52 protein-coding genes (2 of these 52 only partly in view) are annotated in these 57,671 nt (G+C 44.1%); 44 read left to right on the top strand and 8 right to left on the bottom strand.

Annotation, left to right across the window (positions count from 1 at the left end; translation table 11 throughout):
• The 20 genes from LEP1GSC050_RS06955 to LEP1GSC050_RS06865 all read left to right on the top strand — a co-directional run.
• Nucleotides 1-1,293, top strand: the 3' end of a protein-coding gene (locus LEP1GSC050_RS06955; protein ID WP_010570522.1) for a chemotaxis protein CheW. Its footprint begins 1,890 nt before the window's first position; the window shows 1,293 of its 3,183 coding nt (coding positions 1,891-3,183); its start codon lies beyond the left edge, outside the window; the stop codon is at nt 1,291-1,293.
• Nucleotides 1,294-1,322: 29 nt separating this feature from the next.
• Complete coding sequence (locus LEP1GSC050_RS06950; protein WP_010570521.1) at nt 1,323-2,396, top strand: protein-glutamate methylesterase/protein-glutamine glutaminase; 1,074 nt, start codon at nt 1,323-1,325, stop codon at nt 2,394-2,396.
• A gap of 4 nt (nt 2,397-2,400) precedes the next feature.
• Nucleotides 2,401-2,763: a response regulator gene (locus LEP1GSC050_RS06945; RefSeq protein ID WP_010412092.1), complete on the top strand. Its 363-nt coding sequence runs from the start codon at nt 2,401-2,403 to the stop codon at nt 2,761-2,763.
• Nucleotides 2,764-2,777: 14 nt separating this feature from the next.
• On the top strand, nt 2,778-3,554 hold the full coding sequence (locus LEP1GSC050_RS06940) for a segregation and condensation protein A (protein ID WP_010570520.1): 777 nt from the start codon (nt 2,778-2,780) through the stop codon (nt 3,552-3,554).
• On the top strand, nt 3,530-4,099 hold the full coding sequence (gene scpB, locus LEP1GSC050_RS06935; RefSeq protein WP_010412087.1) for an SMC-Scp complex subunit ScpB: 570 nt from the start codon (nt 3,530-3,532) through the stop codon (nt 4,097-4,099). Before LEP1GSC050_RS06940 ends, scpB begins: the two co-directional genes overlap by 25 nt.
• The gene (gene pheA, locus LEP1GSC050_RS06930; RefSeq protein WP_010570519.1) at nt 4,086-5,177 is read left to right on the top strand and encodes a prephenate dehydratase; all 1,092 of its coding nucleotides are present in this window, start codon (nt 4,086-4,088) and stop codon (nt 5,175-5,177) included. Before scpB ends, pheA begins: the two co-directional genes overlap by 14 nt.
• The gene (locus LEP1GSC050_RS06925; protein WP_010570518.1) at nt 5,174-6,187 is read left to right on the top strand and encodes a prephenate dehydrogenase; all 1,014 of its coding nucleotides are present in this window, start codon (nt 5,174-5,176) and stop codon (nt 6,185-6,187) included. Before pheA ends, LEP1GSC050_RS06925 begins: the two co-directional genes overlap by 4 nt.
• Nucleotides 6,168-7,484 (top strand): 3-phosphoshikimate 1-carboxyvinyltransferase, encoded by a 1,317-nt coding sequence (gene aroA / locus LEP1GSC050_RS06920; RefSeq protein ID WP_010570517.1) that lies wholly within the window; start codon nt 6,168-6,170, stop codon nt 7,482-7,484. Before LEP1GSC050_RS06925 ends, aroA begins: the two co-directional genes overlap by 20 nt.
• Complete coding sequence (gene cmk, locus LEP1GSC050_RS06915) at nt 7,481-8,194, top strand: (d)CMP kinase (protein ID WP_010570516.1); 714 nt, start codon at nt 7,481-7,483, stop codon at nt 8,192-8,194. The genes aroA and cmk overlap by 4 nt, the downstream gene beginning before the upstream one ends.
• Nucleotides 8,195-8,226: 32 nt before the next feature.
• Nucleotides 8,227-9,909, top strand: a complete 1,683-nt coding sequence (locus LEP1GSC050_RS06910) for a 30S ribosomal protein S1 (RefSeq protein ID WP_010412073.1) — start codon at nt 8,227-8,229, stop codon at nt 9,907-9,909.
• Between the two features lie 22 nt (nt 9,910-9,931).
• Entirely contained in the window at nt 9,932-10,675 is a 744-nt protein-coding gene (locus LEP1GSC050_RS06905; protein WP_010570515.1) for a YfgM family protein, read from the top strand.
• A gap of 1 nt (nt 10,676) precedes the next feature.
• Nucleotides 10,677-11,288: an ATP phosphoribosyltransferase gene (gene hisG, locus LEP1GSC050_RS06900; RefSeq protein ID WP_010570514.1), complete on the top strand. Its 612-nt coding sequence runs from the start codon at nt 10,677-10,679 to the stop codon at nt 11,286-11,288.
• A 75-nt stretch (nt 11,289-11,363) separates the two neighbouring features.
• Complete coding sequence (gene rpmF / locus LEP1GSC050_RS20555; RefSeq protein WP_010570513.1) at nt 11,364-11,564, top strand: 50S ribosomal protein L32; 201 nt, start codon at nt 11,364-11,366, stop codon at nt 11,562-11,564.
• A 144-nt stretch (nt 11,565-11,708) separates the two neighbouring features.
• The gene (gene plsX, locus LEP1GSC050_RS06895) at nt 11,709-12,713 is read left to right on the top strand and encodes a phosphate acyltransferase PlsX (protein ID WP_010570512.1); all 1,005 of its coding nucleotides are present in this window, start codon (nt 11,709-11,711) and stop codon (nt 12,711-12,713) included.
• Between the two features lie 140 nt (nt 12,714-12,853).
• A complete protein-coding gene (fabG, locus tag LEP1GSC050_RS06890; protein WP_010570511.1) occupies nt 12,854-13,618 on the top strand; it encodes a 3-oxoacyl-[acyl-carrier-protein] reductase in 765 nt (254 codons plus the stop codon).
• Between the two features lie 456 nt (nt 13,619-14,074).
• The gene (gene acpP / locus LEP1GSC050_RS06885) at nt 14,075-14,308 is read left to right on the top strand and encodes an acyl carrier protein (RefSeq protein WP_010412054.1); all 234 of its coding nucleotides are present in this window, start codon (nt 14,075-14,077) and stop codon (nt 14,306-14,308) included.
• A 70-nt stretch (nt 14,309-14,378) separates the two neighbouring features.
• Complete coding sequence (gene rnc, locus LEP1GSC050_RS06880; RefSeq protein WP_198012833.1) at nt 14,379-15,116, top strand: ribonuclease III; 738 nt, start codon at nt 14,379-14,381, stop codon at nt 15,114-15,116.
• Between the two features lie 13 nt (nt 15,117-15,129).
• Entirely contained in the window at nt 15,130-15,591 is a 462-nt protein-coding gene (locus LEP1GSC050_RS06875) for an NUDIX domain-containing protein (RefSeq protein WP_010570509.1), read from the top strand.
• On the top strand, nt 15,588-16,679 hold the full coding sequence (gene aroB, locus LEP1GSC050_RS06870; RefSeq protein ID WP_010570508.1) for a 3-dehydroquinate synthase: 1,092 nt from the start codon (nt 15,588-15,590) through the stop codon (nt 16,677-16,679). The genes LEP1GSC050_RS06875 and aroB overlap by 4 nt, the downstream gene beginning before the upstream one ends.
• A 74-nt stretch (nt 16,680-16,753) precedes the next feature.
• Nucleotides 16,754-17,623 (top strand): mechanosensitive ion channel family protein, encoded by an 870-nt coding sequence (locus tag LEP1GSC050_RS06865; protein WP_010570507.1) that lies wholly within the window; start codon nt 16,754-16,756, stop codon nt 17,621-17,623.
• Between the two features lie 55 nt (nt 17,624-17,678).
• Here the strand turns inward: LEP1GSC050_RS06865 and pyk are convergent, their stop codons facing one another.
• Nucleotides 17,679-19,103, bottom strand: a complete 1,425-nt coding sequence (pyk, locus tag LEP1GSC050_RS06860) for a pyruvate kinase (protein WP_010570506.1) — start codon at nt 19,101-19,103, stop codon at nt 17,679-17,681.
• A gap of 101 nt (nt 19,104-19,204) precedes the next feature.
• Here pyk and LEP1GSC050_RS06855 point away from each other — a divergent pair, with 101 nt between their 5' ends.
• The 3 genes from LEP1GSC050_RS06855 to LEP1GSC050_RS06845 are packed head-to-tail and all read left to right on the top strand — an operon-like array spanning nt 19,205 to nt 22,034.
• Nucleotides 19,205-20,113 (top strand): histone deacetylase family protein, encoded by a 909-nt coding sequence (locus LEP1GSC050_RS06855; RefSeq protein ID WP_198012838.1) that lies wholly within the window; start codon nt 19,205-19,207, stop codon nt 20,111-20,113.
• Between the two features lie 2 nt (nt 20,114-20,115).
• Nucleotides 20,116-20,934 carry a hypothetical protein gene (locus LEP1GSC050_RS06850; protein WP_010570504.1) on the top strand — a complete coding sequence of 273 codons (819 nt, stop codon included), beginning with the start codon at nt 20,116-20,118 and terminating at the stop codon, nt 20,932-20,934.
• Nucleotides 20,931-22,034, top strand: coding sequence for a SpoIIE family protein phosphatase (locus tag LEP1GSC050_RS06845; protein ID WP_010570503.1), 1,104 nt, complete (start codon nt 20,931-20,933; stop codon nt 22,032-22,034). The genes LEP1GSC050_RS06850 and LEP1GSC050_RS06845 overlap by 4 nt, the downstream gene beginning before the upstream one ends.
• A 20-nt stretch (nt 22,035-22,054) precedes the next feature.
• Here LEP1GSC050_RS06845 and LEP1GSC050_RS06840 read toward each other — a convergent pair whose 3' ends face one another.
• The 3 genes from LEP1GSC050_RS06840 to LEP1GSC050_RS06830 form a co-directional block, all read right to left on the bottom strand.
• On the bottom strand, nt 22,055-23,950 hold the full coding sequence (locus LEP1GSC050_RS06840; protein WP_020987545.1) for a hypothetical protein: 1,896 nt from the start codon (nt 23,948-23,950) through the stop codon (nt 22,055-22,057).
• 3 nt (nt 23,951-23,953) lie between these two features.
• Nucleotides 23,954-24,430, bottom strand: coding sequence for a putative lipoprotein (locus LEP1GSC050_RS06835; protein ID WP_040911503.1), 477 nt, complete (start codon nt 24,428-24,430; stop codon nt 23,954-23,956).
• Nucleotides 24,431-24,518: 88 nt separating this feature from the next.
• Entirely contained in the window at nt 24,519-26,447 is a 1,929-nt protein-coding gene (locus LEP1GSC050_RS06830; RefSeq protein ID WP_040911501.1) for a glycoside hydrolase family 36 protein, read from the bottom strand.
• 279 nt (nt 26,448-26,726) lie between these two features.
• On the opposite strand from LEP1GSC050_RS06830, the gene LEP1GSC050_RS06825 reads away from it, so the two are divergent.
• The 8 genes from LEP1GSC050_RS06825 to greA all read left to right on the top strand — a co-directional run bounded on the left by LEP1GSC050_RS06825 (nt 26,727) and on the right by greA (nt 36,066).
• Entirely contained in the window at nt 26,727-27,365 is a 639-nt protein-coding gene (locus LEP1GSC050_RS06825; RefSeq protein WP_010570500.1) for a ribonuclease D, read from the top strand.
• Nucleotides 27,362-28,732, top strand: coding sequence for a DNA repair protein RadA (gene radA / locus LEP1GSC050_RS06820; protein ID WP_010570499.1), 1,371 nt, complete (start codon nt 27,362-27,364; stop codon nt 28,730-28,732). Before LEP1GSC050_RS06825 ends, radA begins: the two co-directional genes overlap by 4 nt.
• The gene (locus LEP1GSC050_RS06815) at nt 28,729-29,805 is read left to right on the top strand and encodes an LIC10775 family protein (protein WP_040911211.1); all 1,077 of its coding nucleotides are present in this window, start codon (nt 28,729-28,731) and stop codon (nt 29,803-29,805) included. The genes radA and LEP1GSC050_RS06815 overlap by 4 nt, the downstream gene beginning before the upstream one ends.
• Before the next feature lie 46 nt (nt 29,806-29,851).
• A complete protein-coding gene (locus tag LEP1GSC050_RS06810; protein WP_010570496.1) occupies nt 29,852-30,679 on the top strand; it encodes a hypothetical protein in 828 nt (275 codons plus the stop codon).
• 193 nt (nt 30,680-30,872) lie between these two features.
• The gene (locus tag LEP1GSC050_RS06805) at nt 30,873-31,112 is read left to right on the top strand and encodes a DNA-binding protein (protein WP_010570495.1); all 240 of its coding nucleotides are present in this window, start codon (nt 30,873-30,875) and stop codon (nt 31,110-31,112) included.
• Between the two features lie 35 nt (nt 31,113-31,147).
• A complete protein-coding gene (gene flaA2, locus LEP1GSC050_RS06800; RefSeq protein ID WP_010570494.1) occupies nt 31,148-31,867 on the top strand; it encodes a flagellar filament outer layer protein FlaA2 in 720 nt (239 codons plus the stop codon).
• A gap of 21 nt (nt 31,868-31,888) precedes the next feature.
• Complete coding sequence (gene flaA1, locus LEP1GSC050_RS06795; protein ID WP_010570493.1) at nt 31,889-32,842, top strand: flagellar filament outer layer protein FlaA1; 954 nt, start codon at nt 31,889-31,891, stop codon at nt 32,840-32,842.
• A 443-nt stretch (nt 32,843-33,285) separates the two neighbouring features.
• Nucleotides 33,286-36,066 carry a transcription elongation factor GreA gene (gene greA / locus LEP1GSC050_RS06790; RefSeq protein WP_020987772.1) on the top strand — a complete coding sequence of 927 codons (2,781 nt, stop codon included), beginning with the start codon at nt 33,286-33,288 and terminating at the stop codon, nt 36,064-36,066.
• Nucleotides 36,067-36,135: 69 nt separating this feature from the next.
• On the opposite strand, the gene LEP1GSC050_RS06785 is transcribed toward greA, so the two are convergent.
• On the bottom strand, nt 36,136-37,950 hold the full coding sequence (locus tag LEP1GSC050_RS06785) for a M23 family metallopeptidase (RefSeq protein ID WP_010570491.1): 1,815 nt from the start codon (nt 37,948-37,950) through the stop codon (nt 36,136-36,138).
• Between the two features lie 90 nt (nt 37,951-38,040).
• Here LEP1GSC050_RS06785 and lptE point away from each other — a divergent pair, with 90 nt between their 5' ends.
• The 13 genes from lptE to LEP1GSC050_RS06720 all read left to right on the top strand — a co-directional run bounded on the left by lptE (nt 38,041) and on the right by LEP1GSC050_RS06720 (nt 52,943).
• Nucleotides 38,041-38,595: an LPS assembly lipoprotein LptE gene (lptE, locus tag LEP1GSC050_RS06780; protein WP_010570490.1), complete on the top strand. Its 555-nt coding sequence runs from the start codon at nt 38,041-38,043 to the stop codon at nt 38,593-38,595.
• Between the two features lie 217 nt (nt 38,596-38,812).
• Complete coding sequence (locus LEP1GSC050_RS06775; protein ID WP_010411990.1) at nt 38,813-39,301, top strand: Fur family transcriptional regulator; 489 nt, start codon at nt 38,813-38,815, stop codon at nt 39,299-39,301.
• Entirely contained in the window at nt 39,298-40,422 is a 1,125-nt protein-coding gene (gene tgt / locus LEP1GSC050_RS06770; protein WP_020987546.1) for a tRNA guanosine(34) transglycosylase Tgt, read from the top strand. Before LEP1GSC050_RS06775 ends, tgt begins: the two co-directional genes overlap by 4 nt.
• 69 nt (nt 40,423-40,491) lie before the next feature.
• Nucleotides 40,492-40,827 carry an STAS domain-containing protein gene (locus tag LEP1GSC050_RS06765; protein ID WP_010411985.1) on the top strand — a complete coding sequence of 112 codons (336 nt, stop codon included), beginning with the start codon at nt 40,492-40,494 and terminating at the stop codon, nt 40,825-40,827.
• Between the two features lie 41 nt (nt 40,828-40,868).
• The gene (locus LEP1GSC050_RS06760) at nt 40,869-42,704 is read left to right on the top strand and encodes a lipoprotein LipL71 (RefSeq protein WP_010570488.1); all 1,836 of its coding nucleotides are present in this window, start codon (nt 40,869-40,871) and stop codon (nt 42,702-42,704) included.
• A 153-nt stretch (nt 42,705-42,857) separates the two neighbouring features.
• Nucleotides 42,858-43,736 (top strand): carboxylating nicotinate-nucleotide diphosphorylase, encoded by an 879-nt coding sequence (gene nadC, locus LEP1GSC050_RS06755; RefSeq protein ID WP_010570487.1) that lies wholly within the window; start codon nt 42,858-42,860, stop codon nt 43,734-43,736.
• Nucleotides 43,736-45,760 (top strand): RelA/SpoT family protein, encoded by a 2,025-nt coding sequence (locus tag LEP1GSC050_RS06750; protein WP_010570486.1) that lies wholly within the window; start codon nt 43,736-43,738, stop codon nt 45,758-45,760. The genes nadC and LEP1GSC050_RS06750 overlap by 1 nt, the downstream gene beginning before the upstream one ends.
• Nucleotides 45,761-45,851: 91 nt before the next feature.
• Nucleotides 45,852-47,690 (top strand): extracellular solute-binding protein, encoded by a 1,839-nt coding sequence (locus LEP1GSC050_RS06745; RefSeq protein WP_010570485.1) that lies wholly within the window; start codon nt 45,852-45,854, stop codon nt 47,688-47,690.
• Between the two features lie 4 nt (nt 47,691-47,694).
• Nucleotides 47,695-48,762 carry a hypothetical protein gene (locus LEP1GSC050_RS06740; protein ID WP_010570484.1) on the top strand — a complete coding sequence of 356 codons (1,068 nt, stop codon included), beginning with the start codon at nt 47,695-47,697 and terminating at the stop codon, nt 48,760-48,762.
• Between the two features lie 91 nt (nt 48,763-48,853).
• Nucleotides 48,854-50,155: an adenylosuccinate lyase gene (purB, locus tag LEP1GSC050_RS06735; protein ID WP_010570483.1), complete on the top strand. Its 1,302-nt coding sequence runs from the start codon at nt 48,854-48,856 to the stop codon at nt 50,153-50,155.
• Nucleotides 50,156-50,159: 4 nt separating this feature from the next.
• Nucleotides 50,160-50,921 carry a Rossmann-fold NAD(P)-binding domain-containing protein gene (locus tag LEP1GSC050_RS06730; protein WP_020987443.1) on the top strand — a complete coding sequence of 254 codons (762 nt, stop codon included), beginning with the start codon at nt 50,160-50,162 and terminating at the stop codon, nt 50,919-50,921.
• The gene (locus LEP1GSC050_RS06725) at nt 50,918-51,994 is read left to right on the top strand and encodes a helix-turn-helix domain-containing protein (RefSeq protein WP_020987674.1); all 1,077 of its coding nucleotides are present in this window, start codon (nt 50,918-50,920) and stop codon (nt 51,992-51,994) included. Before LEP1GSC050_RS06730 ends, LEP1GSC050_RS06725 begins: the two co-directional genes overlap by 4 nt.
• A 130-nt stretch (nt 51,995-52,124) precedes the next feature.
• On the top strand, nt 52,125-52,943 hold the full coding sequence (locus LEP1GSC050_RS06720; protein ID WP_010570479.1) for a sterol desaturase family protein: 819 nt from the start codon (nt 52,125-52,127) through the stop codon (nt 52,941-52,943).
• 13 nt (nt 52,944-52,956) lie between these two features.
• Here LEP1GSC050_RS06720 and LEP1GSC050_RS06715 read toward each other — a convergent pair whose 3' ends face one another.
• The 3 genes from LEP1GSC050_RS06715 to LEP1GSC050_RS06705 all read right to left on the bottom strand — a co-directional run.
• Nucleotides 52,957-54,969 (bottom strand): PAS domain S-box protein, encoded by a 2,013-nt coding sequence (locus LEP1GSC050_RS06715; protein WP_040911208.1) that lies wholly within the window; start codon nt 54,967-54,969, stop codon nt 52,957-52,959.
• A 46-nt stretch (nt 54,970-55,015) separates the two neighbouring features.
• On the bottom strand, nt 55,016-56,977 hold the full coding sequence (locus LEP1GSC050_RS06710; protein WP_010570477.1) for a hypothetical protein: 1,962 nt from the start codon (nt 56,975-56,977) through the stop codon (nt 55,016-55,018).
• 182 nt (nt 56,978-57,159) lie between these two features.
• Nucleotides 57,160-57,671 carry the 3' portion of a glycosyltransferase family 2 protein gene (locus LEP1GSC050_RS06705; RefSeq protein WP_010570476.1) on the bottom strand. It continues 493 nt past the right edge of the window, so 512 of the gene's 1,005 nt are visible here — the last part of the coding sequence; the start codon falls outside the window, past its right edge; its stop codon occupies nt 57,160-57,162.

Raw genomic sequence — 57,671 nt, 5'->3', positions numbered from 1 at the left:
GGCTTCATGGTGGATGAGCTCGTCGGAAAGCATGAAACCGTTATTAAGTCTTTGGAGAAGAACTTCAAAAATATCAAAGGACTCACCGGCGCTTCCATCATGGGAGACGGTACTATTATCATGGTTCTCGATATTCCGGGATTAGTCGAGATAGCTTCTTATCTGGACGAAACAGGCAGGTATATCAACTATCATTTGGAGACGATGAAGCGAATCAGTACGATCCGAACGATCGAAACCGAAGAAGAGATGTACATTCAAAAAACGTCCAATCCTACGAACGTATACAATCATAAACTGCACGAAATTACGACCCGCGAAAGGGCAAAACGAAAGAAAACCGAACGCAAAAAGGAAGACGATTCCAGAAAGATCGTCGCCGGGAAAGAGGATCTGCATCGGGAAGGTGCGGGAAAAACTGAAGGCGCATTCTCCGTCGAACTTAAAGTAAGCGATGATCGTCTTTTGCCCAATGGCGGTAAAACTGCGGAACCTTCGGCGCCGTCAGTTTCGAATACTGCGGTCATGGATAAAACCGCGCCCTCCTCTCCTAAATTCGGAATGGAAGACAAATACAGGTCTCATATTTCGGAACTCATCTCGGATTCGGTTAATACCGATGAGGAAAAAAAGAGAGCCGAACATATTATCGAGGGTTTTCTAGAACAGAAAAAGCAGAGAATGATGTCAGTTTCTCATTCCAAGGATTTTACGGGAAATTTGACGAGGGAGCAGATTAAGAAAATCGAAGCCGTCGTTAATACCGGGATGATGAACGCAGGGATGGTCTTATCTCAGATTCTAAATCGAAATGTGGATCTCTTTATTCCAGAAATTCTAATGAATGATAAGGAAGGTTTGGCTTCCGAAATTAGATTTTCCGACGATAAATTTTACGGGATGAAAGTTCGGATGAACGGGGATCTTAACGGGAATCTTTTGATGATGTTTTCCAGAGAGAACGCCAAGAATCTCGCTAAAGAACTTTTAGATACCGTCTCTCCCGGCGATAATCTGGACGACGATACAAAGAGCGTTTTATCCGAAATTTCGAATATCGTCTGTGCCTCCGTACTAAATTCCATTTCTAATAAGGCGAAAGTAAGCGTTATGCCTGCCGTCCCGGAGCTGGTGGAAGGTACGTTCTTAGAAGTCTTAGATGCGGTAAAACCCGAACGAACGAAATTTTTGAGTATGCTAACCGAGTTTAATCATGAAGGAAATAACTTGCTCGGTGTTCTTTTATTCCTTCCGGATTTTGATGAGCTAATGGCACTTATTCCTAAGTTCTAAACCGAACGGTTTTTGAAGGCTAATAAAGAATGAATTCCAATACTCCAATACGAGTCGTAATCGTCGACGATTCCCTACTTGTACGGAATATTATTTCTGATCAGATCCAAAAGGATGAAAAAATCCAAGTGATAGCCACCGGAAAGACCGGTTTGGATTGTATCGAATTAACAGAGAAGTTGAAACCCGATCTCGTAATACTGGATGTCGAAATGCCTGTGTTGGACGGATTATCTGCTCTCCAAGAATTACAGAAACGAAAACTCGGAATACCGGTGATGATGCTTTCGGTGCTGACCCAGTATGGCGCCGAAGCCACATTTAAAGCCTTGGAATACGGAGCGATCGATTTTATTCCGAAACCTTCAAGTTCGAGTCAATTTAATCCCGAGGAGTTAGGAGCAGTCTTACGCAACAGAATTCTTTCCTATTTCGAAAGTGTCCGGACGATTCTACCTATCATCGATGCGCATAGACTTTCGGACACGCTAAAGGCTAGGTTTTCTAAAGGCGAAACGAAGGCGATTGAGGCGGTTTGCATCGGTACTTCTACCGGCGGGCCAAAAGCATTACAGACCGTTTTTTCCACTTTTCCGGAAGGATTTCGTTTACCGATTTTCGTCGTACAGCATATGCCGGTTGGATTTACGAAAGCGTTTGCTTCGCGTTTAAATGATAACTCTAAGATCCGAATAAAAGAAGCGGAAGACGGCGAACCTGTGGAAGCGGGTGTCGGTTATGTTGCGCCGGGCGACGCTCATCTTCGCATTGAAACTAGAGCTGGTCGGAAATGGATTGCATTAGGTAAGGAAGCCCTTGTAAATGGACACAGGCCCTCCGTCGAAGTTCTTTTTGACAGCGCAATCCGGGAATACGGTAGCGCCTTGATCGGTGTGATAATGACCGGTATGGGAAAGGATGGAGCCGCTGCGACTCTTCGAATGAGAGAAACGGGAGCGGCTACAATCGCCCAAGACGAGGCAAGTTCGGTGATTTTCGGAATGAACCGCCAAGCCATTGAAATGGGCGGCGTTCAATTCGTAGAACCGGTCAGCGCAATTACAACTAGGATACTTTCTATTCTTAAAGAAAGGGGAAATTAAAAATATGGCCAGAATTCTCGTAGTGGACGACGCAAAGTTTATGAGGACCATGGTGAAAGATGCCTTGGTAGCGGGAGGCCACGAAATCGTAGGTGAAGCCGAAAACGGTAATATCGCCGTCGATCAGTACAAGGCGATAAAGCCGGATCTCGTAACCATGGATATCACCATGAGGGAAAAGGACGGAATCGAAGCCGCCCAAGAAATTTTTAAAATAGATCCGAAGGCACGAATCATTATGGTTACCGCATTAGGTCAGGAAGAACTTCTTGCCAAAGCGATTAAGATGGGTGTCAAGGATTTCGTAGTTAAGCCCTTCTCTCCGGAGAGGTTGCAGCAAGCGGCAGACAAAGCTTTAAATTCATAAAGGTTTTTTGAAATATGGAGAGGGAGGACGGTGGGAAGACCTTCGTGGTCCAATGGAATAATACGGAAGGCGGAATTACCGAGGGGCCTTTAAATCTCCTTTGGTCTCTGATCGAAAGTTATAAAGTCGATATATTCGAAGTTTCTCTTTCGAGAATTACGGAAGACTTTCTCCACTTTCTAAAAATTTCGGAAAATATCCACATAGACTTGGGCGCAGAATACGCATTGATGGCTGCGAATCTAGTGTATTTGAAATCGAAAGCACTATTACCCGATCCGGGGTTTGAAGAAGAAGACTATGATCCGCCTCTCCCGCCGGAACTAGTCGAAAAACTCCTGGAACACAAGAAATTCCAACTTACGGCCCAGAAGCTATCCGAAGTCGATAAATCTCAGTCCGGCGTTTTTGCCCGGGAAAGTAACCAAGTCATTGAAGAGCAAGATTCTTGGCTGGATTTAAGTTTGCTCGACCTTATCTCAGCCTTTAACGAGATACTTGAAAAACGGGAGGAAGAAGGGGAGATTCCCGCTTTACTTACCGCGCCCCACCGATATTCTGTCGAGGAAAAGATGGAGTCGATTTCCACACTCCTCGTCGAAAGGTCCGATATTTCTTTTGAGGAATTGTTTTCGTTGGTCAAACCCGAGAAAGCGGAAGTTGTCGCTGTCTTTTTGGCAATGCTAGAACTCTGCAAACAGAGAATCCTGGTAATTCGCCAGCATAAAACCTTCGGCGAAATCCGTATTTTCTTGGTGGGAGAACCGTGGAACGCGAAAAATCCGGCTTAAAGGGACTGATAGAAGCCCTCCTTTTCCTTTCCGGGGAACCGCTCAAGCTTGCCAGCATCGCCAAATCGGTCGAGTGCGAGAAGCACGAAGCCAGGGAAATTCTAGACGAACTAATTTTGGACTATCAGGAAAGAGACGGCGGATTCGTTCTTCGCGAGATTGCCGGCGCCTACCAATTCGCGACAAATGAACGTTTTTCCGAGATTTTAGGAAAACTTTTTAAAGAAAAAAAAAGGGACCAGCTATCACGCTCCAGTTTAGATACGTTAGCTATCATTGCATACAAACAACCGATCACTTTGTCGGAAATAGACGATATCCGAGGAGTTTCTTCCAGAGCCATGGTCACCTCCTTGATTTCAAAAAAATTGGTCAAACCGGTCGGTAATAAGGAAGTGCCCGGTCGCCCGGCGCTCTACGGAACCACGAAAGAATTCCTATTGCATTTCGGCCTAAATAAACTTTCAGACTTACCGGCTCCCGTCGAAGTAAAAGAGCTAAAATTCGAAAACCTGGACGACTTAATCGAAAATGGCCAAGAATAACGACAAACTAAAAGAGTTCAGAGAAAAAATAGATTCTCTGGATAAAGAAATCGTCAAGGCCATTTTGGCCAGAGCGGAGATAGCATCCGCGATCGGCGAGATCAAACGCGAAAACAAGGATCCGATTTATCGACCCGATCGAGAGAAGGACGTATATGAGAAAATTTTAAATCTCAACGTTGGACCTCTTCCGGACAAAGTTCTGATCGCTATCTATCGAGAAATCATGTCAGGATCCTTTTCGGTGGAAAAAGGACTTTCCGTAGGATATCTGGGGCCGGAGGGATCTTTTTCCCATCAAGCCGTCCGGGCAAGATTCGGAGCTTCCGTGGAAGCGAGCGAGTTCCCGTCCATTCCGGAAGTATTTCGCGCTGTTGAGACGGATAAAGTGGATTACGGAGTCGTTCCTGTGGAAAATTCCTCCGAGGGGTTAGTCAACTCCACCCTGGACCAGTTTTTAGTTTCGGATCTTAATATTTATTCGGAGATCTATCTTAAAATTACTCTGAATCTTCTCGGTTTCGAGCATGATCTCCATAAGATTGAAACTCTTTATGGAATCAAGATCGCTAATTCACAATGTAGAAATTGGATTGCGGCGAATCTTCCTCACGTTCAAATTTCCGAGACTCCATCCACCTCCAGGGCGGCAAGTATCGTCGCGGAGAAAAAGGAAGGATGTGCGGCTATCGCGTCCTCGATCGCTGCCGAAATCTACGGACTGGATGTGATTCGCGAATCTATCGAAGATATGTCGGGAAATTCCACCCGATTTCTGATTATCGGTAAAAACCAATGTCCTCCAACCGGAAATGATAAGACTTCGATCGTGCTTTCCGTTCCGGATAAACCCGGGTCCTTATATTCGGTATTGAAACCGTTCTTTGATAAGGGAATCAATCTTTCTAAAGTGGAAACGAGACCGACAAGAAGAACATCCTGGGAATATAACTTTTTCATCGATTTTCACGGACACAGAAAGGACCCGGTCATCGAGGAAGTTTTGAATGCACTTAAGGAAAATACAATATACTTGAGGGTACTGGGTTCTTACCCGGTTTCTCCGCCGAATCCGTGAATTTTCCTTTTCGTAAAATTCTAATTTACGGTCTCGGATTGATGGGGGCTTCGCTTTCGCTTGCCCTAAAGAAAAAACAGGCCGGTGCGGAAGTTACCGGAATCGTATCTTCCGAAGAAAGTAAGAAAAAGGGAATCTCTTTAGGTTCTGCGGATCATCTACTAACGTCCGTCGAGTTTCAAAATGCTCCGAATTGGAACTCGTACGATTTAATCGTATTCGGTGTTCCCGTCGATACGACGATCGAATTGATACGAACTCTGCCCAAAAATTTTAGCGGATATATGACGGATATGGGATCCACTAAGAGAGATATTATTTCGGCGGTAGATTCGGCATTAACACACGGTTTTAAAGTAGAACCGAAACTATACGAGGATACCTCGATCGAATCCATAGACGATTCCGATATTCAATCCGGAAAAAATACCGTATCTTTATCGGGACATAGATACGTTTCTTCCCATCCGATGTGCGGATCGGAGGAATCAGGTTTAGAATTTGCTAATGCGGATTTGTACGAAAACCGACTCTGTATTCTGACTCGTCCTAAGGATGCTCTTCCCGATGCATATTCTAAATTGGAATCTTTTTGGAGATTCTTAGGAATGGAAACGATCGAGATCCCGGCTCTCGAACACGACCGAATATTATCCTACGTTTCTCATGCTCCACATTTGATCTCGTCAATTATGACGAACTGGGTTTGGGAAAACGAGTGCGTCCAAAAGTTTACGGAAGGATCTCCTCTCCCGTTAACAGGCGGAGGATTCAGGGATATGACGAGAATCGCAGGTTCGAACCCGAAAATGTGGGCTCCGATATTTTCTTCCAATCGGGACGAGATCTATAAGTCTCTTCAAGAATTTAGAAAACATTTGGACGGAATAATTTCCGAATTGGATCCGCAAAAGCCGCTCGACCCCGATCACTGGAAGTCCTTCATGGAAAAAGCCCGGGTCGATCGGGACGGAATATTAAAACACAATAATGGTCCCAAGAAAAGCTAATTCTTTCGGCCGGGAAGTAGAAGTACCCGGCGATAAATCCCTTTCTCATCGTGCCGTACTTTTCTCGGTCCTTTCCCGAGGAACGTCCAAAGTCACCGGATTTTTAGAAGCGGAAGATCCGCTGAATACGATGAACGCTTTCGCTCAGGTCGGCCTTCAGGCGGAAAAGAAATCGTCGGGAGCCTATCTATTCACTAGTCCGGGTAAAGCTAATTTGCATTCTCCCAAAGCGGAATTGGATTTCGGAAATGCGGGAACTGGAATCCGACTTTCGGCAGGACTTCTTTGCGGGGTTCCAGGGATTCATGCGATTCTCAACGGCGATGCTTCCTTGAGGAAACGTCCCATGTCTAGAATCATAAAGCCTCTGGTCGCCATGGGAGCCTCGATAGAAGGGGAGTCGGATCGAGCCCCTTTGAAAATTATCGGTCGGAAGTTGGGATCGTTTTCTTACGTCAGTCCGATAGCCTCCGCCCAGGTCAAATCCTGCTTGATGCTTGCCGCAATGGCTTCAGAAACTCAGTTGGAATACGACGAAGAAATTTTATCTAGGGACCACACGGAGAATATGTTTCGATATTTAGGTAACTCGATCGATTATTTTAGTCCGACCCATTTTAAGATTTCTCCGCCATATCAATTTCAACCCGGAGAATTTAAAGTTCCGGGAGATATCTCCTCTGCCGCTTTTTTTTTGGTGCTGGGAGTTCTACTAAAGGAAGGTTCCATCGTTGTTCGCAACGTAGGTTTAAATCCTTCCAGAGTGGGGATCTTAAAAGCTCTTCGTGCGATGGGTGCGAAAATATCAGTTCATAACGAGCGGATAGAATGCGGGGAACCCGTGGGAGATCTGGAAGCAATTTCGTCTAACTTACACTTTGCTGAGATTCCCGCGGAATGGATGCCTTCTTTGATAGACGAGGTGCCTATTCTTACAATCGCCGGACTCTTTGCCAAGGGAGGATTTAGGATTCGGCATGCGGAAGAATTAAGAGCCAAAGAATCGGATAGGATCAAAGCAATGGTGGACAATCTTCGCTCTCTAGGAATCGAAGTCTGGGAATACCAAGACGGCTACGAATTTTCCGAATTAGGAAAAGGGAAAATGTCATCCGAATTGGATGCCTGGCTCTCCGGAAAAGGTGGAAAAATACTGACCAGAATGGATCATCGAATCGCAATGAGCTTCTTGATCTTAAAAACTCTCACCGGACTTCCTTTAGAGATTGATGAAACTTCTTGGATCGAAACCTCTTTTCCCGGTTTCGAGGAAAAGCTCGGATCGGTACTCGTATGAACGAAAATGTTATCGCTTTGGACGGTCCCGCAGGTTCGGGTAAAAGTACGGTCGCTAGAGAACTTGCGACTAAGTTAGGTTATAAATATTTGGATTCGGGCGCTTTCTATCGCGCCTTAACTCTTTACATTTTTAGAAAGTATAAAAAAATCCGACCCAAGGAAAGTTTTCAGGAATGGGTCGGAAAAGGAAATCCGGATGAATTGTCCGACGGCGCGATCGTGGAATGCGTCTTCTCCGAGTCGGAGGAAAATAAGATTTTTCTAAACGGCGAAGATGTTTCCTTGGAGATTCGAATTCCTGAGATTACAAAAGAAATAAAACACATCGCCAATAAAAAATCGTACCGCGAATTCGTAAATAAACAGCTACGCAATCTTGCCTTAATCCACAAATTAATTATGGACGGTAGAGACATAGGTACCGCCGTATTTCCGGATGCGCGTTACAAATTCTTCTTAACCGCATCCTCTCGCGTTAGGGCTGAAAGAAGATATTATCAATTAAAAGAGCAAGGAATCGATTCGGATTTGGATGAAATCGAAAAAGAAATCATCGCTCGTGATAAATCGGATACAGACCGTGAAATCGCGCCTTTGAAACAGGCAAAAGACGCAATCCTCATTGACACAGATAGGTTGCCAAAAAATACTGTTATTGGTAAGATTCTTGAGTGCCTAGAACATGGCATTTTAGGCGATCCGCACTAATCCCAAATAAATAACCGAGTATTCCAGCCCCTATGAGTAGCCAACAAGACAAGTCCACTTTTGCAGAAGTTTTCAAACAGTGGGAAGAAAAGAAAAACGATGAAGCCGAAGTCCGGAAGGACCAGGTCGTAGACGGGAAGGTTGTCTCGGTAGATACCGATTTCGTCTATGTCGCCATCGAAGGGCTGAAACAAGAAGGGCGCATCGCTCGGGCTGAATTTGACGAAAAACCCGAATTAGGAAGTATTGTCACTGCACTGGTTAAGCGGAAAGAATCCACGGATTCGGGCTGTATTCTTTCTAAAAAAGAAGCCGACCAAAGAAAAGGTTGGGAAGTCGTTAAGGATGCATTTAAGAATAATTATCAAGTAACCGGTCGTCTCGTTAATGAGATTAAAGGCAAAGGTTATATCGTAAACGTTGAGGGTTCGGAGCTTTTCTTACCGGCTTCGCAACTTAGTTATAAATTTTCCGATGGCGAAAATTACAAAGGCGTAGAACTCGATTTTAAAATTATCGAAGTCAATGAGCGCACTCGCTCCGGAGTCGTTTCCCGGAAAAAACTTTTGGACGAAGTCAATAATGAAAAATGGGATGCACTCGTTCAGAAAATCAACGTAGGCGATAAAGTAAAAGCGGTCGTATCTAAGATCGCTAGCTTCGGCGTGTTTTGCGATTTGGAAGGAGTCGTTGGACTTCTTCGCCAGAAAGATATTTCGTATAAAAAATTCGCTCCCTTTAAGCAATATTTTACCATAGGCCAAGAAGTAGAACTCCAAGTTCTGGAAATGGACAAAGAGAACAACAAACTGGCGCTCGGACTTAAACAACTGTACGAAGATCCTTGGGTTTGGGCTCAACGATCCTTGGAAAAAGATATGGTTGTTCGCGGAACGGTCACTTCTCTTACTAATTTCGGAGCTTTCGTCGAATTGAAAGAAGGCTTAGAAGGTCTTATTCATACCTCCGAACTAACTTGGTCCAAAAAACCTCCGCATCCGAAAGATCTCCTTAAAAAAGGTCAAGAGGTCGAAGCTCTAATTCTAGATATCGATTTCGAGAACAGAAGACTTTCTTTGGGACTGAAACAGCTTCAACCAAACCCTTGGGATACTCTCGGCCCGGAAGTTCGCGTAGGGAATTCGTTGACCGGAAAAATAACCGGAATCACTAAGTACGGCGCCTTCGTAGAAGTCGAAAACGGAATCGAAGGTTTGATTCATATCAGCGATATTACCTGGGACGAAAAACAAAAGAACCCAACCTCCTTATTGAAAAAGGGAGAAGAGGTTAAATACGTAATCCTCGATATCAACTTCGACGCTCAGAGAATTTCATGCGGACTCAAGCAATTGCAAGAACATCCTTACGATTCTTTGCGTAATAGATATCCGGTCGGATGCGTGGTCGAAGGAAAGATTAAGAGTATCGTCGACTTCGGAATGTTTGTGGAGATCGAACCCGGCTTTGAAGGCCTTGTTCATATTTCCGAAATTCCCGGCGGAAAAGATAGCAATCTTCAGGAAACTTATAAACCGGGCGACATCGTTAAATGCGCTGTCGTTAAGATCGACTCGAAGAATAAGAAGATTTCCCTTTCTATTAAGGATTTCGATAAGGCGTTGGAGCGGGAAGAGATGGCAAAGTATCTCAAAACTTCCGATGCGCCTTCTCGCGAAAGTCTCGGTAGCTTTATCAACTCCTCTTTGAAGTAAGGGGAGATTTCGGAAGACTTCCATGAAACGCTTCGAACCAAAGAACGTTAAATCATCCGTGCAGGTGAACGTGGATCCGTACGCCGATTTGAAAGGCGCTGAGAGAGCGTTTACCATTTTCTTCTCGAAAGTGGGTGAATATCGGAAACAGGTTCTGATCGGGGTCGTCGTTTTAATCATTACTACGATAGGAGTTGTGGGTTGGAACGAATATCGCGCCGACCAATTCCGCAAAGGAACTCTGGCGATCGAAGTTTTGGAAAAGAAATTTCTACTGAATCCTACCATCGATCTAACGGATAAGATTAAGCAATACGAAGAAGTTGCGTTGACTTACCATTCCAAATCTTTAAACATTCGTCTTTCCAAAACCCTAGGCGATTTATACGCACGCAACGGAGAATTCTCTAAAGCTGCGACTAAATTGGAATGGGCCGGAAAGGAAATCGACGAACTCCCTGAGCTTAAGGCGTACTTTTTCTATATAGCGGGCAATTATCGCGAAAGCGGAAATCAATTTCCTGAGGCGGAAAGCGACTACGATACTGCAGTTTCGCTTTTAAATAATCGCAGGAATGTCGCCGGATTTTACTCCTGGAGTCTGTACCAATCCGCTCGCTTAAAAGCCAAGAACGGCAAAAAGGCGGAAGCGAAAGAAAACCTTCGCAAGGTACTGGAACAGGAAATTTCCTCTCCATCCGACGAATATAAATCCGTTCGGGAACTCTCTACTTATCTTTTAGTAAAATTGAATCAAGGATCTTGATATGCTGACTCTGGCGCTTCCGAAAGGGCGACTCGCAGAGGAGAGTATCGAGCTTATGATTTCTAAGGGTTGGTTGGAAGGCCGCCCCGATCCGGATTCCAAAGAACTGATTTATAAGGATTCAAAAGGGAAGGTGAGAATTCTTCTCGTTCGCTCCCAAGATGTGGCAACATACGTGGAGCAAAATGCTGCGGATGCAGGTATTGTAGGTTGGGATGTATTGAAAGAAGGCGGATACGACCTTCTTTTACCCCTGGATCTTGGTATCGGAAAATGTAGATTATCCGTGGCCGCTCCGCAAGGCTGGAATCTTAGCTCGGGCGGGCGTAAGGTTCGTGTGGCGACAAAGTATCCGAATATCGCCAGGGATTTTTTCCTTTCGAAAGGAATAAGTTGCGAAGTCATTAAGCTGTATGGAAGTATAGAACTTGCTCCTCTAGTAGGGTTATCGGATTGCATTGTAGATCTGGTATCTACCGGGAGTACATTACGTGCGAATAATTTGAAAGAAATCGAGACAATTCTAGAGTCTACGGCTAGACTGGTTTTTAACCGTTCTTCCTTATATTCAAAGCGGCAAGAAGCCGGCGAATTTCTGGATTCCTTTGCATAGTTTGAAAAACAGTTGTATAAACGCCGTCAAAAAAAATCATAGTCGTAAAACGACCTTATCTAATAGAGAAGAACAATGGCAGTTCCTAAGAGACGAAAATCTAAATCCAAAGTAAGGATGAAACGGGCCCATCATGCGATCGGCAAACCGAACCTGGTCCCCTGTCCGAACTGCAATTCTTTCCGCCCGCCGCATAGAATTTGTCCAGTTTGTGGTTTTTACAAAGACCGCGTAGTTCTGGAGCCTAAAGTTAGGAAGTCTAACGAAGAGACCTAATTTTCCTATGGCGCCTTTTAAAACCGGCGACCGGATAGGAGCCAATCTCCATATATTTTCTGTTCCCGCGTTCCGTGGGAAGTTTTCCAACCGATCGTTCTCAAACCTTGAGATCGGTCTGCCAACTGGCCTTTAAGGTTTCCCATGTGGGTCGCCGTCGATGCGATGAGCGGCGATTACGGTCCGGATCGGATCGTGGAAGGCGCAGTAGTAGCGGTTAACGAAGACAAACGTAACGTAGTTCTCGTTGGAAAAGAAGAAGAGATCAGTGAAATTCTTTTAAAGTACGATTATGATACCGAAAAGATTCGTATCATTCATGCGGGCGAAATTATCGAGATGCAGGATTCTCCTTCGATCGCAGTCAGAGCGATGCAGGACTCCTCTGTCGTTCAAGCCGCGCAATTAGTCGCGGATAAAAGCTGCGTCGGTATGTTTTCTCCGGGGAATACCGGAGCGACGATGGCTTCGGCGCTTCTTTATTTGGGACGAATTCCCGGAGTTCTGCGCCCGCCGATTGCAGCCCCGATTCCAAGGGAGAAAGGACCTCCTACATTACTCGTAGACGCGGGCGCCAACGTCGATTGCAAACCGGAATACCTGGCACAGTTTGCAGTGATGGGCGAAATCTATTCTCGTCTTATTTTCACCATTCCTAGGCCGAAAGTAGGTCTGCTTTCCAACGGAGAAGAGGATAAGAAGGGAAATTCAGTCACGCAGAAGGCGTTCGAATTATTACGAAAACTTCCGATCGAATTTGTAGGTAATGTGGAAGGCCGTGATCTTTATGGGGGCGGTAGAGAAGTGGACGTAGTCGTTTGCGACGGCTTTGTAGGCAATATCGTCTTGAAGGCAACGGAAGGATTATCCAAATCTATCTTCAACGTTCTGCGCGAGAGCATCGCGCAATCCAGTTTGGCTCAGACCGGGGCGCTTCTCTTAAAACCCACTTTTACTGCGATCAAGAAACGACTGGATTATGCAGAATATGGTGGAGCTTTATTATTGGGCGTCGATGGGACTTGTCTAATCGGACACGGCTCTTCCAATGCTCATGCGGTGAGAAGCGCGATTCGAGTCGTCGTTGAATGTGCCGAACGAGACGTAAATAATAGAATCACTGAAGACATTAAGAAATATAATATTTGATTCTCTTCTATAAGAAGGGACTTTTCCCATTTTTCAGTTCATTCTTTATGATATTTGAATGATGCTTCTCCGCAAAACCCCCTTGACCCCTCGGATGCCGAAAATACGCTAACCGCAGAATCTGGTGAGGAAAGAAACCAATGATTGATCTGAAAGGCAAAAATGCCATTATTACCGGGTCTGCCCGTGGAATTGGGAAAGCAACCGCTCTTAAACTGGCTCAAGCCGGCGCTAATGTTGTAATTGCAGATTTGAACGAGGAAGCGAGCAAGGCTACTGCGGCTGAAATCGCAAAAACTACCGGCGTAAAAGCGATCGGGATATCCGTCAACGTTGCGAATGCAGAATCCGCACACGCGGGTATTCAAGCGACTGTGGACGCGTTCGGTTCCGTAGATATCCTAGTAAATAACGCAGGAATTACCAAAGACACCTTACTTCTCAGAATGAAGCAGGAACAATGGGATGCCGTTATCGCCGTTAACCTTACGGGAACCTTTAACTGCACACAGGCCGCAATTAAGTTCATGGCAAAGAACCCGAATGGGGGATCGATTATCAACCTATCCTCTATCGCCGGAGTAAACGGCAATATCGGACAAACCAATTATTCAGCTTCTAAAGCCGGGGTAATCGGGTTTACTAAGGCCGTTGCGCTGGAAATGGCTTCTCGTAAAATTCGCTGTAACGCGATCGCTCCGGGCTTCATTCATACGGAAATGACCGATGCGATTCCGGAAAAACTCCGCTTGGCGATGATAGCTGCCATTCCTTTAAAACGTGCGGGACAGCCAGAAGATATCGCGAATACGATCGCTTTTCTTGCATCGGATATTTCTTCTTTTATCACTGGACAAGTGATCGAAGTAAACGGCGGGGGATTTCTACCCGGAGCTCAAGCATAAGAAAAACGAAGCGTTTTCGACGACGAAATCGTACCCAAAAGCCCGGTTTTTACCGGGCTTTTTCGTTTTTATGCAGAATGCACGGCGAACGCCGTTAGAATGTCTAGGTAAATGTGCAAGTTTCTCCTAGCGTTCGTTCGAAAGAAGAGTTTCATTGCGAATTTTGAATGAAATCAAGTTCGTATTTTCGATTTTAGTTTGGTTTTCCAAGTTAGAATTCCGGAATAAAATAAATTCCGTATTTTATCGAAAGAAACTTTGAGTAAATGTGACTTTTCACTTACGAAATTTTTTCCTCGGATTTTTCTTTTCCAACGGGTTTTTTTCGGAATCTAATCCGTTAACGCTTGCCAAAACTTTCCAGATAAAAATGTTTAAAAATCGGTGGATGAATTAATCCCCAGTTCTAAACCTAACTAAAACTTACATACCACTTCGGTGGTACGGAGGAAACAAATGGCAGATTTCGAAAAGATAAAGTCCATCATCGTTGAGCAACTCGGAGTCGACGAATCCGAAGTCACTCCCGAAGCGCACTTCATCGATGACCTTGGAGCAGACTCCCTTGATACCGTTGAGCTAGTAATGGCTCTTGAAGAGGAGTTCGGTGTTGAAATTTCCGACGAGGATGCTGAAAAGATCCAAACCGTCGGAGATGTTATCAAATTCATCGACGCTCTTAAGTCCTAATTTGAACTAGATTTCCGGGTTCTTACGGGAACTCGGAATTCTCTTTTTTTCTTTCTTTTATCAAACTCCTTTGATAAAAAAAAATCCACCTTCTAAAACGAAACTTAACAAGCTCGAAAGGCTGAAAGGCCTAACAATATTGTGCGATTCGCTAGGAATCCGTTTTAAAAAAACAGAGCTACTCGAACTTGCATTCGTGCATAGTTCGTATCAAAACGAAAGTTCGGAATTTGAAGAAGATAATGAGCGTCTAGAATTTCTGGGTGATTCCGTATTGGGATTAGTAGTTGCTCGCTTTCTTTACGGTAAGCATCCGAATGCAACCGAGGGAGAACTTTCCAGACTCAAAGCTAAATTAGTTTCCACCGCTGTTTTAAACATCGTTAGCAATCATTTAAAATTATCCGATTACGTACTATTGGGAAAAGGCGAAGGGCAGGGTTCCAGTCAAAAGAAATTAAGCGCGAACCTCTTCGAGTCCCTTATCGGAGCGATTTATCTGGATCAGGGACTCGAGATTGCGGAAAAAATAATTCTGAATCATTTAATAGCATTTGCGGAAAATCCCGAAAAGATGGAGTCTGTAAAGGATTTCAAAACTCTTCTCCAGGAAACTTGTCAAAGGAAGTTTAAACTACTGCCTACCTACAGATTGATTCAAGAATCCGGACCGGATCACGCTAAGACTTTTCTTGTTAGCGTAAGAATTCGAGACAGATACGAGGCAGAAGGAACCGGGCGAAATAAGAAGTTTGCGGAACAAGATGCCGCTCGCAAAATGCTTAAGGTCCTCGGAATAAAGGACTGATAAACAAACTCGAATGGAATTCTTCTTCAAGAAAAAAGGCTTACGTGTTCGGGTTGCTGCATTGATCAGGAATAGACAGGGAGAAATCTTACTTTTACAGCAGAAGAAAAAGGATTCGTACTATTGGTTATTGCCCGGGGGGGGAATCGAATTCGGAGAGAGCGCGGAAGAAGCGCTGAGAAGAGAACTAAAGGAAGAGTTATCGCTCGACGTCACTTCGGCCTCTTTTTTATTTTTGAACGAATCTATAGATCCGAAAGGAAATCGTCATCTTATACAATTGGTCTTTTTAACGAAGGTGAAAAAACTGGATCCTGAAATGAATCTAAAGGAAAAAGCTATTACCGGATTCGGATATTTTCCCGTAGCAGCCATTAAGGAAATGGATATTCGGCCTGACATTAAATCCTACCTTTCCTCCGTAAAGTTTAAGCCCGCGCCATATCTTAAAAGCCAATGGGTGTATGATAAATGAATCCGATTCAAGAAATTAGAATCAAGACATCCTTAAAGGAATATTCGATTATTTTGAATCGCGATTTCAAAGGTTTGGCCGAATCGATTTTAAATATTAAAGGGATATCTTCCGTTTTTATAATTACGGAACGAAAGCTTGCCGGTCTCTTTTCCAAATTTTATAATCAAGAGTTGCAGACGATCGGTTTACCTGTCCAAGAGATCTACATTCGGGGCGGTGAAAAGAATAAGCATATCGGGCGTACGGCGCAAGTCTATGATCAACTAATCCGTTCGGGAGCGGATCGTAAAAGTTTGATACTCGCAGTCGGCGGCGGAGTAGTCGGGGACTTCGCGGGATTTATCGCATCCACATTCTTACGCGGAGTCCGATTCGCCCAGGTTCCTACGAGTTTATTAGCCTGTGTCGATTCTTCCGTCGGCGGAAAGGTCGCCGTTAACGCCGACCTTGGAAAGAATATGATCGGTTCTTTTTATCAACCCGAGTTTGTATTCGCTCCGCTCTCCGCTTTATCCACTCTTCCAAGAAAGGAGTGGAGATGCGGTATGGCCGAAATAGTAAAGCATTCCCTGCTGGAGGGCGGCGAGTATTTAGAGATGGTTAAAAATCACGGGTCGGAAATATACGATCACGAATCTCCGATCCTGCACGACTTCATCGCGGACTCAGTACGATTTAAAGCCAAAGTAGTCGAACAGGACGAGCGGGAAACAGGACTGCGTAAGACATTGAATTTAGGTCACACGACGGCCCACGCTATCGAATCTCTTACTAAGTATAAAAAGTATTCGCACGGGGAGGCAGTTTCCATCGGTTTACTCACTGCTATGATTTTATCCTCCGAAAAGGAGGGGCTCGATGCTTCTTTTATCGATCTCGTTAAGAGTATTTTGCAAAAATATGATTTACCGTATCAGGATCAAAGTAAATCCAAACAGGTCGCCCTTCATACGCTGCACGATAAAAAAAACGTAGGTAATTCTATCCGGTTTGTTTTGTTGAAAGCTCCGGGCGACCCGGTTTGGGATATACCGGTCGCTCTCGGAGAAATTGCCGAAGCTTTTCGTAAGCAAAAGAAGTTATAAAAAGGGGTTCCCGCTCGGGCTAGAATAACCTTGATCGATAGAGCCTATATCGGCTAAATTGTCACTCCTGGCTTATGGAAGAAATTTTAGAGTTAATTAATCCGTTCCATTTGTTGAAACTAAAGGAACGCTCTATTTCCCAAGAGTTCGTCTTAGTCGTTTATTTCATTTTTTCTCTCATCGTTATATATAAGAGTTTTGTTCTATTATTCGATCGCATAAAACCGCCGACGGACGCCTCCGCGCAGTATAACCGACGGAGAATGACTCGAATATCCTTTGTGGTCGTCGGCGCGATTTCCCTCCTTCCGATCATTTTTTCCGGATTATCCTACCTCCCTACGGTGATGGGGCTCGCGGGAGCGGGTATCGTAATCTCTTTAAAAGATATTACTCTAAACTATGTGGGTTGGTTCCTGATTCACGGAAGTAACGGATTCGAAGTCGGGGATCGAATCGAATTGGACGGGATAAAAGGAGATGTGGTCAATATCGGTCTTAATCGGTTTACTTTAATGGAACTCAGCCCCGATCCGAAGTCCGAACAATCGACGAATCGGCTTGTCCATATTCCAAACCATTCGGTGATTTTGCATAAGGTCTACGTAGTTAAAGAAAGAATGGGATTCGTTTGGGACGAGTTCAAGGTAAAGATTCCGCACGGAGCGAATTGGCAGAATGCCGAAACGATCTTAAACTCCATCATTAAAAACGAATCCATCATCGATCGACATCAGATCGATTATACGGCTCGAGAACTCTCTAAGAATTATCTGGTTCGTTTGGGGATCACTACCCCGATCGTTTATATTTGCGCCGAAGAAGGCGGGATCTTATTTTCTCTCCGTTATCTGACGCATATTAAAGAAAAGCGAAACCAAAGGGCGAATATCTCCCGAGAAATACTTAAAGAATTCGGGAACGCTCAGATCCCATTAGCATAAGAGAATTCTATTTTTAAGGTCGGATAAAAAAGTTCTCGGAGAAATCGGATTCATTTTATCGTATTTTATAAATTTGTAAAAAATCAACCGACTTTGCTTGTCCTCCGGGAGCGCCCGAAAGAATCACCACGATATCTCCTTGGCCGAGCATTCCATCTTCGGCCAATTTCGTTTCCATGTGTCGAATCATATCCTGAAACGTGTCCATGAAGGGCATGACATAAGGTTGAACTCCTCTATACAATTTCATTTTTCGAGCTGTGGCGAGATATGGAGTAAAGGAAAGAATAGGAACCTTAGGTCTCATCTCGGATGTGATTAAGGCCGAATAACCGCTCCTGGTAAAATTAACGATCGCTTTTGCACGAATGTCATGGGCGATTTCTCTAGCTGCGGAACCTAAAGCGGCTCTTTCAACTTCCAGCTCGGATTTTTTTAGATTCCAATGGATCTCGTAAATTCGATCGATATTCTCCGCTTCCCTTAATATCTTTGCCATCATCTCGGCGGATTCAACCGGATATTTCCCACTCGCGGATTCGCCGGACAACATAACTGCATCAGTACCGTCCATGACCGCATTCGCAACGTCGCTAGCTTCAGCTCTGGTGGGTCGTGGATTCTCCACCATCGATTCCAACATTTGAGTCGCTGTAATGACGGGTTTTCCCGCACGATTGGCCTTAAAGATTAATTCTTTCTGTAAAACGGGAACTCTTTCGGTTTCCACTTCTACTCCGAGATCGCCTCGGGCGATCATGATTCCATCGGCAGCGGCGATAATTTCGTCGATATTTCGGATTGCCTCCGGCCGTTCTATTTTTGCGATAAGTCCTGTCAGAGTTCCTCTCATCATTTCACGGGCCATTTCCAAGTCGCTTGCGCGACGAACGAAGCTCAATGCGACGTAATCCACTCCGAGACTCAGAGCGAATTTTAAATCTGATAGGTCTTTCTCGGAGAGCGCCGGAGCGGAGATGGGAGTCCCCGGCAAATTGATTCCTTTGTTGCTTTTTAAGATGCCTCCGATTATAACCTTTAAAACGGCTTCCGAGTCGGTTTTCGAATCCACTTCCAAAACCAATTTACCGTCATCGACCAGAAGTTTGTCGCCGGCTCTTAGGTCTTCAATTAAAGTGGGAAAGGTTGTGCCGACGGCTTCCGCGTCTCCTAAGTAATCCGCATTTGCGAGTAGGCGAATTGTTTTACCTTTTTCCAATTCGACTTGAGGAGCGCGAAGTTTTCCGGTTCGAATTTTCGGTCCTTGCAAATCCGCCATGATTCCAAGTGGAACACCGGATTCGGATTCGCATTTTCGAAGTTTTTCGAAGATTTTTTTGTGATCTTCATGAGTTCCGTGGGAAAAGTTCATTCTTGCTATGTCCATTCCCGCTCGCAATAGAGAAGTGATGATAGACTCTTCCGAGGAGGATGGACCGATGGTGCATACGATTTTTGTTTTCTTTTCCGGGCTAAACATGAATAGGAACCTCCGAGATGTTGGACGTATATAAGACCGCGATTTCCTTCTTTACGGGGCGAAACGGAAGGGTAAGCTTGGGAAAAAAAAGGCACGCCCCTTTGCGACAAAAGTTAGAACGGATCGCTCTCATTTACCATCCGGAATATAATATGGACTTGGGCGCCCACGTATTCCCCGCTCGTAAGTACGGGATGATATACAACCTAGTCAAGGAAGATCCGAAACTTTCCGGTTTACTTGCTCTACAACCCGCTCCAGTGGGAGTAGAAGAACTCAGTTTGGTTCACACTCCCGAATTTCTTTCCGACTTTATGAATCTTCGTTATACCGATCGAACCATGTATTCGGAGCTGCCTCTGAATAAGGAAATTGTTCGCAGTTTTTGCTTAGGCGTCGGGGGGACGATTCTCGCGACGGAGACTACCGAAAATTACAAATATGTATATCATATCGGCGGAGGATTTCATCACAGCATGCCCGATCGAGCCGAAGGATTTTGTTATCTGAACGACGCCGCAGTCGCCACTAAATTATATCTTCAAAAATATCCGGATAAGAAGGTTCTGTATATAGATCTGGACTTGCATCAAGGAAACGGAAATGCTAAGGTTTTTAAGGACGATCCGTCGGTTTGGACATTTTCGATGCATCAGGAACAATTATATCCAAAGAAGGAGCTTTCAAGTCTTGATATTCCTTTGGAGAATGGAACGGACGACAAAACATACTTAAAGGCTCTGGCGGAGGGATTAGACAAGACTCGAGCTAATTTTACGCCGGACTTGATTTACTATTTTGCAGGAGCCGATCCGTTTGAAGACGATTCACTCGGTGATTTAAAATTAACTTTCGAAGGTCTCAAAAAGAGAGATAAGATCGTAAAGGAATTTGCTGATTCTCTGGATGTTCCTGTAGTCATTCTTCCTGCGGGAGGGTATGCGAGAAATTTTCATGATACTGTTAGAATTCATTTTAATACCATCCGGGTATTCGCCTCTCTGATTTAATAATGAGTATTTTTTCAAATTCTGATAAATCCGGCGCCGGTGAAAATTACATAGATCCGGAAGCACTGGGCTTAATAGACATCAATCGAGAATTTAAAACACATCTAGGAATAGAGGATACTCTCTTTAACCGTTTCTCAAAAGAGGAAGTCGCCGAACTTTTGACGGAGAGCGGGATGTTCGAGATGCTTGCGTTTCGAGGATTCGATAAAACGAATCTTGAAATTCAGGGAATTTCCGAAGTGGACAACAGGATTTATATAAAAACTCCTACCAACGCCATTCTGGTTCATATGCGTCTGAAGTTTTCAGACTTTCTCTTTAAAAAAGTCGGCGAGGCGTTCCCGATGGTCTATATCGATTGGTTATTGAGCCAAAATGTTCGCTTAGGAAAATTGAAGGAAAAGAAACGATTATTTGAAGGCCAGGAATATCCCGGCCTCAATGTGATGAACGAGATCACCAGTTTTATTCGTCTGCTTGCCGGTAAAATAGGCGCTGCGGGCGCGTTTAATATTCCGGAATATTTTCACGATGCAGTTCTGTTCCATAAAAACTTTCGGTATCTCAGTCCGGAAAAAGAAGGGGAATTCAGAGCGTTACTCCGTTCGTTTCGGAAAGAAAATCTTCGCTCTCTTTCGGGGGCGATTCATTCGGGGCAAATAATGGATGATACCACCTCGGACGTTTATAAATGGACGTACGGCGAAATGGTATCCTGCATAAATACGTATTTAGAAAAATCCTTGTTTGACGAAGAATATGATTCTACCGTTGCCAAGATTTCCAAGTCCAAGGCATTTTCCAGGATCAAAAAATGACATCACTTTCCATAAAACCTGAAATCCTGATCATCGACGATGATCGTGACGTAGGTGAGGCGCTAGAAGTTTTACTTCAAAAGTTGGGGTACAACTCGACTTTTTTCGATTCGGTAGACCGAGGAAAAGAATATTTCGAGAAAGAAGCGAATCCGATCGTATTTTTAGATATCCATATGCCTCATACAAGCGGGTTGGACGTCCTACCGTATTTCAAAAACCTGAATCCGGCGACGCAAGTGATCATGATGACCGGCGAGAGGGATATTAATAATGTAGTCACCTCTCTCACTCATAAAGCCTCTGATTTTCTTTTAAAACCGTTTTCCTTGCAAACTGTTCGAATTGCCGTGCAAAGGGCTTTAGATTATTATACTTTAGTAAAGGAAAAGGAGGCGAGGGATGAAAATATTTTACGCGACCTTCGTCTCGCTTCTAAGATTCAGAGAAAAATTCTATCCGTTCCGGACTTTGCTCCTTATAAGGTGTTGGTCGATAACACTCCCGCATCCTATGTGAGCGGCGATTTTTATGTTCTTTCTAAATCAAATGGGACCGTTTTGGCTTTGTTAGGTGATATCGAGGATCACGGAGTAACGTCCGGACTGATCGGGCTTTTGATGACGAGCATTGCAAGAGAAGCATATAAGGAAAAGGACGATCCGTCGCATGTACTTCGCAGAATGAACGAGGAGCTTTCAACGGAAATCGGAACTCATAGTATGACAGCGGCAGTCATAGTAATAAAGCCGGAAATGAAGAGGTTTCTTTATGCGAGAGGAGGACATCCTTTTCCCGTCCTATATAGGAAGGAAGGAATGCTTCTATTAAAGGAAAAGTCCGGTCAGTTGTTGGGAATCATGGACCAACTGGAATTTGAAGCGCACGAAGTTCCTTTTCAGAGCGGAGATATATTATTTTTATACAGCGACGGGTTATTGAATAATCTTTCCAGTCCTCTTTTTTCGGAACTAGAAGAATTGCGCAAAAAGGATCGCCCGATCGACGAGCTTCAGGAAGCCATACGCGTCTATTCGAAAGCGACATTGCCGACTCGTGAATTTCGCGACGACTCGAGTTATATGTTGATTCAACTGTAGATTCGAAATCCTTCGAATTGCTACGGAAGATCGTCGGTTTTATCGGACTCGGAATCTATAGGCAGAGCTTTCGGAGTTTCTTTCGGGGAGACTTTTGGAAAAGAACCTTTTCTAATATTAAAGAAGGCCAACTCAGGGAGAGAGAAAAACGCGGATTGTAATCCGCTTTTGAGACGTTTTCCTCCGTCAAAGGGAAGAGTAAAAACGCCGAAGATACCGTTACCTAAGCCGTATCCTAGGTTTGCAATTCCGTAAATCGGCCGGACCAAGAATACGTCATCGGTAAAAAAAAGAAAACTAGAATCCTCGGGGTTAGATTCGTAAATCGTGGAGCTTATGGTGTTCGATTCTCGAAGAGACACTATCAGGGAGGATTCGCTTCGGCTCATGAATTCCAGCTTACGCTTTCTATAAGAGAGAACGGATTCTTCCGATCGGAAATGCCAATCGTTCTTTACGCGATTGTACGCGACGAAAGGTATAAAAGATAAGGAGCGCCTTGGATTCACTTTTTGTCCCAGCCACTTTGTATATTCCTCCCCGGATAGAATGGCTTCCAGGGAATCGAAAATTTCCGTCGTACAATTTTTGCCGAGTATATGAAATCGATATAAATCCTTTAAGCTATTATAATATTCTTTTTCCCTTTCTTCGCTTGCTCTTAGTGATTTTTGCAGTTCGGCTTTCTCAGGAATAGGAAAAGAATAGGTTATTTTAGCCGGCAGCGTGGGTGAAAGTTTTTCGAAGGTATTGCGAACGGAAATTTTTCTAGTTAAGCCCGAGCGCAGTTCGAATGCCCGATTTTCCAAATCTTCCCATTTTCGATACTCTTCTTCGCTTAAATCCCGCAAAGAATTTAACGTTTCTCTGAAGTAACTTGCGGCAGCATATAGTTCTTTGGAAGCTTTTTCGGCCAGTACGATATTCTCCCGTATGTTTTCATGCGAGACGGTGTCGGTAAAAGGGGGGAAGGTGATTAAGAAATGAAGCTTTCCCGTATTCAAGCTTTCTTCGATAGCAAGTATCCTTGCAAGAAATACAAGGGAGGGATAACCCCAGTCGGAACTATCTTCGTGAAGCGAGGCAATTAGCGATATTATTAAATTTTCCTTAAGGCCTTTCAATCGCTCTCTTTCTTGTTCGCTAATCGTTGCAGAAATCGGAGAAAAGGATGCCTCTGGATTTAGCCCTGATCCTGATTCTAATGCATTCAAGAAAGATAATTTTTCTAATCGTAATAGAAACCAAGCGGACGGTCCTCCGTTGTAAAAAGGGTAGGCTTTTGAATCGGTCGAAGGATATCGCGGAAAGGCGGAGAATTTCTCTTCCTTGGCCGCTTGAAACAATTCCGATTTTATTTTTGACCGAACCTTTCCTAACCAAGAGTTTCCTAATTCCCCTCTAAGACGTTCGGATAATTCCTTAGTTGATTCGGAGCCGGGAGTTTCATGAAAATAACCCAAAGCAGAAACGGATACTTGGTGATCCACGGAGAGAATTTCCTTAAAGAATAAGGTATCCGATCGCATAGAATCCAGATTACTTAAATGTTTAAATTGCTGAAGGCTTAATCTGTCGAGTCCGCTTCTTATTTTCTCCCAACCTTCGCTCGGTAGGGAAAATCGGACAATTTTACTGCTCCGATTGGAATATACATTATAGGAATGGGAAAAACGCTCGTAAGGTTCCCGAATCAGTCGAAAGATTTCGTCGGGATAATACTGAAAATGATAGATAGTATCGTCAATTCTTAATGCGGAATGGCCGCCGCTGGACTGGCCGGTATTCGCATCTACATAAACGAAATCTAATAGATTCTCCGCTCTAATGGAAGGCGAGAAAGATATATAAGATAAAAGAAGAATGAAGAGGCGGCCTACAGGAATCGACCGCCTTTTGGAAATGGAAAATATCACCCTTTAGATAGAGGTATATCCTTTGCGTAAAGCCTTAGCGACTTCAGGACGAGTGACGGCAAACTCATCCGCAAAACTATTGAATCTATCCGTTTCTACTCCCGCTTTTCTCATTCCGCGACCGATAGCTAAATAAGTTACTTCGGAAGATCTCCAGTCGTTGATTCCGTTTTTGCGCGCCAAAGAAGCTAGGTCTGCCTCAAACTCATTCGGGACCAATCCGTTATTTAGATGAATCGCAGTTAAGGTTTCCACATCTCTACGAAACGCTTTCTTTTCGCTTTTATCGTCGGAAGAAGACGAAGAGAATATAGAGGCCGAGATCGATGATACTGACTTGGAAAGACTTTGAACGGAATCGGATGACTTTGAAACGGATTGCGATACGGACGCAAAAAAATCCAGGATAAAGCAGTTTTGAAGCGTAAGTAGGGCGAACACCATCGCGGCAATTCCTAGGCTCTTTCTTAATAATTTCATTCGTAATACCTCGTCTTTTCCTCGAATATTTTCGAGGAAGAAAGTTTGTGACACGCAGGACCAATCCTGAGTTTTTTTTACCCGATCGTCAACCGAGTTTTCCTGACGAAAGCACCACCGATTCCCAAGCCCCTAAGCGAATCTTAAGAATCTTTTTTCGAGGTTCGATTTCCAATGATTCTACGATTTGTCCGGTCCAATAGTCGATCGTGCTTTTCTTCTCCCACGGAAATGTAAGATTTAATTCGATTTCGCGACTCGTATCGCTTGGATTCCAGATGCCGAGAAACCCGGCAGGGTTATAGAGAGCGCTCGGAAAAAACTCGGAACCGATTCCGATCGGGAGAGGGGTCTTATTTCTACACTTACCTTGCAGATAAAGGGTTTTTTTTAGAAGGTCCTCCCTTTCTTGAGTCAATAAAGCGATCTCGTCCGAAACGAAAAGCATTCCGCCAGAAACTCCCATCACGCTCGCCATAATCTTAGTTTGAGCGGAAGTCATTTTATTTTTTCTATCCCTAACCAATAGGCAATCCGGATCATTGAACCAAAGCGTCCTGTGCATGGAGGCTCGAGTAATGTCGTTTATCAATGCTCGTTCCGTACAAAGAGCGTTTCTATCATTGGCGAAAATTCTCTTCTTTTCACGACCCCAAAACGGAGCCACGTCGCAGGAAATTCTCATCGCATCGAAAAGACCGATGGATGGAACGATCGGTGCTCCGCATCCGAGTAAAAATACGTCTTTTCCGGCGGCCTTTCGAATAAGTTTAATCGCCTCGATATAACGCGTGTGAGGCGATTCGCTTCGATCGTAGGTCCAGCCGGGCAGAAGCGCGGAATATAAAAAATCCAATTTTAAATATTCGTATCCGTACTCCTTTACGATTGTTCGGATCACATAAGTTAAGAATTCCTTGGAGGCGGGATGAGAGACGTCTAAGGTATAAGTAAAATCGAAACCCCAAAGAGGATTCCAAAGAGCCGGAACAGGGTTCCCGTCCCGATCTTTCAGGACCGCTTCCGGATACTTTTGGAAAAATTTGGATTTCTTTCTAACTAGAAAAGGAGCTAACCAAATTCCGGGCGTGAATTTTTCGGATTTGATCGCGTCCGCGATCAATTTCATTCCTCCCGGAAAACGTTCGTTGGTTTCCAGCCAGTCACCGATCTCGGTCTGGTATCCGTCGTCGATCTGAAACACTTTTACTCCGAAATTCTTGGTTCTAAGCGCTTTCAGATTTTTTAATATAATCTTTTCGGAAATTTTTGTGTAATAGTGATACCAGGAGCACCAGCCGGTCGGAACAGGAATCTGTGGAAGCTTTACTTTGAAATTTCTACCCAATTCGGAAAAATAGTTTTTAAGAAATATCGATTCGTCCCCTTTGAATTTTACGACTCGTATCGGAGTCAAAGGAAGTTTATTCCCTTTGAAATCTTCGTATCTGAAAATATCATAGATGGCGATCGCTTCGGACTTTAGAGTTTTTTGATCGGAATTCTCCATAAGGCGTTCCTTTGAGCGAACCCTAAATTTCACTCCTTCCTGTCCTCTGCCGATCACACCCGCAAAATAGTTTTGCTCCTCTCCTTTTGAAAGAGCTAAAATAAATCCTTCCGAAATCCAATCTTCAGAAATTTCCGAATGGGATGAGTATATGTTTTCTTGAGAGTATTGTAAGAACGCCAATTTAGGAGATTCGTCAGGCTCTTTCCAATCATGACTAGCGGATAGACTCCAAGATTGGTATCCATGAAAGAAAATCCTTCCATCTTTTAATCCATGCTCGGGAAGTTCGATTTCGAGAGTTAATAGTTCGAGACCGGCTTGAGGACGGCGATCTGCGATCCAATCTAGTTGAGGAAAATAAGTGTATTTTCCCGCGGTTTTTTGGAGCTTAAGCGATAGGCGGTAAGTTCCACAATCACTGACTGCCTCTTTCGATCCTGAGGAAAATTCGAATCTCGAAATTGATTGCTTCTCGTAAATTCTCGTACGCAAAATGGCGTTCATCTTTGATCCCGGTATCTTATTTTTTATCGTAATATGCAATCGTTCAGTTCCCGATTTCGGCATTCTGCGCTCGAAAATTTGGCAAAAGACCGGTGACCGACAAAAACATGGACGATAGTTTCCTAAATCCGGCAGCAGAAAAGGAAAAAAACAGGATTCCGCCACGATCTTTTATGAACCGATCCAAGGATTTTCAAACGGAAATTTTCCACGGAGAGGAGGTTTATCTTGCCGCGAACTTTACTGGCTTTAGGCGGGATACGCCGTAAGTTTGGTTTTATGGCATCTAATCGTCCCCCTGTAAAACCGGACCTGTTTCCCGGAGATCTCTCCGAAGAGAGATTGAACGAATATCTAACCGACGACCGTCTCGCGGTGGATTGTGAAATGATGGGACTGAATCCTCGTCGAGACAGATTATGCGTGGTTCAAATATGCGACTCGCGCAATCGAGTCAGTTTAGTGCAGATTCTTCCGGAGCAAAAAGAGGCTCCGCGCCTAAAGCGTTTATTCGAAAATTCGGATATTATTAAGGTATTTCATTTTGCAAGAATGGATACGTTATTTTTGCGTTACCGACTCGGTATAGGGACGAAAGGTATTTTTTGCACGAAGATCGCCTCTAAGTTAGCGAGGACATATACAGATAGACACGGACTCAAGGATATCATTCGGGAATTTTTCGACGAAATCTTGGATAAAAAGAATCAATCTTCCGATTGGGGAGCCAAGATCTTGACCAAAGATCAGATCGATTACGCTTCCGGAGACGTGCTTTTTCTCATTTCCTTGGAGCAGAAATTAACTCAAATTTTGTTAAGAGAAGGTCGCTTGGATCTCGCGCAAGAATGCTTTGCCTGTCTGCCCGTCTTTAACCAATTGGATTGGTTGGAAATGGAGAATTTATTCGAACATTGAAGAAGAAAGCGATAAAACTTTTTTTCTGCCAGTCCTGCGGACAAGATTACCCGCGATGGGCCGGGAAATGCGATTCTTGCGGAAAGTGGAATACTATCCTGGAGGAGTCGGGCGGGGATCGTTTTTCCTCTTCTTCTCAGACATTGCGAAAGAACGCCGCTTACAAACATCCGATTCCGATAACCTCCGTTCCTTCGGAAGATACTGAGCGGATTCTTACGGGATTATCCGAATTGGATTTGGTACTGGGGGGCGGACTTGTTCCGGGAAGCCTAGTCTTGATCGGCGGCGAGCCAGGTGTAGGGAAATCCACTCTGATTTTAGAAATCAGCAGGAAATTGTCCGAACAAGGCCGGAAACTTTTGTATATCTCCGGGGAGGAATCCGCTTCTCAAGTGGGATTAAGAGCCGCAAGAATGTCCGTACTTTCCTCGAACCTTCTGCTTTCCTCCGAAACATACGCGGAAAACGTATCCGCAATGATCGAGGACACGGAGCCGGATTTGGTTTTCGTGGATTCCATCCAAACTTTGACTCGCGAAGCCTTACCTAATCAGGCCGGGACAGTCACTCAGTTACGCGAATGCACACAAGTATTATTAGAAACTGCTAAGCGAACCGGAATCCCGATCATAATGACGGGACATATCACTAAAGACGGTACGATCGCAGGACCCAAAATTTTGGAACATTTGGTGGATACGGTACTCTATTTCGAGGGAGATCGTCTGAATTATTTCAGACTCTTGCGAGCCGTAAAAAATCGTTTCGGGTCTGTCGGAGATTTGGCCGTATTCGAAATGTTAGGGACCGGTCTTCGGGAAGTGAAGGATCGACATCATGTCTTTATCAGTTCCTTAACGGAAGGGAAAAGCGGATCCGTGATCAGTGCGGTCCTAGAAGGGAGCCGCGCATTGAGCGTGGAAGTTCAGGCGCTCGTGAGTCGAACGAATTATTCCCAAGCAAGACGGATGGCGGAAGGCCCCGATACGAGACGCGTCATTCTTTTAGCCGCAGTGATCGAAAAATATCTAGGTCATAAACTTTCCGAATGCGATATCTTCGGAAATTTAGCAGGCGGTCTACAAGTCGACGAACCGGCTCTCGATCTCGCTATCTGCGCATCCATTTTATCCAGCTATACCGAAAGGCCCGTAAAATCAAGGGCTGCGGTCCTAGGGGAAGTCGGACTTTCCGGAGAGGTTCGGTCAGTCGGACAAATTTCTCTTCGCTTAAAGGAATTAAAGGGAATAGGAATGGAAACCGTTTATATTCCCGAAGGAAATCTTGCTGAGATCGAAACGATTCCTGACTTGATACTAGTCGGCATCAAATCTCTTTCGGAGCTTGAGGGATTGTTCCGGTGAATCTCCGTCGTGTTTCCGGAAGCTTCTTCTTGCTTGCGGTTTCTATAGTTTCTTGGACTTCTACGGCTCAGGAAGGGGAAATCGATCCTTTACTCCGACAACCCTGGTTTGCGGATCAGGAAAAAAAAGAGGAGCTTCTTCATAATAAATTACAGAGCGCTTTCCGGCTCAGTGCGCATTACGTTTGGAAAACCGATTCAAGAGCTAGGAATTATCGATTTTACAAAGACGGGCGAGTAGAGTTCGTTATGGATAGGGATTGGAAAGAGGTTTTTCCCAAAACGGAAGAATTGGATTTGCATTATAGCGAGGCCGAGTCTTTGCGCAAGCACGCGAGTCCTTACGCCGCAATTCGTTTATTAAAGGGAATGGGGGTCTGTTATAACCTGGAATACGGGAAATTAACGACTGAGAGTAGTAGAAAAGCCGCCTCTCTACTGGGTCAGTACCTGGATTTTTACTCGCATAAAGAAAAGGAAATATCCCGATTAACCGATCCGTTCGGCTGTTTGCATTCCGGGAGTCTTCGATTGCGAAGTACGGATTACGCGTATTCTTTGGATTTGGATCCGAACTTACAATATTTGTTTCCGGACGAGGATCGGGAATTTTCCGGAGAGGATTCCGATCTACGATGGCAGGTGCATCGCTTCTATAGAAATCTTCCAACGGAAGCGCTTCCAAAAAATTGGGAAGGAGAATACAGAAAAAGCAGCGAAGGACTTTTGTTTTTTCGCCCTGATCGCATTCTCTTTTCGATCGGAACTTCCCTACACTTTCATCCGCTAGCGTTCGATGCTAAAAATTATTACATGCTTTGGGATGCACTTCGCGGAATCAATGTAAGAACCATGCACGAATGGAATTATCTTCGAAAGAAAGAAGACAATATTTACAGAACGACCTTTACTGCGACCACCCCCGACGGCAGGCGAACCAAGATGGTTATTTTGGAAAAATTCTATCTTCGAGGAAGGAGGGGATTATTGTTTACCCTATCTTTTCCGGAGAAATATGAGACGGAAGCTAAGAAAATCTGGGATGGATTTTCTTCCAGTGTTGTCGTAGAATAGATATCCGATTTCTAGGATCCGGGTGATCCGAAGGAACGATATTCGAATGATTGTCGGACTCGTTAAAACATGGGATAAGAACCATCGGCCTAAGCCCGAACCCCCCTGGCGATTATTAGGATTGGGCTTGCTGTTCGTAAACGGGATGGCTGCCGTTTTTTTGCCGATCGGTATTTTTGGATCGATCGTATCCGCGATTGCCCTGCTCATTTTGCTTTTTTTACCCCTATTTTTTGCGGCATTAAAGCTGACGAAGATTTACGGAAATGCGGTTTTTTTTGCCCTATTTTTAGGATTTCTATCCGGACCTTTATCGACTCTGTATTTGAGTCACTCTTTTGGATATTTTTTAGGACTGCATTATCAGAACTCGACCGGGCCGGATGCACTATCGGAATTTCCGGGAGTCAGAATTTTTCGATTTTCCAACGCCCGATTTCTATATAAATACCAGGCAAAAAAAACTTCTATAGTGGCGCCCAAAGCCCCCGGCGCTATCCAAAAACCTCTTTATTTTCATGTAGTTCCGTGGGTTTCTTCGGCTTGGAAAGAGGGAGATCCGGTTCAAACTTGGGCCGCCTGCCCGAACTTAGCCGATTCGCTTTGCGATTGGGATACACAAAATACGGGAGTAGGGGAGTCCTTATCCACCTCCGCCCTGTTTCCCTATTACATGGAGGCAGTTGAAGAGTCGGGTAAGATCCATCACCTTCGAATTTCTCCAAAACCTAGAATTCTTTTGCCGCTCTCGGATCCGGAGGCGGCCTTGGTTCGAACCGGTCTATACGGTATGTCAGGATTGATCATGCTTAATTACCTTTGGGTAGTCGGGGTGATTGTTTGGAGAAGAAGAAACAAGGAATCGAATCCCTGAATTAGGGCGGACAATATAAATTCTTAATTTGCCGGGAAAATCGGCCGGTTTATGTAACATTTGGCCAAAAAAGGGGAGGAAGAGAGGAATCTTGCGGATTTTTTATAGAAAGGCTTAAAAAACTTTTTAGTTGGCTAATTTTGGAACTTAGGCTACCGATATTTATACACAGAGACGGGAAGGAGAATTTTATTTGGACCCCGAAATTCTTACCGAAAAGGTAGCCACTCAGAGTAAAAAGTTTCTGGTGGACCTAAAGCGGAACGAGAACGGATACTATCTAAAAGTTTCCGAGTGGTCCAATAGTAAAAAGTCTTCGATTTTCATTCCAGCCGAAGGAGTTGGCAGAATGATCGAAGTTCTTCGAAAGTTCCAAGGCCTCATTGAGGACGGAACGCTTGAAGAAATGGATTTCCCTCCGGCTCAGAATTAGTTAGGATTGCACTAAATCTTTTAGGAGAATTTCTCATGGGGAAAAAGATGTACCTTCTCGCCACAGTTCTCTTTTTCTTGGCCCTGACCGGAACTTCCGGGCAGCAGACCGGGGGAAACCAGAATCAAGGCCAAAACCAACAGGCGGGAGCTCCGGATCCCCTCGAGAAGATCATTCTCGAAAACTTCGAGGAAGCTGAGGACTGGAGGGCTAGAGCCACTACTCCGCTGGGTGAAACGAAAACCCTGAAAATGGTCCAACGAGGCCTCATCCGAGACGTATTTGATGAGAATACTATTCCGGATAACGGCGGCGATCAAATAGACAAGAATCATATTTTAGGAATCAAGACCTATTTCAACGATCGCGGATTCGATAGAGTGGAAGTATTTCCGCCTCATGAATACGTGATCAAGGGAAAAGCACGCCAGGTTTCCCTTTGGAGCTTGGGACGTAAGTTCAGACATACTCTCTTTGTAAAGCTGAGAGATTATAAGGGTAAAACCCATAATATCCGTTTGGGCCGTTTGGATTATTTCGGTTGGAGAAAACTGACCGCTACGGTTCCGGGTTTCGTTCCTCAAAGCACCCGTTTTGCACTTCTGGATAAGAACCTAAGGTTCGTGTCCTTATTCGTCACCAGCGATGTTCATGAAGTAGGGGGATCATTCTACTTTTACGTTGATGATTTGGAAGTTCGTGCCGATAAATCGGATACGAAGTACCCCGGTTCCGAGATCAAAGACAACTGGTAATCTTCCTGTAGGGATTTACTCATGAGAAACTTCAGTAAAACTTTTAAAGCGACCGCAACGATTACGTTCGGAATTTGCGCAGTCCTTCTACTGGGTAGTGTGAGCGCCCAGTTCATCAAGAAAAAGAAGGGGGGAATCGAAACCCCTACCGGGATGGACGTAAGCAGTATGGAATTACGTTCCATCACAGTCGAATCCTGGGACAATCCTGCCAACGGAGTTCCGTACGGCTGGGAAGTCACTACCGACAAGGATACGCAGGTTCCCCAGGGCCAGGCAGCGCAACAATACCAACCGACCGCTTCGAATGCGCAGTCGTTACGCGAAGTGAAACTTTTGCCCGGGAAACCCGGCGATATCAAGAACGTAGACGCCACCACATCTAAAGTTTTAGGCGTTAAATTCGCATTTACGTATCCGGGCGATAATTCGGTTACAATTCGTCCTCCAAAGACTCCGGAATACGAGATAGTCCGGAAAATGGCTTATTTGGATGCGAATAATAAACGAAAAGAATTCAAAATCTACGGCGTGGAATTCCCTGGAGTTGCAAAAGCGGTCTCCATTTGGGTTTGCGGTCGTGGAAACGAATACGATTTGGAAGGCTGGTTAGAAGACTGGAAGGGAGATTCTCATATTTTCCAATTCGGATCTTTGGACTTCATCGGCTGGAGACCTCTGACTTTTGAGATTCCGGTCGCGGTTCCGCAGGATGTAAATTCATATCCGCAAGTTAAGACGTTAGTATTCAAGCAATTCAAGATCCGTTCTCGTCCGGATACGAGCGGTGAAACGGTTTATCTCTTCTTCGACGAACTTCGCGTTCTATCGGATGTGTTCGAAGTGCATTTTGACGGCGCTTCGATCGATTTCGACGGAGAGGATTGTCGTTCAAAACGTAAACTGGATAAAATGTTGAAAGTGAAAGCCGATAAGGAATGCGAAGGCGGAACTGCACAGAATAACAAACCGTAGGATTCAATTCCAACGCACGGGGGTCTCCCGACACACAAACGCGGAATGTCTCGAAAGAGCTTCCGCGTTTTCTTTTCCCTTTCCTTTATTTGAAGTTTTTCCGAAAAAATTTTGTTAAAAAGGGTTGAGTAAATAAGGCATCCTTGGTAATCGAGTTTCCGAAACAAGAGCCGCCGCCGATCTAGAGCCAAATCAGGTGCAAAAGATCGTTCTATTTTTTGGGTCGAAACAGAAAAAAAGACCAAGAAAGGTAGGCAAACCATCTTTCTAAAAAGCTTGGAGTATTCCAGGCTTAGCCTAGCTTGCGCCCATTTCCCGCTAGGGAAATTCTAGTTTACGGATAAGTGTTCTCCGTTATAATTGATCTAGAAAGGGCCAAAAGATATAAACCGAGCCCATCCAGATTATTTTTCGAGCCGACCCCATTCGGTGGAGTATTTCCTATGTCTAACGAAACTGCGACAACCGCGGAAACCAAGCCTGCCAGCGATTTGGACAAGCTTACCTCGCTCTTTAACGAGGAGATTTACGTCCGCTCGGACGCCAACTCCATCCCTGCGTCCAAATTTAAAATCTACGATGATCTTATAGAGTCTTTCGGGGCATCCGGAGTTACGGAAGCTGCAAAAGCGAAATTAGAAGAGCATCTCGCCGAGCATCCTGAAAGTATTTCCGCAAGATATTTACTGGGAATTTTAGGACTTCAGAAGGGGAGCATCGATGCCGCCTCTTATTTTAAGAATCTTTTAGACGCATTTAAACAATCTAGTAAATGGACGATAATCGAACATATAACGGATAATATTCTAAAATATGGTGAAGATCGTTACGCTCTCCGATTCAAAGCGGAAGCGTTGGAAAAGCTCAAGAAAAATAAGGAATTAAAGCCGGTTCTGGAAAAACTTGCGAAGCAGGATCGTAAGAATCCGGAAATCGCAAAAAAATACGGATTAGCCATTCTCGAAGAAAATAGAGAACGAGCTATTACCTATTTAAAGCAAGCCATAGAAACGTTTGCAAAAACCAAGGATTACGTTCAATTCGAGGAAATTTGGCCGATTTTCGTATCCAATAACTACGACGATATCCAGTTCGTAGAAAAAATCGAAAGAATACTGCTCGGTCATAGGGAAAAAACCCGTCTGGCAGGATATTTATATCCGTTGGTCGATCCTCATAAAGCGGTAGAAGATTGGGATCGAGTGATCTATCTTTTAAAGAAGATTTTAGACCATGAGCCTGTATCCAATAAGGCTCGTAACGAGTTGATTCGCGTTTATAAACTGAAATATGCCAACCATAGCCTTTTAGAAGACTTCCTCAAGATGTCCGAATTGGGAAATAACAGAAAACCGGTTAAGGTTTGTATTTCCAATTTCGAAAGAAACATCGTTTTCGATACGGATAACTACGTACTCCATAGAAACTGGGGGGTCGGCAAAATCGTTTCGATATCTCCTAACGGCGACTCTATCTTCGTCGATTTCAAGGATAAAAAGAATCATAAGCTTTCCATTCAAATGGCAATCACCAGCCTTAAACCGCTAAAGGTGGATCATATTTGGGTGAAATTCTACGAGAATAAAGAATCGGTAGTCGAGTTATTCGAAAAAGATATTCCCGGCTTCTTTAAGGAATTATTAACTTCTTTCGACGGTCACATGTTGGTCGCAGAGATCAAGAACGAAGTGGTCGGCAAATTTCTACCCGTGGCGGAGTGGTCCAAATGGTGGAACAAGGCCAAAAATATCATCAAGAAGGAACCGAAGCTAGGCTTTAATCCTAAGAAAAAGGACGAGCTTTGGTATCGTGAAAAACCGATTACCTTCGCTGAAGAACTCACCGAAAAATTCAGCGCAACTTCCGACCTATCTAAAAAACTGGATATTGCAATCGAAGCTCTTCGAAACAAAGAAGAAGCGGAAGGAGCGATCGATACTTTCGCGCATCATTATTACGAGGAAGAGGAATCCAACGAACCATTCCGCAAGATCGTTGCGTTTTTATATTTAGAGGAAGTCGCTTCCACGATGGAAGGTGAAGACGGAACTCCTTACGATTTCCAACGTCATCAGAAGGAAGACGAAGTAGCTCAACTGATTAAAACTCTTAACAGAGAAGAGCTTTTGGAGATTTCTTCCCGAATCACCAACCTAGATATCAAAAAGTCTTTTGTGGATATCGTGAAGAAATTCCATAAAGATTGGGTGAATGTTCTTGTCGGATTGCTTTTCGAGGTTCCGGTTAAGAATAATAAATACGTCGTTTCCGTTCTGGAAGACGATAAAAAATTCGCCGAGCTGAACTTATTCATCGAAACGGCTGCAAGCCGCGCGAAAGAAAATCCGGAAGTGTTTCTTTGGGTGGCAAAATCCATTCTCTGGCGCACTTGGGACGAGGAATGGATGAATGTCTCCCGTCAGGATTTGATTTTGAGAGTTCTCCGCCTTTTAAAGCCTCTGAATAAAATCGAGGAAAAAGGAACCAAGCTCAAGAATACCTGTCATGAAATTCTTTTCGGAAACGACGCGGAAGTGATTTCCGAAGCGATTCAAAACGGGGATTCGGAATACATCCGTAAAGTATACGCATTGTATCGAGAAGTTCCGTATATCGAGGAAACCGACAAAGATAAACTGATGAGTTTGATTCAATCTCTGAAACCCGATTTGGTTTGGGAAGAAGAGGAAGAAGACGATGAAGAAGACGACGTTCTTTCTCACATTCCGGAAAACGCGGTGCTCGTCACTCGGTGGGCATTGAATCAGAAAAAAGCCGATTTCGAGCATCTAGTAAACGTGGAAATGTTGGAAAACTCGAGGGACATCGGGGAAGCTCAGGAACGAGGCGACTTGCGCGAGAACGCGGAATACAAGGCCGCTATGGAGCGTCAGGTTCAGCTACAGGCACAAATCAAAAAGTTGGAATCGGAGTTGAAAACCGCAGTCGTATTGGATCTTTCCAATGTGAAAACGGACAGGATCAATATCGGAACTACGGTTAAACTTAAGAACGAGTCGACCGAAGAAAACCAAACTTATTCCATCTTAGGGGCTTGGGACGCGGATACCGAAAAGAATATCATTTCTTATCAGTCTCCTTTAGCTAAATCCTTATTAGGTAAACGAATCGGTGATACTGCGGCGCTTAATCTGGGCGGTGCGGAAACTAAATTTAAAGTTTTGGATATCAACCGCTTCTCTCTGCAGAATCAAGAAAGCTGAAGAAGACTCTCTCGGTCTGAATTCGGAAAAGGGACCGTTTATGGTCCCTTTTTTTAGATACTTCGTTTATTAAGTTTCAAATCGGATTAGGTCAGTAAACCAATCCGAGATATTTCCGGATCGATCCTTGATTCTGATCTGAATAAGCAGCTTTTTTTTCCAATTGGATAAGGATTTGGGAATTTTCAGAATCAACATTTTTCGATCGTTGTCGAATTCGCTCGGATAAGATTCCCCTTCTAATAAGACTTCGGCTCCTCCGGCATATCCGGAACCTACGTCGCTTAGAACATAGACTCGTTCCTCCCAATCCGGCTCTCTGGCGCTTGCAATTCTTCTATGTCTAGTTATTAGGAAGGGTTGAGTTACGGTAGGTTTGGCGTTATCTTCCAACACGGCTAAAATGCCTAGCTTGGAGAGATAGCTCACGGCACCTTTCTGTTTGAGAGCCGACCAACGCTTAGTGCCTTTGTCATATAAATAGACACTTTCTTTTCTTCCCAATCTAAGTCCTTTCCAGTTGAGTTCGGCTTCTCCCACCCAAGACAGATCTGTGGACTCCAACTCATAAGCGCTTCCTTTCAAGATCAGTCCGTCCGGGAGAGGCGCGATTTCCTCAGGCGCTTCCACCCTCTCAAAGAAAAGTTTTCCGGCTCCGTAAGTGGTTTTGACGGGAGTTTTTATTTTGAGATTCCCGTCTTTAGATGTGAAGTCGGTTTTCGTCCCGGATGTCCTTTGCTTTGTGGGCGGACTTACCGCGATAGGAATCGAGATTTGGGATCGATTCCCGGCATGGTCCGCCGCTTTTAATGTGATGATTAGATTGGTTCCGATCGGAAAGGAGTTTAAGGAAATACTGGGGGCCTTGGCTGGAAACAAATTATATACATAGACGGCAGGATTTAAAGAAGATCGATTGGAATCGAAGATATCCTGATGGGAACGCGCTTCTTCATAACTCATCCCGCGAAACGATCGTTCATATAAAGGAATTTGCCCGTTATAAAGACCCACAAAAAATAAATTATTCTTATTTCGAGAAGTCATCAGGTCATATGCGCCTAATCGAAAACGAACACCTCCATTCAAAGACAATGTCGTTTCCGGCGAGATTTCAAATATGCCTTCCCCTTTTTTTAGCAAAGGGAATCTTAGCTGAGTTCCATCGTCAGAATCCACGTATAACAGAAGCAATTCGGGAGGAGTCGTATCCCTTCCTCTCATCGGGAGAAACGGAAGAGGATTGAGAGTGCCTCCGGGAAGATGAAGTTCGAAATGTAAATGACTGACCCCCGTTCCCGATTCTCCCAATCTTGCGAACGCGTCTCCTTTATTTGCTACGAAACTTGGATTCGAAAACTTTACATGGAATTCTCCGCCGCTCAAAAGAGCCAGGGCCTCCCTCAAAAGTTCTAGGTCCTTTCGAACTCCGCTAAAATCCAATAAGTGAGCGAATTTTGCCTTTAATGGAGAAGTGGAGGATTTCAGTACTAGATTGAGCCCGTATCCTTTCGCGGATTGTCCGATCGAATCTACGTATCCTGAAAACGGGGCCGATGCAGCAAGGCCGTTTGCATGAAACGTTTTAAAATCGCAACCCATATGAAGATGGTGAACTCTATACTCCGCGTATGAACCGGAAATCGGAGTTTCGAGCTCCATCGGAAACCGCATATTTCCTAGATCGGCGAGCGTATCCGAAGTGAGTTCCTGCCAAATCGGTGGAGCCGAGGTGAGTGTTTTCTTCGGGCCGGATATTAAGGAGGAAATTTTAGGCGCGGTTTCCACTCCAAAAGAAGCGCGCAACGGTACGAGAAGCGTTCCCAAAACGAAAAGAAATAAAACGAGATCCGTACTTGGAAATAAACGAAAGGTTCTCCCCATGTGCGAATTCAGCGGCCGTTCGGCTGAAATGTAAAGCAGGAATCATAGAATTTCCTTGCCCTAGAAAGGGAAACCATCAGCCTGAAAGATATGCGTCTTCTTTTACTGATCCCGATTTTCGGGATCGTTTTGAATAGTTGTGCTTACTTTGCCCGAGAACCTGGAAATCCTCCGAAAATAAACGGTATTCCAATTCCTGATTCCCAAAGGACGGTCTACATTCAGAATTTCAGAAATAATTCGTACGGGATCGGATTGCATACCCAACTTTCCGATTTAGTAAAACAGGAAATAAATAATCGCGGAAGGTTTATCCAAACGCGGGAAAAATCCCTCGCGGCGTACCGCATTTACGGAGAAATTTCCCACTATCAACAAGTGGGCGCCTTGCTGGATCAAGGCGGGCAATTACTCAGTCGTGAAATGTTGATTATATGCAAGGTGGAACTTCAAAAAGCAGGTGGAGAACGAATCCCATTGGAGAGGTCCGAAATTCCTGCGAGGGTGATTTATTCCGACCAAGTCGGCTATATCGAAACGGAAGCTCAGGCCCAAACTAGAGCTTTGCGCATTCTCTCCGTCCGAATTTCCGAAGAATTAGAGAGAGCTTGGTACTATTCGATTTCCGGAAAGATTGACGAGTGATTGCTCGGAAATCTCCCGGAAAAACGGTCTTCCGAAACTTTCGGGAAAGGCAGGCCTTCTACTTTCTCTGTCCAACAATTCGGACGGAAGCCTTGCACCTTTGATTTTTGGATTGCCCGATATTCGATATCTGATCTAATACGGGAAAGAATCGGGAGTGACTCGCACGCCCGAACCCAAGAAATGAACTGTTAGATAAACATTGATCTGATAAAAGATGAATAAGGATAAGGAAGCCGAAATTCTTAAGACCGTAGACGAATCCGTTCGCATGGAGATGAAAACCTTTTCTGATTATCTTCAAAAGAAAGGATTAAAAATCACAAACCAGCGGATGCTGGTTGCCGAGAGAATTTTCTCTCTTCACAACCATTTTACCGCGGAAAGCCTCCTGGAAGAATTCAAAGACCAGAGAGATAAAATTTCCAAGGCGACCATTTATCGGATTCTATCGATTATGGTGGAAGCGAAACTTCTCCAAGAACATAATTTTGGACAGGATTATAAGTACTACGAACATATCATCGGTCACACTCATCACGATCATATTATTTGTGTAGATTGCGGTCGAATCGTCGAATTTGTGGACGAAAGGATCGAACAGCTCCAGGAGCAGGCCGCTCTCGGAAACGGTTTCAAAATCACAGGACATAGCTTGAATATCTACGGAAGTTGCTTAGATCCCAATTGTCCTCGGAAGAAATGATCTTTCGGGAAGAAACTCGAGACCCACAATCCTTTGCTCGCACCGGGACTCTCGCCTTAAACGGCATAGAGATCCCGACTCCCGTATTCATGCCCGTGGGAACCAGAGGAGCGATTAAATCTCTGGATTCTGACGATATCGACGAACTAGGATTCGAACTGATCCTCGGAAATACGTACCACTTGTATTTACGGCCGGGGACGGAGGTTCTCCAAAGCTTCGGAGGACTCAAGAATTTCATATCGTATAAGAAAGCCTTATTGACCGATAGCGGGGGCTTTCAAGTTTTTAGTTTAAATTCCCTTTTTAAATTCGAAACGGACGGGGTTGCCTTTCGTTCCCATATAGACGGCAGCTCCCATTTCTTTACTCCCGAGAAGGTCGTGGATATTCAGCGGACGATCGGTTCCGACATTATGATGGTGTTAGACGATTGCCCTCCCGGAGAGGCAAGTGTCGCTCGGATCAAAGAATCCTTGGATCGGACACATCGTTGGGCGGAAACGGCAGTGCGTTACTGGGAAAAGGATAAAAACGGACAACATTTGTTCGGAATTGTCCAAGGTGGTACGAACGTGGAGCTCCGGTTGGAAAGTCTTTCCTACTTAAACGGGCTTCCATTCTCCGGAATTGCGCTCGGCGGCCTCTCTGTGGGAGAGCCTCGACCTGATTTCATTCGAACTTTGGAAGGAATCGCCCCTCATGTAGATCGAAATCGACCTCTTTATCTCATGGGAGTCGGTACGGTTCCGGACATTTTGGACGGAGTGAGGAACGGAGTCGATATGTTCGATTGTGTTCTACCCACACGCAACGCAAGAAACGGACAAGTATTCACTTCGAAGGGAAAAATTAACTTGAGAAACGAGAAGTGGAAGTTTTCCGACGAACCTCTAGATTCGGAATGTGAATGTAGAGTCTGTAAGAGATATAGTGTCGGATATCTTAGGCATCTTCACCACGTAAAAGAGCTGACCGCTTTCTCTCTGAGTACGTTCCATAATCTGAGTTTTATGAAGAAGTTTATGTTCGAGCTTCGGCGATCCATTAAAGAAGGAAAATTTGATCGGTTTTCCGCTAAATGGAAAAATTTGTATGAAAGACCGGAAATTTCTCGTTGACTATATAGAGTTTGGCCCCCCTATAGTAGGTTGGTTCAAAAAGAGATAATAAGGAGTTGCTGATTTTTTATGGAAATCACCAGAAGGGAAAGCGGTAACATCGTAATTCTGGACATTAATGGCGAAATCGATTTGTATAACGCCCCTGAAATAAAAGATGTCATCGCTAAGCTCATCGAAGAGCAGAAATATTATACAATCATCAACTTGGAAAAAGTCTCCTACATCGACTCATCCGGAATTGGCGCATTGATTTCCAGCCTCTCTAACCTAAAGAAATATCAGGGAGGATTAAAAATCATTAACGTCGCGGGGTCTGTGCGAAAGGTATTTGAGCTCACTAAGCTTACGTCCTTCTTTGAGATTTTTGATAATGAAGCTGACGCTGTCGGTGCTTTTAAATAAGCTACGATAGAGAAAACCGATTCCAGGCTGGTGCAAAACAAATGAAATCCTTTCGAGCTACATCTTTCCGATTCCTACTAATACTAGGGATCCTCGGCGTTTTGGTCGCTTGCGGTGCTGAGCTCCCCGTTAGAGAGCTTGCAGAAGCGAAATCAGCGATCACTCGAGCCAAGGAATCCGGTGCAGAAAAATACGCGCCTGGTGAATACGAGGAGGCTCGCAAGAGCCTTTTTACGGCTCACGAAAAGGCCTCCAACGAGGACTTAGGCGAAACGAAGAAAAGTGCGGTGTATGCCAGAGCAAAAGCTTTGGATGCGCAGGAAAAATCATTTCCATCGTTAACCGAAGAATCCAAAAAACAAGCTACGGCCGCGATCGACGAGGCCGAGGAAGCTTTCGCGTCGCAACTTGCCGCAGAACCGTATACAAATGCGGTAGAACTTCGTAAAGAAGGTGATACTCTTCGCGATAATGCGGATCGGGCCTTAGAATCCTATCCAAAAGAATCCGGAGATGACGCTAAATTAAAGACTCGTTTAGCCGCATTCGAGCAATACGAGCAAAGCAATAAAAAGTATCTGGATTCTAAAAAATCCGCTCAGGATGCAAAAGCTTTAGCCCTCTCTCAAAAGCAGCAACTGATCGATTCTCTATCCGATATCGAAAAGAATCTGGACGATGCAGATCGTTATGCGGGCGGCCAGGATCCCGAAGTGGGACAGACCAGACAACGACTGAACGCAACTAAGTCGAAAATCGACGAAGGCAAAATCAAAGAAGGATATTCCGAAGTAGAAGACCTTCGTAAAAAGTCGAATGAACTCGTAGCAAAGAATATTCAATCCTACGCCGCCAAGAAAAAGGAAGAAGCTAAGGATAGTATCGCTAAGGCAAAAGATAAACTTGCCGGAATCGATCAAACTAAAGTAACTTCTAGCAAAGATATTCAAACCTCTTACCAAAGAGCCGATGAAAATTTAAAGGCCGCCGATGAATCCTTAGTAGCTGCGGAAGATTTCTTTTCTTCGGAAAAATACGAAGATTCGATCAGTCGCTCCGAGGAAGCGATTCGACTTTCTAGAATTGTCGTTGATCAGTCAGATGATATTGCAGAGCGGATTAAATCAGGCGCTTCCGTTGCCGGACGTACCGGAACTGGCGAAGAAGATAGAAATGCGACAGTCGATGGCGCAGAGGGTAAAACGACACATACGAAGACCAAAACGACCGGTACGAGCGGAAAGGCTTCGGCAAGTTCCGGTGAACTTCCGGAAGGATGGAAGAGGTATGTGGTTAGAAAAAGAGTTCCTGCTGACTGCCTCTGGAGAATTGCGTCATACAAACAGCACTATGGTACTGGACGACTCTGGAAAAGAATTTATGATGCAAACAAAGGAAAGATCAAGAATCCAAGCCTGATCTATCCTAAACAAGTGCTTTTGATTCCTCCGAGAAAGGGATCTACGAAATTCGATCCTAAGAAAGCTAAGAAAAAGCATTCAGGTAGTGATGAAGTGGAAGCAGTAACGGATGAAAAGAAAAAGTCCGAGAGCACCACAACACCGAAACCTGATGCAGAAGAAGAGCATTCCGAGGAAGATCATTCTCAAAATCCTCAGCCTCAGGCGGAAGAGCAACATGCTCCAGGGCAGCAACAAGCGCCTGCGGCAGATCAGCATGCTCCCGCTCCGGAGCACCAACAGGCACCGCCCGAAGAACAGGCTCCACCGGAACAGCATAACCCTCCCGAAGAGCAAAGCGCTCCTCCGCATGACGAGCATCAACCTTCAGAAGGGCAAAATACAAATCCATCCAATACGGAAGGACATACCCCATCTTCTAGCGGTGAAGAAAAAAAGCCTGATACAGGAAAATAGTCCTAGGTTTTAGCAACTCCTATTTCGATTCCTTGATGGAATAGCCCGGCCCGGTATTGGATCCGGGCTTTTCTTTTTCTAACGGGAATTCCCGAGGAATTCCGCTTGATCCCTTCTATAAGCAAGTAAGACTTCTATTTAGATGGAGTCGTTGTGAAAAGGGCTTACACAAAGCCTATTTCCGAAGTCGTTTCGGAGGATTACTTTCCTTTGGCCAAAATGGCTTGGGAGGAAGACTGTCCTGACGAAGATATAACCTCGGTTTCCCTTTTTCAGCCGGAACAAAAAGCATTCGCTAATTTGAATGCTCGCGAAGATGGAATTCTATGCGGAAGCGGCGTAATCGAAGCTCTCAATCGACTTTCCGGTGAAAGTTTGGAATCCATATTTTTCTTTAAAGACGGAGATCGTTTCCGTAAGGGAGATAAGATCGCCGAACTTAACGGAAGTTTGATATTATTATTGCGAGTGGAACGAATACTACTGAATTTTTTGCAGTATTTATCGGGAATATCCACCGAAACAAGGAAAGTCGTAGATCGCTACGGATCGAACGGCTTGATGATTTTGGATACTAGAAAGACCTTACCGGGATATCGGAAACTTGCTAAATATGCGGTTTACTGCGGAGGAGGATCAAATCATAGACTTGACCTATCCGAAATGGCAATGATTAAGGACAATCATCTCGCATTATTCGAACATGCATCCATTCCTGTAAAAAGAATTCGAGACAGATACCCGGGCAGACTCGTAGAACTAGAAATCGACTCGCTCTCGCAATTGGAAGACGCTTTGCAGGCAAGTCCAGACGTACTTATGTTGGACAATTTCAGTCTGGAAGATACGAAAAAGGCACTCGAAACGATAAAAAAAACGAATCCTTCGATAAGGATAGAATGTTCCGGACGAATCACTCCTGAGAAGTTGGAAGCATTATCGAAATTTTCAGGTGTCGGCGTCAGTATGGGATACTTAACTCACACCACACGATTCCTCGACCTCGGCTTAGATATACGGACGGATTATTGATGGGATTTGTGAAAGCTCCCGCAACCAAAGAAATGCTTTTAGAAGGAGTCCGAGATCGTCTCGGACCGGAGTCTCTGGAACTCGTGGAAAAAGCATATAAGATTTCCGAAGATGCACACCAGGGGCAGTTTCGTCTATCCGGAGAGCCTTATATCGTGCATCCGTTGCAGGTAGGCTATATTCTTTACGAGCTGGGATTGGACGAAAAAGTAATTTCCGCCGGAATTCTTCACGATGTTATAGAAGATACGAAATATACCCGGGAAAATATGGTCTCGGACTTTGGCACCGAAATCACCCAACTTGTGGAAGGCGTCACGAAAATTTCGGAGATCAAGAGCCAATCTCGAGAAACGGAGGCTGCCGAAAATATCCGTAAAATCATCATCGCTACGATTCAAGATATTCGAGTCATACTGATCAAGCTTGCGGACAAAACGCATAATATGAGGACTCTTTCCTTTCAGCCGCCCGAAAAACAACGCAGGATTGCTAACGAAACTCTTTCACTTTACGCGCCTATCGCGGGAAGATTAGGTATTTATAAAGTTAAGTCGGAGCTGGAAGACCTCGCTTTTCAGGTCATTTATCCGGAAGAATACCAGGATATAAAAAAAAGAATCAATGTAAAGAAATCCGAGCGAGAAGAGTATATTGATAAACTTCAAATTATTCTAAAGCAACGTTTGGCGGAAATAAATATCAACGCGCAAGTCGACGGAAGAGCGAAACATTTCTTCTCCATTTATAGAAAAATGAAAACGAAGGAGAAAACCTTCGACGAAATCTTCGATTTGAGAGCGATTCGGATAATTACGGACGAAATCAAGGATTGCTATGGAGTTTTAGGAATTGTGCATACTCTTTGGACTCCTGTTCCGGGAAGGTTCAAAGACTACATAGCGACTCCTAAGACGAATATGTATCAATCCTTGCATACGACCGTGATCGGTCCCGACGGGAAACCTCTCGAGGTTCAAATTCGAACTGCGGAGATGAACGCAATCGCCGAATTCGGAATCGCGGCACATTGGGTGTACAAAGAAGGTAAGACCCATGCTAACGAACGGCATCTAACCGTAAAATGGTTGGAGGTCCTTCAATCCTGGCAGGATTCTGCATTGGATCCGAAAGAATTCCTGGAAGAGTTAAAATATGATCTTCATGAAGACGAAGTGTTCGTTTTTACTCCGAAGGGCGAGATCATTCAGCTTCCGAAGGGCGCGACTGTGCTCGACTTTGCATTTAGAATTCATACTGACGTTGGTCTCCATTGTAAGGGAGCTAAAATAAATAATAGAATGATTCCCTTACGAACGGAGTTACGTAGCGGGGACCAAGTGGAGGTTGTAGTTGATAAACGATCAAAACCTTCGCCGATTTGGCTTAGAATCGTTAGAACTACTTCCGCTCGACAAAAACTTCGAGCCTACTTCCGGAAGCTTCGCGAGGAGAGTCGCAAAGATCTGGAACATGGGGCCGAATCTGCCGCAGAACTTACCCTCAATGCGGAGGTCCTGGAAGAGCTGAAGAGAAAGCCTTCGCACGATAAGAATCAAAAGCAAGGCCATTCAGGCGAAGGCCGGGTCCTCGTCGCAGGATTAAGGGATATTCCCGTGCGCCTTTCCGGCTGCTGTTCTCCTTTGCCGGGGGACCAAATTATCGGATTTGTTACGAGAGGGCGCGGGGTTTCCGTTCACAAGAAAAATTGCAGCGTGGCATTGAAACAGAGGGAAGAAGAGCAACTTCGAATCATATCCGTCGATTGGGATTATGGACAAACCGAACCGGTTCCTGTAAGAGTCGAAGTTAAGGCCAGGGATCGTCAAGGAATCTACTTAGAAATGGTTAAAAGCATTTCGGGAACCCAGACGAATATTTTGGAAGCGGGAGCTTCCACCGTTCAGAAAGACACTCTAATGGCGCGATTCATGATCGAAGTAGAGCATCTGGATCAGCTAAAGGAAATTCTTGGAAATCTTAAGCGGATACCGGACGTAGTGTTCGCTCATCGAGTAAAATAAGCCGTTTCAATTCGAAAAATCCCTTTAAAAACCGTATTCAGTTTGCCCGAAATGCAGTCTTTGCAAAAGTTTCTAACGAGCGAGGTGCACATTGAAACGGGAAACGAATTGGGTACAAAAAATTCGGAATTCGATCATACTCCTGATTATAGGCTTTTTGATCGGACTGACTTTTTCCTGCGGAGAGAAAGAAGACTCCGATAACGGAACCGTTGTTAAGGATATTTCTTGGCAAGGGGCATATTCATCAATACCGGAAGCATTAAGAAAAAATAATCCTATTGCTTCCAACGACGCTAAGAAAGGCGGAACGCTCCGAATTTACAGCCATCAATTCCCGAAATCTTTAAATTATTATCTAGAGCAATTCTCCACAACTGCGGAAATATTTCAAACGATGTTCGAGCCTTTGTTGGAGTACCATCCGATAACGCTGGAACCGATTCCTCACTTGGCAAGTTCCTGGAAAATCTCCGCAGATAAGAAAAAATTCACGTTTGCGATCGATAGGAACGCGAAATGGTCCGACGGTAAACCGGTTACTGCAAAAGACGTTCTCTTTACTTATGAAACCTTAATGAACAAAGAGAACAATACGGCAGTGTTCCGGATCGGATTAGCTCGATTCGAAAAACCGATAGTATTAAGCGAATATGAAGTCGAATTTACGCAAAAAGAAATTCATTGGTCGAATTTCGAAACGGTCGCGCATTCCCTATTTATTCTTCCTGAACATCACTTTAAGGAAAAAGATTTTAATAAGGAAAACTTCGAATTCCCCGTAGTTTCCGGACCGTACGAACTTTTATCGGCTAAAAAAGGAAGATATATCCGCTTACGTAGACGCGGAGACTATTGGATGCGCGCTTATCCCTTTTATAAGGGAAGCGATAACTTCGACGTTCTTTTATTTAAAGTTTATACCGAGGAAGCGGTCGCGTTTCAAGCCTTTAAAAAAGGCGACATCGACATATATCCGGTTTATAAGGCATATACTTGGGTGAAGGAGGCGACGGGCGAACCATTCGATAAAAATTATATCGTTAAGCAAAAAGTTTATAACGATAAGCCGATAGGTTTTCAAGGCTGGGTGTTTAATATGAGGCGTCCGCCGTTCGACGATGTCCGCGTTCGGAAGGCGATCGCACATTTGGTGGATAGGAAACTTCTAGTTGAGAAACTAGCGTTTAACGAATACGACTTAACGGACGCGTATTACACGGGAGTATGGCCCGGAAATTCCACGCCCAACCCTCCGATCGATTATGATCCGGCAAAGGCACGAAAACTTTTATCGGAAGCCGGTTGGAAGCCCAATGCAAAGGGGATTCTGGAAAAGGGGGGCAAAGAATTTAAATTCGCAATTTTAGATAGAGATAAAGGAACCGAAAAATATTTTACGGTTTTTATTGAACGCGCAAAGGAACTCGGGATCCAAGCTAGTATCGATCTCACCGATTTAGCAGAGTGGAGTTCGCGCGTCGATAAATACGATTTTGATATGACCTGGGCCGCATGGGGTGGGGGATTATTTCCCGATCCGGAACCTATGTGGTTTTCAAAATACGCGGATGAAACCGGCCAGAATAATTTGGCCGGTTTTAAAAGTTCCGAAGTCGATAAGTTAATCCAAGAACAAAAGACCGAGTTCAACGTACAAAAACGTACGGATCTACTTCGTAAAATCGATAAGGCTTTAACAAAAGAGGTTCCATATGTCCTACTTTGGAACACAAAATCCACTCGACTATTGTATTGGAATCGATTCGGATTCCCTATCAATCCTTTAGGAAGGTTTAACGGAGAGAGCGGTGCTAATCATCTTTGGTGGTTGGACGAGAATAAATCGGACTTATTAAACTCTAATAAAAAGTCTAAAAGCGCTATGCCGACCTATTCTCCCGTGCTCAAGTATTCTCCGCAACTTTAGAAAAATGGCAAAGAAGGGAAGACTCTCCGAATTTGGAGATGCGATTCGGAATTTCTGGAATTCTCCGGGAATTCCAAACTTTATCGAGATCCTTGAAAAGGGACTGGATAAAGAACTCTTCTTCGATCACGAAAAAACAGAGGAACGGATACCTCTCGAAGATCTCCCGATCGATTTTCGGCTTAGGCAGTCAGGATTCTTTCGGAAATTATACGAGCGGGTTTTTCCGGTTTCTCATGTATTCAGAATTACCCATCGATATGGTCGGGAATTTTTAGACAGCTTTATGCCGCTGGCGTCCGAGAACTACATCGGGCGCGGTTCTTACAAATTCGTATATGCCTTACCTTGGAATCAGGTTGTTAAGATCGGTAAGTCAAAGCTTCCTTCCGATCCTATTTTCGGTTCTTTATACAAAGAGGTGCAAAGGAATTTGGGAAAATATCTGAAGCCGGAAGAAATCCGTCTGATGGAGTTCCTACAGAGCGCTACCTGGAAAGAATCTGCCAAGGACGAGATTCGATTTAAGTTTGCGAGATTGGGTCTGGAGCGACTTCATTATTGGAAACTAAAAAGTTTGATTCCGGATCTCGTGCTTCCCACTCGATTTTTTATGGGCCTTCGATTTCGTAAAAGTCCGTTCGGAATTCCTATCATCACTCTTACTCCATGTGATAACCAAAATCTTTTGCCTGGAAAGCATTTGAAAGAATTCATTCGCTTAAACGAGAAGATTAGACAGAACCCGATTCAGGACGCCCTTTTTCCCAAATGGAAGTTAAATTTCGATACTCATAGATTCGGAATCATCAACAAGGCGAAACTTAAAAAAATCGCAATGGATTTTCATAGAGTCATCGAAGTGACTCGTTATTTAGCCGACGAGGAAAAATTAATCTTCGATATCCATTCGGAGAATATCATTATTACGATCCCGGATTTCGAATTAAAGATTTTCGACTATCACGTTTTTGACGAGCACCTTTACGAACCTAGCAAGGAAAACCCTTCGCCCGAGGTGGATCATATCAATTTGATCAAAGAGTTTGTGAGGTCTTTCGACTTAGGTTGACGTCTTCCTAAAGCGCTTTTTCCCGTTTACGGGAAGCTTAAGGTTGAAAATCCTATCATAGAGAGGGGAGACTTTCCCCCAGGAAGTTCCGATGATCGACCGTTATTCTAACCCGGAAATTGCAAGAATCTGGGAACTAGAAAATAAATTCAATATTTGGAAAGAAATCGAAATTCTCGCGTGTGAAGTGAGAACCAAGAAGGGAGAAATCCCGGAAGAGGATTTCGAAGAGATTCGGTCCAAAGCTCGTTTTAAGGTCGATGAAATACTGGAAATCGAATCGAAGGTTCATCACGATGTGATTGCCTTCTTAACCAATATGAATTCTTATATTGGGCCTGCGGGACGTCATGTTCACCATGGACTCACTTCCTCTGATATCGGCGATACGGCCTTATGCGTTCAGATGGTACAGGCAATGGAGCTCATTCTTCGTAAGACCGATCAACTGATTGAGGCGATCCGAGAAAAAGCGATTCAGTATAGAGATCTTCCTTGTATCGGTAGGTCGCATGGAATTCACGCCGAGCCGATGACACTCGGATTAAAATTCGCTCTCTTTTACGAAGAGATGCGCAGGAACCGTAGCCGTCTTCAAACCGCAAAGGAAGAAATCGCGGTGGGAAAACTTTCGGGCGCCGTAGGAACTTATTCCAATATCGAGCCCGATATAGAGGAGTATGTTTGCGAACGATTGGGTTTAAAGCCAGACCCGATTGCGACTCAGGTAGTGTCTAGAGATAGGCATGCAGCTTATATGTCGGCTCTCGGCGTGACTGCAGCTAGCCTGGATCGTTTCGCAACCGAAGTTCGTCTCTTGCAAAAGACGGAAGGCCGTGAAGTGGAGGAGCCGTTTTCCGTTGGACAAAAAGGTTCTTCGGCTATGCCTCATAAACGAAATCCGGTGATATGCGAAAGAATTTCCGGAATCTCAAGAGTAGTACGTTCGAACGTACAAACCGCTTTGCAGAACGTTCCACTTTGGCATGAACGAGATATTTCCCATTCCTCCGCGGAACGTATCGTGATCCCGGATTCGACGATAGCGCTCGAATACATTTTAGATAAGATGTTATTCGTAGTCAAAAACCTGCATGTTTATCCGGATGCGATCGAGAGAACATTAGGAATCACGCGTGGATTAATATTTTCTCAAAAAGTTCTTCTTCACTTAATCGAAAAAGGAGGAATCACTCGAGAAGATGCGTACTCGATAGTTCAGGGACATGCGATGGCGGTTTGGGCGGACCAAACTCAGACGTTAAAAGGTAGACTCGCAGCCGATCCGAAGGTTCAAGAAGTTCTGAATCCGGACGATCTGGATGCGATTTTCCGAATAGAACCGTATCTGGCGAAAGTAGGGCTGATCTACAAGCGTCTCGGATTAGAATAATTTGATGGATTCTTTCGCAATTCTCGGGTTGGGTTATACCGGATTGCGAGCGATTCGAGCTCTGGAATTAGATCTTCCTGTTATCGGTTTTTCCGCAAACACTCGTACGGATACCTCTAAAAAAGTCGATTTTTCGCAACCGGAAGCGATCCAAAAATTTAAGTCCGAGTTCGAAAGTTCTCCTTTTGAAGCGTTGATCGTAACCTTTCCGATCCATTCCCTCGCGACACGCGATTTGCTTTTGGAGGTCCTACCGAAAGTGGCCCGCCGGCGTTGGTTGCTCGGAACGACAAGCATCTATCAACGCGGAGGCGATATACTCGAGACGACCCCAAAAAATTCCGATCATGCGCGTTACGAAATAGAAGAACGATTCTTGGAGAGCGGTGGGAAAATTTTAAGGCTTTGTGGGATTTACGGGCCGAAACGGAATCCGGGTGACTGGGCGCGAAAAGGTCTGGTCAAAAAAAACAAACGGCAACTGAACTTAGTTCATGTTGACGATATAACTCAAGTTCTTAGAAGAATCCTCCTCGACCGCAAGGACACTCTCCCGTCGGAGCTTTTATTATCCGACAATCAATGGCATACTTGGTTCGAGATCTTCCGATTTTTAGAAGATAACGGAAAAATCGACCCAAGAAACGAGGAAGAATCGGATCGAGAGGACGCATTTGTCGATAGTAGTCTAATTAGGAAATTTCTTCCTGGTTTACAAACAAAGGACTTTTGGGGAGAATTGGAAAAACTGGAAGAACTCCCTTGATCTCAGAGATCACAAATATCCTTCATTATTTCTGTCTTTCGAACTTAATCTTTCTTATAGGATTATTTGCATGGAGATATCATTACGATCTCAGAATTCGAATCGCTGCAGGCTTTTCTTTCGGAATTATCTGCTATATTATCCTTTCCTTAGATCCGAACATGCTGATTCCGCTCCCGATTCGGGTCGGGCTATTCGGGGGACTTCTTAGTTTACCTTTTTTTTTCTGGATCTTAAGCTCCGCTATCTTCGTGGATAATTTTCAACCGAAGCTTTGGCATTGGTCTTTATTGATAGGAAAGATTTTGATATCGGCTTTACTCGTTTATCCGGTACTGGATGAAATCAATATGAGAGGTCCGATCGAATCGGAAACCGTCATTGCTCATATCATAGTTCCGACCTTACTTTCTCTCGCGTTTGTCCTGGCCGCCATTCTGCAGACGTATTCCGGAAGAAAGGACGATCTAATAGAAACTCGACGTCGATTGAGGGAGGTCCACATTCTCGTTACCGGTAGCGTCATTACTTTCTCGATATTCTCCCATTTGATTTTACGCGGAAAAGCGCTTTCGGAAATCCTGGATTTATTAAACGTAGTTCTCGCTTGGGGATTGATCCTTGCGTTCATGCATTTAGTGCTCGAACTTAAAGACGGTTTGGTCGATCCGGAGCCGGACGGAGAAATCGAAGAAGAGGAACGGGTCATTCAAGCGGATCCGGCGTTAAAGAGAAAATTAGTCCTGGCTTTCGAAGAAGAAAAGCTATATCGAAAAGACGGGCTAACGATCGGCCAATTGGCGGAAGATTTGGAAGTTCAGGAATATAAACTAAGACGTCTGATTAATCAGGGTATGGGTTTTCGAAATTTTCCCGACTTCCTCAATCGATATCGGATCCAAGAAGCATGCGAAATCCTATTGGATTCCGGAAAGGACGAGTTTCCGATTATTCGAATCGCTATGGACTTAGGCTACCAATCCTTAGGCCCGTTTAACAGGGCGTTCAAAGAACTTACCGGCGTCACTCCGACAGAATTTCGTAAAAATCGAGAAAGGCAACCTCAGTCATAAAATTCATCGATAAATCCTCCCTGATTTCGGAATCGGCTAGGTCTTTTCATGATCTAATAGAATCCCGAAGGTCCTACTGTTAAAATACGATATTGAAAGCGAAAAGAAATAAAGACGGCGAGGTGGAATCATGACTGAGTTAGTTCAAAAAATCGGATACGAAGGTTACTACGTATTCTCGCTCGTGACATTATGGGTAAGATATTTATTCATGGCCGGATTGGCATATTTCTTCGTATGGTACGTTTTTAGGGATAAATTAAAACACAGGATTATCCAATCGAGATTGCCTGAAAAAGAAAAAATCTATTACGAGCTTAAATATTCCGCGTTAACTTTATTTATTTTTGCCGCCTCGGGAATCTTGGTCTATTGGATGAAAGAACAAGGTTGGACCCTACTGTACGAAAAGGTTTCCGATTATGGAGTCGCGTACATGGTGTTCAGTATCGTGGCACTGATATTATTACATGATACCTATTTCTATTGGACTCACCGGTTAATGCATCACCCGCTTCTTTTCAAAAAAATGCATTTAACTCATCATAGATCCACAAACCCTTCTCCTTGGGCCGCATTTTCCTTCCACCCGTACGAGGCGGTCGTAGAGGCGGGGATTATTCCTCTTGCTGCCTTGATTTTACCGATGCATTCCATAGCGCTTTTGGTTTTTTTCTTCTATAGCAATTTCCTAAACGTTTTAGGTCACCTTTCCTTCGAACTTTTTCCGAAAGGATTTTTGGATAATAAATTTCTAAGATGGCATAATACGACGACGCACCACAATATGCATCATCGATATTTTAACTGTAATTACGGATTATATTTTAATATTTGGGATCGCTTAATGGGGACGAATCATCCGAAATATTTGGAAACCTTCCGAGAAGTTACGAATCGCGATCCGGAAGAGGTTTCGATCACCGATGCAAACACGCAAAATGCATGATTAACTTAATAGATTAAGATAGGATCGGGAATCGAACTCGAGTAGTTGTTCCTTTCGAATGAGTCAAGTCCAGGACGTTCCCCTTTAGTTGTTTAGCTAATAGGTCTACGAGTTCTAAACCCATTGACTCTGAAGGTCGAACTTTCGGGTCCTTCCCGCTTCCGTTATCGCTGACTTCTAAGTGAACCCAGTTGCCCTCCGTGTAAAAAGCGATTCCGAGCGATTTTACTTCGGCAGAAGGCTTTGAAATAAAGGCGTGCTTCAAAGCGTTTGTGACTAACTCGTTCAATATGAGACCGATAGGAATGAACGCGTTTTGTCTAAGAGGGACCGGTTCGCACCTAAGATCTATTCGGATTTCGTCTGTCTTGTATCCGAAGGATCGTAAGAGGCTTTCGACAAGTCTACTTACGTATTCGGGGAAGAACTCGTCGCTAATGGAATTTTTTCCGTATAGCGATTCATGCACGTAAGCCATCGATTGGATTCTGTTTTGACTTTCGAAAAGCACCGATTTGGATTCGGACTCTTCGCTTAAATCCATGTGCATCGACAGTAAGCTAGATAGTACTTGCAGATAATTCTTTACCCGGTGATGGACTTCTTTTAGCAAGATCTCCTTCTCTTCAAGAGTTTTTGACATGATCTCTTCGGCGGCCTTTACTTGACTAAAATCGGTGATAAATCCCTCTAACGCTAAAATCTCTCCGTTTTCTCCCTTTACGGCGGAACCTTGTTCCCAAGCCCATCGAAGGTTACCATTTCTATGCAAGATGCGATAAACTAAACGATAGGATTGGTTTGCATTAATGGCGGTTACGACTTCGTTATAGACTCGTTCGCTATCATCTTCATGAATGATGCTACCGAACGAAACGGTTCGGTTATCCACGAAATCGGAAGGAGAATAACCGGTTAACTCGAAGCACCCGTCGCTAATGAATTCCATCGTCCAGTCGATATTCACTTTGCATCGATATGCGATTCCAGGTAGATTTTTTATTAAGGTGGAAAGCTGTCGTTCGCGTTCCTTTAAAGCGCCTTCTGCCTTCTTGAAGGGCGTGATATCCGTGCTCATGGCAAGGGCGCCGTCATAATTTCCGTTGATGTCGAAAATCGGACTACTCGACATCAATAACCAAATAGATTCCCCTTTCTTATTCTTAAAATGAAAATCGTGAATTTCGCTTAACCCTAATTTCCGTTCGGCCAATCTCTTTTCGACGATCGTTTTGAATTCGGGGTCGATAAAGTCGAATAGGGATTTTCCGATAAAATCCTTTTCGGATATTTCCAAAAAATCGCACATCTTATCGTTCACGAAGGATGTATTCGCATCCTTATCGATCATCCAAATCCCTTCCTGAGTGGTTTCTATTATTTTTTTATAATCATTTTGGGTTTGCGTTAACTCGTTTTTAGTTTCTTCGAAATAGAAGAATAAAATTGCGATCGCCAAAGAGATTCTAAAAAAACCGCCGATTGAAAAACCGATATAAGCAAATTCCGGAATTGGCCTCAAGATCGGATAATTTAAGACATGAAAACCCCATAATATAAGTATCCATCCGGCGATCTTTTTTCCAATATTGTTATCAGTTAGCCTTAAAAAGGAAACGCCTGTGAATATCTGGGAAAATCCGATCAGAATATAAACGGGACTCATCAGTAAAAAATTATTAGTATTGATCACGTCCAGATAGACAGCCCAGACTCCGACGACCATTAAGATTATCTTTGCCGCGTTCGGGGTCGCCCTTTTCAGGAAATACATGCATCCAATCAACTGAAAAGTCGCGATCAAAAAATCAAAGGTCACATTCGGATAGAATCGATAAATCTCCGTCATTCCGGTCGCTAGAAAAATATTTCCGATATAAAACATAATATGGAAGAAGCAACATATCGCCCACATTAGTAGAGCTTTTTGCTTCTCCCTATAATAAAGATAAGAATAGATAGCGAATAGGAAGATACTCGAAGGTAAGGTTGCTAGAAGAGTGGGCAGTAGCCACGGATTCGACACGAGTTTCTAGAGCCTCCAAAGCGACCGCTTTTCCCGGAACGGAAGATTATCTGCGGATTAGACGAAATTCTTTCATGCAATACAGTCCTTTCCCTTTGGAATACTCCGCTAACTGTTCGATTGCATATCCGAGACTGTCCGTTCTTATTTTATATTTGTCGGGTAGCTCGCAATTTGGTCCGACATAGATGAGTCTGTCAAATTCTTCCCAGGTTTTCCAGCGATATTTGTTATCGTTTCTGTATTTACCTTTATCCAAAGTCTTTAATCTGAATAAAAGATCGAACTCGGAGGCTAGAACGCGTCCGGGAGTTTGAAAATTTTCCTCGTCATGGAACGCGTTAAAAGCTATGTATTTCCCATTCGAATCAATCTTGGATGCAAAATCCCGAGCAGGTTGAAATACTTGTTCCTCGAATCCTTTCAGACAGAATGAGTGGGACTGATAATAGGAAACGTTTAATAGTCCTCCGGTCCTGAAAAATAAGGAGATCCCCCAGGTAAAAATGATTCCCGAGAACAAAGACATCATAACTTTGCTTTGCAATTTTTTCGAATCTTTGATCGCTCGGAAAAACCATAAACTCAAAATCCAAAGTAAAGCAGGTAACGGGTAAAAGACGTGCCTTAGTTGTTTGTTGCCTGTAGTGACGTCGATCACTATATACTGTAAGAAAACTACTGCAGAAATCGCAAATAAAGGATCTCTTAGTGCAGCGGGCCATGATAGACTTTCCAGCCTTGCAAGTAAGGAATCCAATTTCCCTTCTGGAGATTTCGTTAGACTTCGGGTATAAGTCGATTTTACATCGGCGTCTTTGTCTCTCGATCTAAGATAGAACCAGATTACGATGAGTATGGTTGATCCGATAAAAAGAATACGAAAAATCCAAGGATCGTCGAAAACGTGACTCGCCGGGATCCTCTCGCTTGGAGATTCGAAAAGGCTCAGTATGAAACTTCTGACGAATTTGTTTACGATCATCTGGGCATTCACGAGACTCATGACCCTGTCCAAGTTGGCGAATAGCCAGACAAAACTCGGAAGTATCGCGTAGATATAGAGCACTCGAAGGGACGGAGGCGTGACGCTTTTAGCTTCGTCCCTGTATTTAAATAAGAAATAATTAAAGTCTAAAAATAGGATCACGGTTAGAAAGTATAAGACTTTCTTAAATGATCTTTGATCTAAATTCCAGTCCGTAACGACTCGTAGGATCGGAAGGGAAAATACGAGCCCTACCACTACGACCAAAAAAATTAAACGCAGATTTTTGTAATGAACCCGAATTGCGAACCGGAGGAAACCGATTAATTCAGGAAGGCGGGCAATTCCTTCGTATAAGAATAAAGAAATAAAAAGCAAAAGCCCGTACGGATATTTTGTAAAAAATAAAGAGAGTAGCGCCAAGGAAACGAGTAAGGGGACCCTACTTCCTTTTTCCATTTCGGAGCCGGGCACTAATTTTTGCACCGAATCGTAAAGTCTATATAACGCGAAATACACCCATAACAACACGAACATTCCCTGAGTTTCAAGCATAGACGATAAACTGTAAGCGGGAGTTTCAGTAGTGTGAAGGGACATCGCCAGAATAAATAGAGAAACGGCGCCGGAGAAAATGAAAGAACCCGTGATTCGAAAGCTGATATAGATTAATGTGGGAAAGCAAAGCGCATAAAATATCAATCCGAGGAAAGAATCTTTCCAAGTGATAGGCCATTCTCCAGGACCCCAAAGCATAAAGAGAGAAAAGATCGATCTGAGAGGAGGCCAGGTAGACGCCTCTAAAAAAGGAAAGAATCCGCGCCAGTACCGTCCGTCTCGAAAATCTTGGTACTGGTCCAGTAATTGGTTGAGACGGATATTTTCATCCCAGGTAAGCAGATCTTTTATCGGGCAAATGTTTAGGAATGCGGACCAATTCTTCCAAACCATGATTCCGGTCAGAAACAATGCGGCTGAAATCAAAAAAAAGCCTAGAATTCTATCCGTAAGACGATTCATTTTTCCCCCCAAACATTCCTAGAGTTTTCTCGATCAGATTATAGGATGCGTCTTTGGGGGAAAGGATTTTTCCTCATCGGAAATGAGCAGGCGGAATTGGACTGTATTTCACCGTTAAAAAACCTTCCATTTTACTAAACGAAGGAACTAGCAACTACAGTTCCTTCTTAAAAGAAGGATCGTTAACTCTTGGCCGATTTCTTTTTCTCTTTTTGTTTAGGGGCGGTATCGGTGGAATAAATCTTTTCGATCACATAGAGCGGACGATTCTTGGATTGGTCGTTGACTCTACTTAAATATTCCCCGATCATCCCGAGCGCCAATAACTGAATCCCACCGAGTATCAAAACCACGATCATCACCGAGGTCCAACCCTGGATGGTATTGTTCGTAAACAATTTCAGATAAAGAATATAAATAGTGTACAGGGCTCCTGCAAATGCGGCGGAAAAGCCTAGATAAGAGGAGAGCTTTAGAGGTGCGGAAGAAAAAGAGGTAATTCCGTCTAATGCGAATTTAAGCATTTTCCCTAGGGAAAATTTGGTCTCACCGTCGAAACGCTCATCACGATCGTATTCCAATCCGGTTTGACGAAATCCGATCCAAGCAATCAGGCCGCGGATGTAACGATGTTGTTCTCTCATCGAAACCAATACGTCTGTAACTCTTCGGCTCATAATTCGAAAATCCCCCG

The organism is Leptospira broomii serovar Hurstbridge str. 5399, from assembly GCF_000243715.2.
In the GTDB taxonomy this organism is placed as follows: domain Bacteria; phylum Spirochaetota; class Leptospiria; order Leptospirales; family Leptospiraceae; genus Leptospira_B; species Leptospira_B broomii.
The sequence above is the reverse complement of the archived record's forward strand: the minus strand, read 5'-3'. Positions and strand labels throughout refer to the sequence as shown.

Excerpts from the sequence above, each read along its gene's own strand:
- LEP1GSC050_RS06910 (WP_010412073.1), top strand. The coding sequence starts at position 8,227 with ATGAGTAGCCAACAAGACAAGTCCACTTTTGCAGAAGTTTTCAAACAG.
- LEP1GSC050_RS06945 (WP_010412092.1), top strand. The coding sequence starts at position 2,401 with ATGGCCAGAATTCTCGTAGTGGACGACGCAAAGTTTATGAGGACCATG.
- LEP1GSC050_RS06825 (WP_010570500.1), top strand. The coding sequence starts at position 26,727 with ATGGCATCTAATCGTCCCCCTGTAAAACCGGACCTGTTTCCCGGAGAT.
- LEP1GSC050_RS06850 (WP_010570504.1), top strand. The coding sequence starts at position 20,116 with ATGAGTATTTTTTCAAATTCTGATAAATCCGGCGCCGGTGAAAATTAC.
- LEP1GSC050_RS06740 (WP_010570484.1), top strand. The coding sequence starts at position 47,695 with ATGGCAAAGAAGGGAAGACTCTCCGAATTTGGAGATGCGATTCGGAAT.
- purB (WP_010570483.1), top strand. The coding sequence starts at position 48,854 with ATGATCGACCGTTATTCTAACCCGGAAATTGCAAGAATCTGGGAACTA.
- LEP1GSC050_RS06765 (WP_010411985.1), top strand. The coding sequence starts at position 40,492 with ATGGAAATCACCAGAAGGGAAAGCGGTAACATCGTAATTCTGGACATT.
- plsX (WP_010570512.1), top strand. The coding sequence starts at position 11,709 with ATGTGGGTCGCCGTCGATGCGATGAGCGGCGATTACGGTCCGGATCGG.
- cmk (WP_010570516.1), top strand. The coding sequence starts at position 7,481 with ATGAACGAAAATGTTATCGCTTTGGACGGTCCCGCAGGTTCGGGTAAA.
- fabG (WP_010570511.1), top strand. The coding sequence starts at position 12,854 with ATGATTGATCTGAAAGGCAAAAATGCCATTATTACCGGGTCTGCCCGT.
- LEP1GSC050_RS06760 (WP_010570488.1), top strand. The coding sequence starts at position 40,869 with ATGAAATCCTTTCGAGCTACATCTTTCCGATTCCTACTAATACTAGGG.
- aroB (WP_010570508.1), top strand. The coding sequence starts at position 15,588 with ATGAATCCGATTCAAGAAATTAGAATCAAGACATCCTTAAAGGAATAT.
- acpP (WP_010412054.1), top strand. The coding sequence starts at position 14,075 with ATGGCAGATTTCGAAAAGATAAAGTCCATCATCGTTGAGCAACTCGGA.
- LEP1GSC050_RS06720 (WP_010570479.1), top strand. The coding sequence starts at position 52,125 with ATGACTGAGTTAGTTCAAAAAATCGGATACGAAGGTTACTACGTATTC.
- flaA2 (WP_010570494.1), top strand. The coding sequence starts at position 31,148 with ATGGGGAAAAAGATGTACCTTCTCGCCACAGTTCTCTTTTTCTTGGCC.
- greA (WP_020987772.1), top strand. The coding sequence starts at position 33,286 with ATGTCTAACGAAACTGCGACAACCGCGGAAACCAAGCCTGCCAGCGAT.
- LEP1GSC050_RS06835 (WP_040911503.1), bottom strand. The coding sequence starts at position 24,430 with ATGAAATTATTAAGAAAGAGCCTAGGAATTGCCGCGATGGTGTTCGCC.
- LEP1GSC050_RS06950 (WP_010570521.1), top strand. The coding sequence starts at position 1,323 with ATGAATTCCAATACTCCAATACGAGTCGTAATCGTCGACGATTCCCTA.
- tgt (WP_020987546.1), top strand. The coding sequence starts at position 39,298 with ATGATCTTTCGGGAAGAAACTCGAGACCCACAATCCTTTGCTCGCACC.
- LEP1GSC050_RS06905 (WP_010570515.1), top strand. The coding sequence starts at position 9,932 with ATGAAACGCTTCGAACCAAAGAACGTTAAATCATCCGTGCAGGTGAAC.
- rpmF (WP_010570513.1), top strand. The coding sequence starts at position 11,364 with ATGGCAGTTCCTAAGAGACGAAAATCTAAATCCAAAGTAAGGATGAAA.
- LEP1GSC050_RS06775 (WP_010411990.1), top strand. The coding sequence starts at position 38,813 with ATGAATAAGGATAAGGAAGCCGAAATTCTTAAGACCGTAGACGAATCC.
- lptE (WP_010570490.1), top strand. The coding sequence starts at position 38,041 with ATGCGTCTTCTTTTACTGATCCCGATTTTCGGGATCGTTTTGAATAGT.
- LEP1GSC050_RS06875 (WP_010570509.1), top strand. The coding sequence starts at position 15,130 with ATGGAATTCTTCTTCAAGAAAAAAGGCTTACGTGTTCGGGTTGCTGCA.
- LEP1GSC050_RS06830 (WP_040911501.1), bottom strand. The coding sequence starts at position 26,447 with ATGAACGCCATTTTGCGTACGAGAATTTACGAGAAGCAATCAATTTCG.
- pyk (WP_010570506.1), bottom strand. The coding sequence starts at position 19,103 with ATGTTTAGCCCGGAAAAGAAAACAAAAATCGTATGCACCATCGGTCCA.
- LEP1GSC050_RS06810 (WP_010570496.1), top strand. The coding sequence starts at position 29,852 with ATGATTGTCGGACTCGTTAAAACATGGGATAAGAACCATCGGCCTAAG.
- hisG (WP_010570514.1), top strand. The coding sequence starts at position 10,677 with ATGCTGACTCTGGCGCTTCCGAAAGGGCGACTCGCAGAGGAGAGTATC.
- flaA1 (WP_010570493.1), top strand. The coding sequence starts at position 31,889 with ATGAGAAACTTCAGTAAAACTTTTAAAGCGACCGCAACGATTACGTTC.
- LEP1GSC050_RS06785 (WP_010570491.1), bottom strand. The coding sequence starts at position 37,950 with ATGGGGAGAACCTTTCGTTTATTTCCAAGTACGGATCTCGTTTTATTT.
- LEP1GSC050_RS06845 (WP_010570503.1), top strand. The coding sequence starts at position 20,931 with ATGACATCACTTTCCATAAAACCTGAAATCCTGATCATCGACGATGAT.
- LEP1GSC050_RS06750 (WP_010570486.1), top strand. The coding sequence starts at position 43,736 with ATGGGATTTGTGAAAGCTCCCGCAACCAAAGAAATGCTTTTAGAAGGA.
- LEP1GSC050_RS06940 (WP_010570520.1), top strand. The coding sequence starts at position 2,778 with ATGGAGAGGGAGGACGGTGGGAAGACCTTCGTGGTCCAATGGAATAAT.
- LEP1GSC050_RS06710 (WP_010570477.1), bottom strand. The coding sequence starts at position 56,977 with ATGAATCGTCTTACGGATAGAATTCTAGGCTTTTTTTTGATTTCAGCC.
- LEP1GSC050_RS06730 (WP_020987443.1), top strand. The coding sequence starts at position 50,160 with ATGGATTCTTTCGCAATTCTCGGGTTGGGTTATACCGGATTGCGAGCG.
- pheA (WP_010570519.1), top strand. The coding sequence starts at position 4,086 with ATGGCCAAGAATAACGACAAACTAAAAGAGTTCAGAGAAAAAATAGAT.
- aroA (WP_010570517.1), top strand. The coding sequence starts at position 6,168 with ATGGTCCCAAGAAAAGCTAATTCTTTCGGCCGGGAAGTAGAAGTACCC.
- LEP1GSC050_RS06865 (WP_010570507.1), top strand. The coding sequence starts at position 16,754 with ATGGAAGAAATTTTAGAGTTAATTAATCCGTTCCATTTGTTGAAACTA.